Here is a 57671-nt window from a genome sequence, read left to right as displayed (position 1 = left end):
AGCTGATCTCATCTGCTACCCACCCGGCAGCTTTTACAGCTCCCTCATGGCGAACCTCTTACCGAAAGGCGTCGGGCGCACCATAGCGGAAAACGGCAACCCAAAGGTCTACATCCCAAGCCTTGGCACCGACCCGGAGTTAAATGGGATCTCCCCCAATGAAGCTCTCCTGCGCCTGATCGATCAGTTAAAACGTGATGCGGGCGCCGATACGCCGACGAAGCAACTTCTGAACTTCGTATTGGCAGACGAAAGCTATGCAGCAAATTTTGACTTGGACTTGATGGAGAAGCACGAACTGAAACTTATCAGCGCACCGTTGACCTCTCAGTCGAACGCAGCAAAGTACGATCCGCAAAAACTCGTAGATTTCCTTCTCTCTCTGACATAACGATACGGCAATCTACATATAATCTTTAGTTGCACAAAACTTGACCAACCAAAGGCGGAGCATAACAATCGGCGACTCAATTGACTGAATCGGAAAGCTTCAATTGCCAAACTGACCTATCCCTTTTCTCAAAATAACCTATCCCATTGCCATACTCATTTTCACTTAGGCGCTGACATTTGTGAAAAAAGCCCATAAAAATTATTAGCTTCCGCCCTCTCATCAATTCGACATTTCTTAAATGACTAATTTTTGGTCACTTCAGCGCCGAAATGCACTTTAGTTTCCAATCCCTTGAGATATCACAGAATCCGCTCGTAGCTACGCGCAACCGACGCAGCATTTTCATCCAATGTGAACGGATAGCATCGATTTCTCGCCCAACGGAACTTCCAAGAAAACAAACGCCTTGACGGTAATCTGAGGACTAAGCTTACGTATTCGTAAGCAAGTACTTGTCCACGGCAAGATGAATTGGAAGACCATGTCCAGGCTTAAATTTCCCACCGCATTCACGATTTTGTTCGGGCTAATCATTGCGGTCGCAGTCGCCACGTGGGTTGTTCCCGCGGGGCAGTATGACCGAGTGATGAACGACGCATTAGGAAAGGAAGTCCCGGTCCCCGGGACTTACCAAACAGTTGAGTCTAACCCGCAGGGTATTGTTGATGTATTCATGGCACCCATTGCAGGTTTGTATGACCCAGTTTCCTACAGCGCAAACGCAATTGACGTTGCGGTTTTCGTACTGGTTATTGGCGGCTTCCTTATGGTTGTCACCAGAACCGGAGCCATTGATGCAGGTATTGCTCGCGTGATGTCCGCCCTCAAGGGCCGCGAAAACTTGATGATACCAATTTTGATGGCATTCTTCGCTGCAGGTGGCACCATCTACGGAATGGCCGAGGAGAGCCTTGCTTTCTACGCCCTAATCATCCCTGTGATGATCCGGGCGGGCTATGACTCAGTGACAGGCGTTGCAGTAATCATGCTTGGTGCAGGCATCGGAACCTTAGGTTCTACTATCAATCCATTTGCAACGGTGATCGCTTCCAATGCGGCAGGTGTACCGTTTACAGATGGCATTGTACTGCGCTTCATCATCTTGGCTGCTGGCTGGGCAATGTGTGTAGCCTGGGTGATGCGCTACGCTGCCAAGGTGAAAGCAAACCCCGACGCATCCGTAGTAGCGGATTTGCGCGAAGAACATCGCCAGCACTTCCTGCAAAACTCCAACATTGACGAAATTCCGGAATTCACCCGCACCCACGCAATCATCATGACTGTGTTTGCGCTTGTTTTTGCTGCCCTGATTTACGGCGTGGCAGCGCTAGGCTGGTGGATGGGAGAGATGTCAGCTCTGTTTCTGGCAGCCTCCATTCTGGTGGGCATTATTGCTCGCATGGGAGAAGCGGAGTTCGTCGACAATTTCATTGATGGTGCCCGGGATCTCCTTGGCGTCGCATTGATTATCGGTGTGGCCCGCGGAATCGTGGTCATCATGGACGCAGGCTCCATCACAGACACGATCCTGTTCTGGTCTGAGCAAGCTGTGAGCGGCCTCAGCCAAATCGCCTTCATCAATGTAATGTTCTGGCTAGAGTTGGTGCTGTCTTTCTTCGTGCCCTCCTCTTCAGGTCTCGCTGTGTTGTCCATGCCCATCATGGCACCTTTGGCCAGCTTCTCAGATGTGTCTGCCTCCCTCGTGGTCACGGCGTTCCAGTCTGCGAGCGGCCTGCTCAACCTGATCAACCCTACCTTTGCAGTCGTGATGGGTGGTCTGGCCATTGGCCGTGTCCCCTACGACAAGTGGCTGCGGTTTGCCATCCCACTCGTCCTCTTGCTCTTCGTCATGATCAGCATTGCTCTAAGTGTAAGCGTGTAGGACGGTACCGCCCCAAGAAACCAAAAGCAACAAGGGTATGGCCTATGAAACTCTCCGGAATAAGAACCATTTTAGACCGAAGCATCAATGACTGGACCGTACCACACGAACAACTTCCTCTGACCCACTGTGCGGTCAGAGGAGCCCCCACCGGGCAGATGTGGCCTGAAACCTGGACGCAGATCTATGGCAGCTATCAACTGGCCAGTTCCCCAGTGCAATCCACGTCAACGCCAGCAACCCCTTCAAGCTATGGAGTGTAAATGATGTCCAAGTTCGGCGTACATTCAGAGGTCGGTAAGCTTCGAGAAGTATTGGTCTGTCGCCCGGGCCTTGCCCATATGCGCCTGACACCCGGAAACTGCCACGAGCTTCTGTTCGATGACGTTCTCTGGGTCAGAGAGGCCCAAAAGCACCACTACGATTTTCGCCTTCGCATGGAAGAGCGCGGCGTCAATGTCCTCGAAATGCATACATTGCTTGAGGAAACCCTCAATGACCACGATGCCCGCAGGTGGATACTGGACCGTAGGATCACGCCCACCCGCGTTGGAGCAGGCATGGCCGAAGACCTGCACAGCTGGTTGATGGAACAACCCTCCAAGTTTCTGGCGGAACACTTGATCGGCGGCATCACAAGGGGAGAGCTGGGCTTCGAACCAAAGGGCGTTTTTGGCCGCTCGCTGGAACCCCAGGACTTCGTTATTCCGCCATTACCAAACACCTTGTTTACCCGTGACACCTCCTGCTGGATTTACAACGGCGTCACAGTAAATCCCATGTACTGGCCCGCCCGGCGCAATGAAACCCTCCTCACAACGGCGATCTATCGCTTCCACCCTCATTTCAAGGGCAAGGTGAACATCTGGTGGGGCAATCCGGACCAAGATTTCCACGAGAGCACCGTGGAAGGCGGCGACGTGATGCCCATCGGCAATGGCGTGGTCCTGATCGGCATGGGAGAACGCACCACACCACAAGCGGTGGGCCAAGTCGCACGGTCTTTGTTCGACAACAAGGCAGCAGAGCGTGTGATCGCCTGTCAGATGCCGAAGAGCCGCGCGGCCATGCACCTCGACACGGTCTTCACTCTCATCGACCGGGATAAAGCCACCGCCTACCAGTCCGTCTGTGATGAAATCAAATGCTACTCAATCCGACCAGAAGGCAAGAATGGCTATGTCGATTATCGCCAAGAGAAGGGCCATCTGTTTGATGTTGTTGGAGATGCACTAGGAATTAAGAAACTAACTGTGGTCACGACAGGTGGTAACGCGTACGATCAAGAACGAGAACAATGGGATGACGGCAACAATGTTGTGTGTATCGAGCCGGGCGTTGTTGTTGGTTACCGACGCAACACCCACACAAATTCGAAGCTTCAGCGGGCCGGTGTCGAAGTTATCGGCATTGAAGGCTCTGAACTTGGCCGCGGCCGCGGCGGCGGGCACTGCATGACCTGCCCAATCATTCGCGACCCTATCAGCATGTAGTCATCAGAAAGATTAATCGAGTAATACGGAGAGCAAAAGCATGGCTTTCAACCTCAAAGGCCGGAGCTACCTTAAAATCAAGGACTTCACACAGCGCGAAATGCTATACCTCCTCGATCTGGCCCGAGACCTCAAGCGCGCCAAATACACGGGCAATGAAGTGCAGCGCATGAAGGGCAAGAATATCTGTCTCATCTTCGAAAAGACTTCCACCCGAACCCGCTGCGCGTTTGAAGTTGCCGCACACGATCAGGGGGCCAATGTTACCTATCTCGATCCATCAGGCTCACAGATCGGTCACAAGGAGTCCATGAAGGATACCGCCCGTGTTCTGGGGCGCATGTATGACGCCATTCAATTTCGCGGCAAGTCTCAAACCGCGGTTGAAGAGCTGGCAGAGTTTGCTGGTGTGCCGGTCTATAATGGTTTGACCGATGAGTGGCACCCAACCCAGATGTTGGCTGACTTCTTGACCATGATGGAGCACACCGAGAAGCCCAGGAGTGAAATCTCCTACGCCTATCTTGGCGACGCCCGCAACAACATGGGGCACTCCCTGCTTATGCTGGGTGCGTTGATGGGCTGCGATGTCCGGATCGTGGCTCCCAAAGAGCTGCAACCAGATCCATCCATCGTGGAGTTTGCTCGTCAGACCGCTGAAAAATACGGCTCCCGTGTGATGGTCACTGATGACGTAAAAACTGGCACGGAAGGCGTGGATTTCATCCACACTGACGTGTGGCTTTCCATGGGAGAGTCTGCCGAGATATGGGAAAGCCGCATCAGGCTGCTGAGAGACTACCAAGTCAACAAGGCAGTCATAGAAGGCACAGGCAATCCGTACACAAAGTTCATGCATTGCCTACCTGCGTTCCACAACCGCGAAACCAAGGTTGGTGAGGAGATTTTCCAGAAGTTCGGCCTTCCGGCAATGGAAGTCACCGAGGAAGTTTTCGAGTCTGATCGCAATATCGCTTTCGAACAAGCCGAAAACCGCATGCACACCATCAAGGCCGTTATGGTCGCCACGATTGGAAGCTAAAAATGCGTATTGTCATAGCGCTTGGCGGAAATGCATTGCTTCGCAGAGGCGAAGCAATGACCGCCGAAAACCAGAGAAAAAACGCGCGTATCGCAGCTGAGGCACTTGCTCCATTGAACAACGGCCATGAACTGGTCGTCACCCATGGCAACGGTCCTCAGGTAGGCCTCTTGGCCCTGCAAGGCGCTGCCTACAAGGATGTCGAGACTTACCCTCTCGACGTCTTGGGTGCCGAAACGGTGGGGATGATTGGCTACATGATCGAACAGGAGCTTGGCAACGTGCTTCCTTTCGAAAAGCCGTTTGCCACCATCCTGACTCAGGTTGAGGTTGATCCCAAAGATCCTGCCTTTCAGGACCCAACGAAGTACATTGGGCCGATCTATTCCAAAGAAGAAGCCGACAAACTGGCCGCTGAAAAAGGCTGGGCTCTTAAACAAGATGGTGATAGCTGGCGCCGTGTAGTCCCTTCTCCACTGCCAAAACGAATTTTCGAGCTGCGCCCGATCAAGTGGATGTTGGAACGGGGCGTGCTGGTGATTGCAGCGGGCGGCGGCGGCATTCCGACCATGTACGATGAAAACAACAAGCTCATTGGCGTGGAGTGCGTCATCGACAAGGATCGAGCTTCCGGTCTGCTTGCCAAGGAGATTGATGCCGATGCCTTTGTCATGGCGACAGATGCAGACGCTGTCTACCTTGATTGGGGAACGCCAGAACAGCGCGCCATAAAATCTGCAACTCCGGAAGAACTAGACAAGTATGGATTTGCTGCAGGGTCGATGGGACCCAAGGTAGAAGCCGCCCAGACTTTTGTTCGCCTCACTGGGAAAAAAGCAGTCATCTGTACGTTGGACCAAGTGGCTCAAGCTATTGCTGGAGAGGCAGGAACCACCGTGGCCAACGATGCTGGTCCCATGAAGTTCCACTGATAGATTTGAGGTCCCGACCTTTTCGCGAGGTTGGGGCCTTCCGAATCAAGTCTTTCCAAAACAGTTCGGACCTCCGATGAAGCTACTCCCGGCATCACCGGAACCTCTTCATCTTTGGCTCAAGCGTATCGAGGGCTATCGAGAATTTTGACACAAGCTATACTGGCAAATATGAAGCGCACCGTCAGAGACCTGAAGAATTGGTCTGCTTGTGTATGAACTACAACCTCACGTCTATCGCTTACCTCATGGAATGGTAGACAAAGCCGCGCGTCGGTATGGGAGATAAGAGATGGATGGTTTGCTCTGGATTCCGATGAGCGAGGGCGCAGTTGATAAGCTGGCACCCATCATGCAGCACGCCTACCCACACCTTCCGGATGAGACGGTCGCCTTTCATGAGAAACGGGCTCTATATCCCAACGGATGCTTCGTTCTCGTTAGCGAGCAAGAGCCAGACGTCGTTCTGGGATACGTGATTGCGCATCCATGGCGGCTCAATGACATTCCGCCGCTCAATGAAACTTTCGGCAAGCTGCCCGGCGGAAGTGATGTGCTGTATCTCCACGACGTTGCGCTGCTTGCGCAGGTGCAAGGCGTTGGAGCCGCGCACGCCATTCTTCACAAGCTCGACAGCCTCGCCGCAGAAGAAGGCTTCAAACAGATCGCCATTACAGCGATCCCCCAGGCGATCTCCTACTGGCAGAAGAAAGGCTTCGAAGAGGTACATGTCCCTCAGTTGGAAGAAAAGCTTCTGAAGTACGGCATGGGCTCCAAATACATGCTTCATACAGTAAATGGAGAGGCACCTGCGGAAGAAGCCGACTAGATAACCGTGGCACGCTCCTTCACGGGCTCCATACAAACGAAAGTCGACGTTTGCGCGACGTGTGGCATCGCGGAGATCTTCTCACCAAGCACTTGCCGATAGCTTGCGATATCCTTGGTGCGGACCTTGAGCAGATAGTCGAAGCTGCTGGCGATCATATGGCATTGTTCGATTTCCTTGATACCACGCGCCGCTCGATTAAATGCTTCAAGCGACTGCGAGCGCGTATCGCTTAGCTTGACCTGCACAAACGCGATGTGGCCCGCCGACACCTTGCTCGGATCAATCTCTGCACGATAGCCCAGAATATACCCCTTTTCTTCAAGTCGCTTCATCCGCAACTGGCAAGGGGTCTTGGACAACCCGACCCGCTTTGCCAGCTCCGTAACGGTGATACGCCCGTCATCTTGAAGCACCGTAAGGATTTTCCGATCAAAGCTATCCAATTCGCCCAAAACACTCTCCCAGACTCATCGAAAGACCTAGTGATAGCACGTAATCTGGTCTAATTTCTTCTAATCATACAAATTCGAGGAGATACGACCAAGAGCCTTTTGATAGTATGCAAGCAAATACAAAGTCGATCATGAATTGGAGAGTACGATGGTCGCAACAATGCAGAAGCAAAACATCCGCACCGCCATTCGAAACGCTTATCTGGCAGATGAAGAAACCTGCGTGAGGGCGCTCGCTGCCTCCATCAAGCTGGATGAGACAGAGCGTCAAGCCATATCGCTGGAAGCAACAAGGCTCGTGCGCGAATTGCGGAGTACCACCTCACCAACCATGATGGAGAGCTTCCTCGGTCAGTATGGCCTGTCCACACAGGAAGGTATCGCGCTCATGTGTCTTGCAGAAGCATTGTTGCGCGTGCCAGACACAGACACCATTGATGAGCTGATCGCAGATAAAATCACACCCAGCAAATGGGGTGAACATCTGGGGCGCTCGACCTCGTCTCTCGTAAACGCCTCAACATGGGCCTTGCTGCTTACAGGCAAGGTCCTGTCTTCAGATAATCAGGGCATAGCTGGCGCGCTCCATGGCATGGTAAAGCGGCTCGGCGAACCGGTTGTACGAAAAGCCGTTTCGCAGGCGATGAAAGAACTTGGTCGCCAATTTGTTCTTGGCCGTTCAATTGAAGAAGCCCGCAAAAACGCCCGAACCTATGAAGACAAGGGCTTCACTTATTCCTATGACATGCTAGGCGAAGCAGCTCTGACTGAAGAGGATGCAAAGCGCTATCACAAAGCTTACGCCGACGCCATTGGAGAGATCGCAAAGGCTTGCACCTCCTCAGAAATCCGCGAAAACCCCGGCATTTCCGTCAAGCTCTCAGCCCTTCATCCGCGATATGAGTTTGCCAAGAAAACGCGCGTTCTGCAGGAGCTAGTGCCCCGAACTTTGTCGCTTGCCAAACTCGCGCGCGATGCGGGTATGGGCTTTAACATCGATGCAGAAGAAGCAGATCGGTTGGACCTATCCCTTGATGTAATTGAGCAAGTGCTATCAGATCCAGCACTTGAAGGCTGGGATGGCTTCGGCGTCGTGGTGCAGGCCTTCGGACAACGCTGCGGTCTCGTGATCGATTGGCTCTACGAGCTCGCTACAAAACATGACCGTAAGATCATGGTGCGACTGGTGAAAGGAGCCTATTGGGATTCGGAGATCAAGCGCGCGCAAACGATGGGTCTTGAGGGCTTCCCGGTCTTCACTCGCAAGAACAACACCGACATATCCTACGCTGCTTGCGCACAAAAGCTGCTCGCAATGACGGATCGGATTTACCCGCAGTTTGCAACCCACAACGCCCATAGCGTGGCCACCATTTTGGAAATGGCAAAGGCCTTGCCAAAGTCGTCCTTCGAGTTTCAACGGCTTCATGGAATGGGCGAAGCACTGCACGATATTACCATGCAGGCGCACGACACCCGCTGCCGTATTTATGCGCCCGTCGGTGCGCACAAGGACCTGCTCGCATATCTGGTGCGCCGCCTCCTGGAGAACGGCGCAAATTCTTCCTTCGTCAATCAGATCCGCAATGAGGCCATCTCGCCAGAAACCATTGCAGAGGACCCGATTGAGCACTTCGAAACCACCAGTTTGCCTATATACAATGATCGCATCGCCACTGCTCCGCGCCTTTTTGGCCCGCACCGCAAGAACTCACGTGGTTGGGACCTCAGTGATCCTTTGGCAATGGATGAATACCTCACTGAACTTAATGGCTTCAAACACAAACGATGGACATGTGAGCCCCTTATCGCTGCGCCAGTAGAAGGGACCAGCCCCAAGGACATTCTGAACCCCGCCGACCTCACAGATGTGGTGGGCACCGTTCGCAACGCTTCAGCCAACGATATCTCCAAGGCTCTCACAGCCGCAGAAGCCGGAGCGCAAGAGTGGGCTGCCTTGCCCGTTGCCAAGCGTGCAGAATTGCTCAACAAAACCGCAGACCTCTATGAAGAACATGCCTATGAAATCTTTGCCGTTCTGACCCGTGAAGCAGGCAAGAGCTACATGGACGCAATCAACGAATTGCGAGAAGCAGTAGATTTTGCACGCTACTACGCCCAGGAAGCACTGCGCCTTGAGGAAGAGCGAGGCAAGATCGCGGCTCGTGGGATCATCTCCTGCATCTCTCCTTGGAACTTCCCGCTTGCAATTTTCTCAGGGCAAGTTTTCGCGGCTCTTGCCGCCGGTAATGCGGTCCTAGCAAAACCGGCAGCACCCACACCTCTGATTGCCGCAGTTGGTGTACGCCTCATGCATGAGGCAGGCATTCCGAAGGCCTCCGTGCAGTTGCTCCCGGGTGGTGGCTCCGATGTTGGAGCCGCACTCACAAAGGACCCACGCATCTCGGGTGTTTCCTTCACTGGCTCCACGGCAACGGCGCAAACCATCAACAAAGCCATGGCGCAAAACCTGTCTCCAGCCGCACCACTGATTGCTGAAACAGGCGGCCTTAATGCGATGATCGTCGATTCAACCGCACTTCCTGAACAAGCCATCCGAGACATCATCACCTCAAGCTTCCAGAGCGCTGGCCAACGTTGTTCCGCACTGCGCATGCTTTATGTTCAAGAGGATGTCGCAGACCGCTTCCTCACCATGCTGTTCGGTGCCATGGATGAACTGGAACTTGGAAACCCTTGGTCCTTGAGTGTCGATGTTGGGCCTGTCATCGACGTTCCGTCGCAGGACAAAATCGAAGCGCACTGCGCCAAGTGGGCCGAGAAAGGCCGCGTTCTGAAGACCCTGAAGAAACCTGAGGGCGGATACTTTGTCTCCCCAACGGTTATCAAGCTTACAGGCATTGAAGAGCTGGAAGAAGAAATCTTCGGCCCGGTTTTGCATGTGGCTACCTTCAAGGCCGATCAGGTCGATAAAGTCATTAACGACATCAACGGAAAGGGCTTCGGCCTCACCTTCGGCCTTCACACCAGAATTGATAGCCGCGTTCAGCACATTGTGGACCGGGTAAAAACAGGCAACATTTATGTGAACCGCAACCAGATTGGTGCCATTGTGGGCTCTCAGCCCTTCGGCGGCGAAGGCCTGTCGGGAACCGGTCCTAAAGCTGGCGGACCACACTATGTGGCACGCCTCGTTGAGCCAAAACTTGCAGCAATCCGGCTTAGAGAGGAGTTACCGATTGTTGGCAGCGCCTCTCTGCAACAAATGCTGAATGAGATTGGTCAAAGGACCTGGACCGATCCGGACCGCTTCAACAAACTAGCAGCTGCATTTCCTGTACATCGCGAGCTGATTGATGAAGCCGAAATGACCCAAGTCTTCATCATGCCGGGGCCAACGGGTGAAACCAACAAACTCTCCAGCGCGCCGCGTGGCACTATCCTGTGTCTGGGCCCTAATAGAGAAGCCTTGGAAGAACAGGCCATCTGCGCCCTCGCATCAGGCAATGCGGTCGTGTTGGTAGGTGAGTTAGCATCAGAGCTTTCAGCAGAGCTAACAAGACTTGGCGCGCCCTCGGCTGCACTCGATGGCCACCTCTCTGCGGCATCGCTTAGCAAAGTGGAGCACGTTCACGCTGTAGCCAGCTTCGCAGAGCTTGCTGAACTCAAGGAGATGCGCAATGCCCTTGCCGAGCGCGACGGTGCCCTGCTCCCGCTGATCTGTGAGCGCGGTCAACCCGAACGCTACGCCCTTGAGAGGCACTTGTGCGTTGATACCACAGCGGCAGGAGGCAATGCTTCACTACTTGCCGCGGCTGAAAGCTAATTCACGCCCCCGTTTTCTGGAAATGGCGCCTAACGAGGTGCCATTTCTTTCTGGCCACACTTTCACTTGAAGCTCCACCCTACCAAGTATGAGTGGTATCCCTTAGCTCTTCTGCTAGGCTGCGAAACCAACACAAGGTGCAATCCTGGGACACACTGCACCTCGACAGAAACCACCTCATCTTCTCTAGGGATAAGAAATGGCTGATTATTCAAGGTTCATGCGACAGGCCAACCTCATTGGCGGCGAATGGGTAAGTGCCGACGATGGCACTACAATCGCAGTAGAAAATCCAGCAACCGGCGAAGTGATTGGTCATATCCCAAAGTGTGGTGCCGCAGAGACGTATCGCGCCATTGCAGCTGCCCAGCGCGCGTTTGAGAGCTACCGCGAAACCACAGCCAATGAACGTTCAGTCATGCTGCGCCATCTGCATGATGCGCTGATGGATCATCAGCAATCCCTTGCAGAGCTATTGACGACAGAACAAGGCAAACCTCTCGCAGAAGCGAAGGGCGAGATCGCCATCGGCGCCGCCTATGTCCTTTGGTACGCAGAAGAGATCCGCCGAACCTATGGCGAGATTGTTCCCTCTCCTGTCAAAGATCGCCGTCTGCTGGTGACAAAGCACCCAACAGGTGTGGTGGGGGCCATCACACCCTGGAACTTCCCAAGCTCCATGCTCGCGCGCAAGCTTGGTCCAGCACTGGCCGCGGGCTGCACGGTGGTGGTCAAGCCGGCCACAGTAACCCCATACTCTGCGCTTGCATGGGGTGTTTTGGCGGAAGATGCTGGCTTCCCCGCTGGTGCAGTCAACATTCTTACTGGCTCGGCTCGCGAGATTGGTGGCGAGATCATGTCCAACCCACTGGTGAAAAAGGTCACCTTCACCGGCTCTACCGAGGTGGGAAAGACTCTTATTCGTCAGTCCGCTGACACGGTGAAGAAGATTTCCATGGAGCTGGGAGGCAACGCACCATTCATTGTCTTTGATGATGCGGATGTAGATCGGGCTGTTGAAGGGGCGATTGCGTCCAAGTTCCGCAATTCAGGCCAAACCTGCGTTTGCACCAACCGCTTCTATGTTCAAGAAGGCATTTATGACGCCTTCCTTGCCAAACTGAAGGTGGCAACGGAGGCATTAAAGGTTGGCAACGGGCTTGAAGACGGCACACAACAAGGCCCGCTCATAGACACAGCTTCCATTTCCAAGATGGAAGACCTGATGAAAGATGCCGAGGCAAAAGGTGGCAGAGTGGTAACGGGTGGCAAGCGCCATGCTCTTGGAGGCCAGTTCTTTGCGCCTACCATCATTGCGGAGGCGAACGACACCATGCACCTCACCAAGGAAGAAATCTTCGGCCCGATTGCACCGATTTTCAAATTCAACACGGAAGAACAGGCTATCGCTAAAGCTAATGACACAGAGTTCGGACTTGCAGCCTACGCCTATACTCAGGATCTTGGCCGCGCCTTCCGTCTTAATGAAAAGCTTGAGTACGGTCTGATCGGGATCAACGAGGGGATCATCACCACGGTTGAAGCGCCATTCGGCGGTCTGAAAGAAAGCGGCCTTGGCAAAGAGGGCGGACATCAGGGAATTGATGACTATCTGGACACCAAATATACCGCCATCGGTGGCTTGAACCTCTAACAGAAACAGGGGGCGCCCTCCCGACGCCCCCTGCCTCTCCTCCCCAATTGGGAGTTTTTCTAGACGATCACGTTGCTATCCGAGTTACCGTCGTCGACGGCCACAGTAACGCTACCCGGAGTGCCTCCGCCAAAGGCGTCAATGGTGACCACATTGATGAAGTTTGCTCCATTTGTGTTGCCATCAACATCGACGCTCAGCTGACCAGTTGAGCTGTCAAAGTTCACATAATCGCTGACACTGCCCGACACATCGAAGAGACCTGTCAGATCGACCACATCGCCTTCGCCTGAGTTATAGTCAGCGATAGTGTCCATGGCATCAACCGTCGAAATCACGAAGGTATCTGCGCCAGATCCACCTTCCAGCAAGTCGGAGCCTGCGCCGCCCTCCAGCCGGTCATTTCCAGCATCGCCACGCAGTACATCGGAGAAGTCCGAGCCGACAGCAAAGTCGTCTCCCGACCCTAGCTGGCCCTCAAACCCACGCGATGCCTGCGACAGGTCCAGCAGGTCCTGCCCACCTGAAAGCTCAAAGGCATCAATGCCTTGGTAGTCCCGCGTGCCATCTACAATCACAACATCGTTGTCATTAGTACCAGAGGCTACGTCGTAGACATTGGAAGTGCCATCCGCATCGTCAAGCAGATCTCCGGTCACACCCGTCGTCACCTCAGCATCCGCACCACTATCCGTCAGTTGGATTGTATTGAGGTTGCTTACATTGATGGAACCGGTTGCCGCAGTCATTGCAGGCACACCAGCGTCATCCGTCACGTCAAAGGTCAGTGGCAATGCACCGGTATAACCTTCGTTGACGGTAACTTCCCAAGTACCCGGCGTGGTGCCTGCCTTGATTGAACCATCCGAAGATGTCAGCTGCACGTTTGAGACCGACAAGTTGTTGCCATCCGGATCCGTGGCTGTCGAAAGCAGGTCCGCTTCCGTAATGATGAACATCTCTTGTCCGGGCTCGTCCAGCACCACAGACGGCACATCTGGCTGCGCATTCACGTTGAAGCCGAAGTTGAAGATAGACCCCTTCCCTTCGCTGCTGGTACCCTGCGCCTGCGCCGTGATGTCTCCGAAGAAGTCAGAGGGCAACGTCACCGCAAGGGCGGTAAGGGCCGCGATGAATGTCACCTCATTCGCGAAGCTGGACCGGGAGACCGTCAAGGTATCCCCGTTCAACGAGCCGGAGTTGAAGCTCGCCCCCGCTGGCAGACCGGAGAAGACAATCTCCACTTGGTCCAGCGTTTCCTGATCAGGACCGACAGCGTCGGTAATCCCGGCCATTACATCAATTGGGACGACGGTTGGAGAGCCGTCCTGCGCCGCATCCGAAACGGCCACGCTCAGGCTCACATCCGCAGAGGGCTCCACGCTGATGGTTGAGTTCGAACTCTCAGACCCCTCAGAGGTTGTCACAGTGGTTACCATCTGAATCGGCGAGTTCACACCTGGCGCAGTTCCCGTGGAATAGTCTTGCGGGAAGGTGAGCGAGAGGGCATTGGCCTCCGCAACCGAGCCGGTCCATTCAAGCCCCGCAACATCCAGCGCACCACCATTGGCCGTTGTGCCTGTGGGCAATCGATCGAACGTAATGGAGACTGTGTCTGGTGTGTTCGCATCGCCCTCCGAACCATCTGCATCCGTTATGGCTGCAGTAATGCCGAGCGCAATAGTCACACCAGCACCATCTGCGTCTTCGGTGCCGCTCACGTCTTGTGTCACAAGGTCAATGTCTTCCTCAGGGGTAATCGTCACCACAAGATCAGCCACCGCTGATTCCTCTGTGGCGTTCGCGGCAGTCTGGTCTGCAACCGTTGGCTCAGATGATACTGAGACAACTTTCAACGTCACCTGACCGGAGTTGTCCGGTCCGGGCAAGAACTCCACGTTGCCAATATCAGCGGCGGGGATCCTCGCCTCTGAAGGCCCGGTTGCCACAGCAACACCATTAACGAGGATCTGAGCGCCATTTGGAACGTCACGAATGACGTACTCGGCAATCACCTCATGAGGATCGGTGACAGCACCGGAGATGCTCAAAGCCACCGCCGTATCCTCGGTTGTTGAGGCATCAGAAACTTCCACTGTCGGCACGTCCGCATCTGGAACCACCTTGAACAGGAAGTCTGCTTCACCAGAGTTTGTATCACCGTTGCTCAGCTCCAGCGTATTCACATGCAAGGTCAAACGCACTTGATCCGGCAAACTTGGGTCGAGCGCATCTGGTGTCCGGGCATGCTGGTCGGCAAGTCCGATTTTCAATCCAGCAAATTCTGCAGGCGTCAACGTATAGCTGCGCAGCCCGTCAGGCCCCAGGCCATTGTCGATACCTGCAGATACAGTGAGATAATCGGGTACGCCTAACAGAGTAACGCTGTAGACCTCAGACCCATCCTGATCCGGCGTCATGGCAGTCACCACGGAAGACAACATGGAATCCATGTCTTCCAGCGTCTCCACCACTGGCAGCAGGTCGCCGTTGTCGGTGTCTGTCGGCAGGTTCGGATCAAAGTCAATCTGCCCTGCATCTGCAACCGCCTCAACGTGGATGGTTCCAGTGCGCGTGGTGGATGCGGTATCCCCGTTCGGCTCCACGGAAGTCGCCGTGATACTGATGGGGAAGTCGCCGTGCAGTTCAGCCGTGGGCTTGAAGAACAGCCCATTCAAATCCGCAAGCGGCACATCATAGGTCAGTACGCCACCGGCATTGCTGCTCGGCGTAAGTGGGTTGCCAGCACTATCTGCAATCACACCATCTGTAGTGTTGATCTGGATTTGCGCTGTGGTGCCCAGCGTTTCGCCCGGATCAACCAATGCGACAGTAGCGCTTATGGAGATCAAGGTGTCCTCATTGCCGCTAGTCCCGTGCACTGTCACTTTAGGTGCATCGGCAACTGGCTCAACATAGACGTCGGTCGTCTGTGCAACACTATTCGAGAAGCCGCATTTCACGTTGAGCGACAACGAGGTGTGAGAGATTTCATCAACCCCGTCAAACGGCGTATTTGCGCTGGAAACATGTTCCGGCAATTGCAGCGAGAACACGGTAGCATCAGTTACGGCGTCTGTATTGATCACGAACGTGCCGGTCACTGGATTATACACCACTGCCGCCGGATCACTGGCCGTCAGTGTCGCGCCATTCGGAATTCCATCCAGCGTGATGGAAGTCTCTCCAGGCAAGCTGCCCCAGTCTCCGCCATAATTATTCAGCTGCAGAGTAAAGGTAAGTGCTTGATCTTCCACACCAGAGAGCGGAGACATGCCATCCACAGCATCCACCAGTGTCACATCCGGCACCGGTGGCAAGTTGTTGATGTCACAGCCATCACCGCCACCTCCAGAGGTTACGTCTTCAACGTGGACGTAGAAGTCGGCCTCGGCCACGGCAACACCATGAAGCAGCGCCGCATCGCCAAGCGAGATGCCGCCCGGAATGCTCTCATCATTTTCAACGACGATTGCTGTAAGAGTGAACTTGTAGTCTGTGTCTGCATTAACGTTAGACGGCACGAACTCCAGGTTGCCGATGTCTGCAGCCGAAACAATCACTGCACCAGAGCCGGTATCAATGCCATTTTGGAATGTGACAGCCGGTGTGCCGGTGCTGATGCCACCGCCACTTGGTACATCCGCAAGAGCATCGCCAGTTATGACGAAGTAGAGATTCTCAGAGCCGTCATAGTTGATCCCGTCCGGCAGGATTTCGGTCATCATCCCGCCAAGGCGCGTTGCATTACCCGCTGCCCCGCCCTTTGCCGTATCAAGCAGGAAGGCACCACTATCATCGCCGACATAGGCTTCGGCCTCTCCGCCCGCTGGCACGGTAATCGTCGGCGTGTCTGCAACGCCCTTCACGTTGAAGGTAAGTGTTCCCGTTTCCGTCTTTGTTGGGCCAGTCGGATCAGTCGCCTCACGCACCTCATAGGAGATACCAAGAGTGAAGTCCTCGTTACTGTCCTTAGGCGGCACAACCACGAAGTTACCAATCTGATCTGACGGGATAATCAACTCGCCGTCGCCGTTCAGAAAGATCTCCGTTGACGCCCCACCAGATGGATCATCAAGGAAGAACCGCGCCTCCTCGCCTACCGAGTTGGGTATTCCGGTCCCAAGCGTGATGACAACGTCGCCAGTCAGTTCTTCTGGAGACTGGTCGCTCTTGTCAATCAAGTTGCCATCAAGGTTCGGGTTGAACCGTTGATCTTCCATGATGTTGAAGGTCTGATTTGGGTTACCACCATCAACAGACGGTGTCACTTCGATGATCAGAGGCGTGTCCGCATTCTGCCCAGCCTCGCCGTCATTAAACTCGCGGGTGGTCACACGCGCTTCAATGGTTGTGGACCCGTCCGCACTGCGAACTGGAAGACCTGTTGCAGGATCAGCGGTCAAAACTCCTGAAAAATGGGTGGGAACACCAGAAAGAACTGCCGTTTGCCACTGGCCACTCTCAAGTGTCCAAGAGGTTGTGCCGTTTGTATTATCAACGGATGTGAGCTTGGCCGGAACAAGGTTCCCGCCAGCGTCGGTGTAAAAGACCACCATTCCCTTTGGAATACCATTTATAACAACGGCTTCAATTGTTTCCGATCCATCCATATCTGGATTTGTTGGAGCGAGCGGTATCGGCATAAAGCCACCGGCAGCATCCACTGTGTTCTCCGCCACCGGTGGCGGATCCGGCAACACCGAAGGATCGTTCACTGCCTCCACATCAATATCGACAGTTACAGATACTTGCCGCACATCCTGCACGCTGCCGACAGTATTGCGGGAGTCAACGACAGTCATCTCAACGCCGATATCACCAAAGAACCCGCTGCTGTCCTGCCCAGGCAAAGCATCAGCTGCATCAGCGTCTCGATCATCGTGGGCGAGCGGTGTTAGCGTTAGGGTCCCGTTGAATGAGGTTACCCCATCGACAAATGTCAAAATGAGATTGCCCGTGGTTTCATCATAAAACGCCTGCTGGATCTTGGAGGCTTCAGGACCCAAAATGCTCGGATCAACAATGCCATTTGATTGATATGGAAACCAACCATTGGGAATGCAGACCACAGTGATGACGGAGATTTCTTCCGAACCATCCGTATCTGGCGTACTTGCAGCGATCTGCAGATCTACACTGGAGTCCTCGTTAATCTCCACTATTGGTGTCTTGTCTCCAGGTTGCACCACAACATTGGAATCCGGGTCATTTTCCGGAGTGGTCACAAACCCATCTGACGGCGGCACAAGTGTCACCGTCAATTCAGCTTCCGCTTTTGGCTGCACGGTGACTTGCGTACTGAACGGCTCCACCAAGGTGTTGTCCGATGTATCGTACTCGTTATCGCCGCTTTGAGTGACCGGGGTATTCGTCTCCTTGACCTCAACAGTACCTGAGATGTCAAAAACACCACTGAAATTCTGCGGATAGGAAATACGCAGGTTCTGCACGAACCCTTGGAACTGGGCGTCAGAAACCCCGTCAGGCTGCGTTATCTCATAGGTTGCCGAGGTCGCATTGCTGCTGATCAGGGCGATATCGCCTCGGTTTGATGAAGCGCTAGAGAACAGGGAAACGTCGTTGCCAAGATTGAAGCTATCGCTTGCGGTCTCAGCCAACGCAATAGTTACGGCTATGGTGCCATAGCTCTCAGAGCCATCTGTATCCCCAAGGCGCAAACGATTGAAGCGCAAGCGCGACTGACCGACCGAGTTGAGATCCTCATTGGTTCTTTGATCGCTCACGCGAATGTCGGGATCATCAATCACCGCATCGACGTCAACCTCCACCGTATCACTTGCTGTTTCAGTGTCGGAGGGAAGGCCACTTGCGGTATCGATCGACGTCACCGTCGCCGTCATATCACCGCCCATCAACGTGCTTACATCCAGATCCGTATCGCCAGAAGGCTTCATGGTCAGACTACCCGACCAAGTCTGAAGGCCCGGCTTCAAGGTGATGGTCAGATCTCCCGTTGCACTATTGTAAGCGGCGCTCTGAACATCGCTGCCACCAGAGGCAAAAGCGCCGGAAGCAACGGTATTGCCATTTGAAAGGGCGACCCATCCGTCCGGTACGTTCGAGATAACGATGGTACTGAGGCTTTCAGATCCATCTTGATCAGGCGTTTGCGCACTGATGCTCACGGTGAACGGCATATCTTCCTTTGCAATCACCACATCACCAGCGGTATCGACAGCTGTCACGCTCATGGTGATTGTTGGCTCGGCAATCGGCAACACATTCACCTTGAATGTAGCCGTATCACTGCCTTCATTCGAGTTGGCAGTCACCTCCCCGCCAATTACACCGGAAAAGTGCTCCGGCAGATCCGTGATGGTGAGTGCGGTATACTCCGCAAGCGTTCCTGTCCATACACCAGTGTTTCCATCGTAGCTGCCAGCATTAAAGCTTGCTGCATTGGGCAAACCAGTGAATGTGATAGAGACCGGTTCAGCCAACTGCTCAGAAAAGTCGCTATCAGTAATGGCAAGACCCAGTTTCAAGGCGATCGGTCCACTGTCCTCATCGACAGTCTTGTCCTGCGCAGTGAGGTCAATATCTTCCGTTGCTGCGATATCGATTGTGGAGTTGACAGTAACTTGACCTTCTGGTGTCTCCACGGTGGTGGAGACTGCGATGACCGTCTCTGCCGTTCCAACAGGAGAACTTTCGGTTGAGAAGTCTTCAGGGAAGGTGAGCGCCAGCTGGTTGGCTTCAGCCACACTGCCGGTCCAGCTCAGCCCTGCCACATCCAGCGTGCCCCCATTGGCCGTGGTGCCATCGGGCAGCCGGTCAAAGGTGATCGTGACCGTGTCGGGCGTATTGGCATCTCCTTCCGACAGGTCCGCATCGGTGATGGCAGAAGAAATGCCAAGATCGACCGTAACCCCTGCCCCATCACCATCTTCCGTGCCAGTTACATCTTGCGCGGACAACTCGATATCCGGCTCGAAGTTGACCAGAATGCCGAACGGCGCAGAAGCCGTCCCGCCTTCATCGGTGTTGGCAGTAAACGTGCCGCTGATTGAAGTCTGCGGGTTCTCGGTCGAGAAGTCCGCTGGCAGCGACAGCACCAGATTGGCAAGGCCGCTGGCAGGACCTGTATAGGTCAGCGTGCCGCCGGAGATGTTGGCGGTAGAGAATGTTGTGCCGCCATCGGTTGAGAACTGCGCCCCATTGGGCAGATCGGTGATCTCGAAGCTGACGGTGGTCAAGCTTTCAGAGCCATCCGCATCCGTTGCCTGAGCCGTAAAGTAATCCCCCAGCGAGACAAGCAGCGGGTCTGTGCCCGTGTCGGTCTCATTCAGAACAATGGTGGGCGCGCCGGAGGACTGATCGACCTGATCCGTATAGCCAACCGCAACATCACCTTCAAAGGCGAGCGACAAGGTGATGGGTTCGGTCGGGCCGGTCCCCTCATTGGAGGTGGCCGTTACCGTGCCCTGCAACACCGGGCCCGGGTTCTGGGTGGAAAAGTCCGTCGGCAAGGTGATCTCAAGCGCGGCAAACTCTGCGGGCGTGCCGGTGAAGGTGAAATTACCATTCCCATCAAGCGAGCCTGCGGACACACTTGTCCCCGGAGGCAGGTCTGAGAACGTGACGGTGATGCTCTCGATCACCTCCGAGCCATCGGCATCGCTCTGGGTGACGCTGATGTAATCAACCGGCTTGAACGGAACCGGGGCGTCGGTTTCTGAAAGCGCAATCGGCTGGGTGTCAATATCAATGTCAGAAGCTTCCTTGACAGTGATGGTAGAGGTCACTGTCTCCTTGCCTTCCGGCGTGGCGACCGTGGTGGTCACCATGATCGGATCCGTGCCCCCCGACCCGCTTTCGGTTGAGAAGTCTTCTGGGAAGGTGAGCGCCAGCTGGTTGGCCTCGGTCACACTGCCGGTCCAGCTCAGCCCTGCCACGTCCAGCGTGCCCACATTGGCTGTGGTGCCGTCGGGCAGCCGGTCAAAGGTGATCGTGACCGTGTCAGGCGTGTTGGCATCTCCTTCCGACAAGTCCGCATCGGTGATGGCGGAAGAAATGCCAAGATCGACGGTAACCCCTGCCCCATCACCATCTTCCGCGCCAGTTACATCTTGCGCGGACAACTCGATATCCGGCTCGAAGTTGACCAGAATGCCGAACGGCGCAGAAGCCGTCCCGCCCTCATCCGTGTTGGCAGTAAACGTGCCGCTGATCGAAGTCTGCGGGTTCTCGGTCGAGAAGTCCGCTGGCAGCGACAGCACCAGATTTGCAAGGCCGCTGGCTGGCCCAGTGTAGGTCAGCGTGCCGCCGGAGATGTTGGCGGTAGAGAATGTTGTGCCGCCATCGGTTGAGAACTGCGCCCCATCGGGCAGATCGGTGATCTCGAAGCTGACAGTGGTCAGGCTTTCAGAACCATCGGCATCCGTGGCTTGCGCTGTAAAGTAATCCCCCAGCGAGACAAGCAGCGGGTCTGTGCCCGTGTCGGTCTCACTCAGAACAATGGTGGGCGCACCTGAGGACTGATCAACCTGATCCGTATAGCCAACCGCAACATCACCTTCAAAATCAACGGCAAGCGTCACAGGTGTGACCGTGAAGCCTTCATTGCTCGTCGCGGTCAGACTACCCTTCAAGTCCGGACCTGGGTTTTGCGTTGAAAAGTCAGTCGGCAGCGTGACAACCAAGGCATTGAACTCAGCAAGTGTGCCAGTAAAGGTCAATGTACCAGCGCTATCAATCACGCCTGCGGAGGCCGTCGTGCCCGAGGGCAAATCATTCAGCACCAATGTCAGGCTCTGAACTTCCTCTGATCCATCCGCATCGCTGACGGTGATCTGAATGAAATCTGCAGGCTTGACCGCTAGTGGCGCGTCTGTTTCCGTAGCCCTGATTGTATTGGCCGTTACATCGATGTCCTGCGTTGGGGCAATGGTAATGGCGAAATCAGAACTCTCGCTACCCTCCGGTGTGGTTACAGTGCTGGTCACAGCAATGGGCGTTTCAGGTGTGCCATCCGGCGAACTCTCGGTCGAGAAATCCGGCGGGAATGTCAAACTTAACGCATTGGCTTCGTTTACCGATCCAGTCCAAGTCAGATTGCCAACATCAAGTGTACCGGCATTGGCAGTTGTTCCAGCAGGAAGTCGGTCAAAGGTCAAGACAACCGTATTTGGGGTATCATTGTCTCCTTCAGATCCATCCTGATCAGAAATGTCCGCGGTGATCGCCAGCGCAATCGTCACACCCACATCACCCGGTCCATCAGCATCCTCAACACCGCTCACGTCCTTGGTAGACAGATCAATGTCCTCGGACGCCTGAATCTTGATTGTCGAGTTTACTGTTTCTTGACCTTCGGGCGTCGTTACCGTTGTGGTTACCTTGATAGGCTCTCCCGGTGCAAAGTCCCCTTTGACCAGCTGAACATTATCAATAAAGCCACCATAAGTATCATTCTCGCTGGCAAGCTCCCTGAACTCAAGACGATCGAGACCAGCTTCACCTGTCACCTTGAAAGTATGCGTGACCCATTCCGGTCCCTGCGCTTCCAACGTCGCGATCTTCTGATTGTTCCAGTAGACCTCTATGGTTTCAGTTCCGCCACGACGCGCCGCAATATCGACGCTAAGCAGGTATGTCTCACCGGTTTCCGCAGACACATCCTGAAAGAGCGTGTCCACTGCGCGCTCAGCATCAAGCTCTGCATACTGCTCACCCTCTGAAGCCACGCGCCCCTGATAGCGATCCTGAATTTCGATACGTGTACCGCCCCAACCAGGTACGCTGTTTCCACTCGGATACGATCCCCAATCGCCCTGTGGCAGATCGGGGTCTTCAAAACTGCCATTGACGATTAGATTGCTACCAGTGGGCGTAAAGACTCCGCTCTCGGTTGAGAAATCTTCGGGGAAGTTGAGCGCCAGCTGATTGGCCTCGGCCACACTGCCGGTCCAGCTCAGCCCTGCCACATCCAGCGTGCCCACATTGGCTGTGGTGCCATCGGGCAGCCGGTCAAAGGTGATCGTGACCGTGTCAGGCGTATTGGCATCTCCTTCCGACAAGTCCGCATCGGTGATGGCGGCAGAAATGCCCAAATCTACGGTCACACCAACGCCGTCGCCATCTTCCGGCTCGCAAACGTCTGGTGCAGATAGGATGATATCTGGCTCGAAGTTGACCAGAATGCCGAACGGTGCAGAAGCCGTCCCGCCTTCATCCGTGTTGGCAGTAAACGTGCCGCTGATTGAGGTCTGCGGGTTCTCGGTCGAGAAGTCCGCTGGCAGCGACAGCACCAGATTGGCAAGGCCGCTGGCTGGCCCAGTGTAGGTCAGCGTACCGCCGGAGATGTTGGCGGTAGAGAATGTTGTGCCGCCATCGGTTGAAAACTGCGCCCCATTGGGCAGATCGGTGATCTCGAAGCTGACGGTGGTCAAGCTTTCAGAGCCATCCGCATCCGTTGCCTGAGCCGTAAAGTAATCCCCCAGCGAGACAAGCAGCGGGTCTGTGCCCGTGTCGGTCTCATTCAGAACAATGGTGGGCGCGCCGGAGGACTGATCGACCTGATCCGTATAGCCAACCGCAACATCACCTTCAAAGGCGAGCGACAAGGTGATGGGTTCGGTCGGGCCGGTCCCCTCATTGGAGGTGGCCGTTACCGTGCCCTGCAACACCGGGCCCGGGTTCTGGGTGGAAAAGTCCGTCGGCAAGGTGATCTCAAGCGCGGCAAACTCTGCGGGCGTGCCGGTGAAGGTGAAATTACCATTCCCATCAAGCGAGCCTGCGGACACACTTGTCCCCGGAGGCAGGTCTGAGAACGTGACGGTGATGCTCTCGATCACCTCCGAGCCATCGGCATCGCTCTGGGTGACGCTGATGTAATCAACCGGCTTGAACGGAACCGGGGCGTCGGTTTCTGAAAGCGCAATCGGCTGGGTGTCAATATCAATGTCAGAAGCTTCCTTGACAGTGATGGTAGAGGTCACTGTCTCCTTGCCTTCCGGCGTGGCGACCGTGGTGGTCACCATGATCGGATCCGTGCCCCCCGACCCGCTTTCGGTTGAGAAGTCTTCTGGGAAGGTGAGCGCCAGCTGGTTGGCCTCGGTCACACTGCCGGTCCAGCTCAGCCCTGCCACGTCCAGCGTGCCCACATTGGCTGTGGTGCCGTCGGGCAGCCGGTCAAAGGTGATCGTGACCGTGTCAGGCGTGTTGGCATCTCCTTCCGACAAGTCCGCATCGGTGATGGCGGAAGAAATGCCAAGATCGACGGTAACCCCTGCCCCATCACCATCTTCCGCGCCAGTTACATCTTGCGCGGACAACTCGATATCCGGCTCGAAGTTGACCAGAATGCCGAACGGCGCAGAAGCCGTCCCGCCCTCATCCGTGTTGGCAGTAAACGTGCCGCTGATCGAAGTCTGCGGGTTCTCGGTCGAGAAGTCCGCTGGCAGCGACAGCACCAGATTTGCAAGGCCGCTGGCTGGCCCAGTGTAGGTCAGCGTGCCGCCGGAGATGTTGGCGGTAGAGAATGTTGTGCCGCCATCGGTTGAGAACTGCGCCCCATCGGGCAGATCGGTGATCTCGAAGCTGACAGTGGTCAGGCTTTCAGAACCATCGGCATCCGTGGCTTGCGCTGTAAAGTAATCCCCCAGCGAGACAAGCAGCGGGTCTGTGCCCGTGTCGGTCTCACTCAGAACAATGGTGGGCGCGCCGGAGGACTGATCAACCTGATCCGTATAGCCAACCGCAACATCACCTTCAAAGGCGAGCGACAAGGTGATGGGTTCGGTTGGACCGGTCCCCTCATTGGAGGTAGCCGTTACCGTGCCTTGCAACACCAGGCCCGGGTTCTGGGTGGAAAAGTCAGTCGGCAAGGTGATCTCAAGCGCGGCAAACTCTGCGGGCGTGCCGGTGAAGGTGAAATTACCATTCCCATCAAGTGAACCTGCGGACACACTTGTCCCCTGAGGCAGGTCTGAGAACGTGACGGTGATGCTTTCGATCACCTCAGAGCCATCGGCATCGCTCTGGGTGACGCTGATGTAGTCCGCCGGTTTGAACGGAACCGGGGCGTCGGTCTCGGAAAGCGCAATTGGCTGGGTGTCGATTTCGATATCAGGGGTTGGGTCAATGACAATATCGAAATTGCCACTTTCACTTGCCCCGTCACCTGTGACTGTAATTTCGGCCTCGATTGTACCGGAGTAGTCCGGCGGGAAATAAACCTCAAGTTCGTTTGCCTCTGTAAGCGACCCAGTCCACACCCCACCCGGTGCGAGCGTTCCGCCGTTCACAGTGGCACCAGCCGGCATGTCCGCAAACACGATTGTGACAGATGCACCGCCACGGCTCACCGATAGATTAAGCCCGAGATTGACGGTGGCGCCGCTATCCCCTGGCCCATCCTGATCCTCGAAGGCCCCCACCACAGACGGGAACCCAGAGCCGTCGTCAAATCCGAGAAAAATGTCTGGCGGATCCAAGTCGTCTCCGTCCGCCAGCTCCCGGTCTTCTATTTCAGGAAAGGCCAACTCGGTTGGCGGCAGGAGCGGGGAAATGGGAAAGCCCGGACTAATCTCTGGAATTACAAGGCTGAAATTACCACCGGACGATGCTTCCGTGGCCTGCTCCTCTACAGCAATAGCGCCAGTTTCCACGTTTCCATCGGCATCTTCGGTGGGAGGCAACAGCACCACGTTGATGGGCGTCTCACCAACAAAAAACTGTGGCTGCCCCAAGGCGCCGTCTTTCAAAATAAGCACAGTCCCGTCCGGTTGACGGAATAAGAGATCGTCACCAAGCCGAATGCCGTCAGCAATCGAAGCTGTTAGGGGCACACGAAAAACACCGTTCTCCGGCAGGACCCAATCTCTAGGGCTCTGATCATCTCCCTGAAGCTGCACAGTCTGGCCGCTCGGAAACTGTATAATCTGAAGACGAGCAGCAGCATCTAGACCACCACCTAAAGTAGATCCTGAAAGCTGGGATGTTTGCGAGGTCTCTTGGCCTGCTTGGGCTGAATTTCGTTCCACCATATTCTTCTTCTTTTTGTGAAATCACTATTCATTTTTCTATATGATAGAAACATAAACCAAAAACGAACAACAGACACAATAGTATAAACTTTCATGGTTAACATATTTTAATTATTAACTATAGGTAATTTGAAATTGAAGCCCATTTCAATACTCTTAAGACGAAGCGCCTTCCTCTTAGTAACAAGCGCGCTCAGACATCCAAAATCACTCATGCCGAGGCTTCCCCTCCCCCTGCACACTCTAAAAAATGAGAATAGTTGTTAAAATGTTTCCACAAAGGCTAAAGTATATATGGCATTACCTGAGGTAACTTATCGTATTGTAAAGTCACACAGATGTTTGCACTGTGTTTGGTACCTTTACGACTTGCCCGCCTTCTCATGATGGCGGGCTTTTTTTCTTATATGCGGCATATGCATTTTAGGTAATTACATGGAATGGCGCTCAGGCAGTCCGCCCGTCGTCATACTGACACATTTGAAGCAAACTGCCCTGAGCAACTATCATTACCCTCCAAAGGTCTGAGTTGGCAGTATGTAAGTTCCCCGCCAAACTTGAGCCAACTTGGTTCTGGGAGGAACGCACCATGGCACTCATTACACCGCTCTCCGCATGGCGTGAGGAGGAGCATGCGCTGTTTGCAGACAGCGTCGGCAAGTTCTTTGATAGCGAATTAGTTCCAAATATTGAGAAATGGAACGCAGAAGGCATCGTAGAGCGCAGCTTCTGGAACAAGGCTGGGGAAGCAGGCATAATGGGTGGCGCCATTCCTGAAGCCTATGGAGGCTTTGGCGGCGGCATCGCCTTCGACGCCATCACCGTCTATGAGCAGGCAGCGCGCAGTGATTTTGGCTGGGGTTTCGGCATTCAATCCATCGTCATGCACTATGTTGTCGCCTATGGAACCGAAGAGCAGAAGAAACGCTGGCTGCCGAAATTGGTCAGCGGCGAGATGGTGGGCGCCATTGCCATGACCGAACCCGGGGCCGGGTCAGACTTACAAGCTGTCCGCACTACAGCTGAAAAAGACGGCAACGGTTATCTGATCAATGGCTCCAAGATCTTCATAACCAATGGCCAGTCTGCAGACCTGATTATCATCGTCGCAAAGACAGACAAGTCTCAAGGGGCGCGTGGTGTCTCATTGATCTGCCTGGAAACGGAGGGGGCCGAAGGGTTTCGTAAAGGGCGCAATCTCAAGAAGCTGGGCATGAAAAGCAACGATACAGCCGAACTGTTTTTTGAAGATGTGAAAGTCCCTGCCGATCACCTGTTGGGCCCAGAAGAAGGCCAAGGCTTCTATCAGCTCATGAAGCAACTTCCATGGGAGCGCCTCATGATCGGCATTACGGCCCTTGGCGCCATTGACTTCGCTTTGGCGGAGACTATCCGCTATGTGCAAGACCGCAAGGTGTTCGGCAAACGTGTCATGGATATGCAAAACACCCGCTTCAAGCTTGCTGAAATGAAAACAAAGGCAGAGATGCTTCGCGCTTTCATAAACAACGGGCTTACCCTTCTAGAGCAAGGCAAGCTGGATGCGGCCAGCGCGTCCATGGCCAAATATTGGGGCTCAGAAATTCAAAATGAAATCATCAGCGAATGCCTTCAGCTGCATGGTGGCTATGGATACATGATGGAGTACCCGATCGCGCGAATGTATGCCGATGCCCGTGTCCAAATGATCTATGGCGGCTCCAACGAAATCATGAAGGAGCTTATCGCGAGGTCCATGGATGAGTAATCTTGCGGCACAAGGCGCTGGCACACTGGCCGGAGTTCGTGTCGTGGAGATCGCGGGACTGGGACCAACGCCCTATGCTGCCATGATACTTGCGGATATGGGGGCAGAAGTCATTCGAGTTGAAAGGCCTGGGGCAACACACCTTGTCCCACAATCACCCGACTTCTTGAACCGATCTCGTCACTTCGTGGAACTGGACTTGAAGGAACCCGAAGCACTGCACCTTGCAAAGGAACTGATCGCAAAAGCCGATGTGCTCATTGAGGGCTTAAGGCCGGGTGTGATGGAGAAAAATGGCCTCGGCCCAGAAGTTGTCCTCGCGCTGAACCCGAGGATTATCTATGGCCGCATGACAGGTTGGGGCCAGAGCGGCCCACTTGCCAAAACTGCGGGTCACGATATCAATTACATTGCGCTGACCGGCGCATTGCATGCCATTGGCTCTGAAGATGCCCCCACTGTTCCGCTCAACCTCCTCGGAGACTTTGGCGGCGGGAGCCTATTTCTGGTCACAGGCATTCTGGCCGCCCTATTCCACGCGGCCAGAACTGGCGAAGGCCAGGTGGTTGACGCCGCGATTACAGACGGCACCCTACATATGCTCACCCTTCAGCATTCGCTCATGCATTCTGGGCTTTGGCGAGATAGGCGAGCTACAAACATTCTGGATGGAACCGCCCCGTTTTACACCACCTATGAATGCGCAGATGGCGAGTACATTGCCGTAGGCTGTCTGGAGCCTCACTTTTACGCCCTGTTCATTGAAGGGCTTGGCCTCGACATCAATGAACTCCCCCCTCAGATGAATTCCAAAGAATGGCCAAAGCTGCGCCAACACTTCGCCCAGCGCATCAAGGCGCACAGCAGGGACCACTGGGAGCGGGTTTTTGCAGGAACGGATGCATGCGTCACACCTGTCCTGTCATTAACCGAAGCCAAGGCCCATCCTCACAATCAAGAGAGGCGTGCCTTCGCAGAGATAGATGGTATCGAGCAACCAGCCCCTGCTCCGCGCCTTTCAAAGACGCAAAGCTCAATAAGGGGCAATGCACCGGAGCAACCTGTATCGGCGGAGAAGGTCCTTGCACGCTGGAGCCAACCGCCAGCGGCAAGCACTATGTCAGCCAGAACAATGAGTGCTGACTGACGCCTGTGATGCTACATTTCATCGAAATCGATCAGAACGTCCTTGGTTAAGGGACGCGCTTGGCAGGTCAAAACAAAGCCCGCCTCCACTTCCCAGGGCTCAAGCGAGTAATTGTTTGCCATCTCCACTTCACCTTTCACCACCTTGGCACGACAGGTGCAGCACATTCCGCCTTTACAGGAGAACGGCAACTCCAGACCTTGCCGGTGAGCGGCGTCAATCACACTCAGGTCAGTTTCGTTCATTGCGAAAGAACGCTGCGCGCCATCCAGGATGACCGCAATTTCAACGCCACCTTCGGCGACGCTTTGAGCCTTGGCGGAACGCGGCTTGCCAGTGGTGCTGCCATCAGCGGGGGTAAAAAGCTCGAAACGTATCTTGTCTGGGGAGACGCCATGCCCCTCTAGCAGCTTTCGTCCGGTTTCGATCATGTCTCCTGGACCGCAAAGATAAAAGGCATCCGTATTTTCAAGATCCACCAGATTTCGCTCGATGAACTGCCGAATGCGTTCCCCATCCAAGCGGCCATGGAGCAAGTCAATGTCCTGCCCTTCTCGGCTCAAAACATGGGTAAGGGTGAAGCGCCCCAGATAACGGTCCTTCAGATCTTCCAGTTCTTCGCGGAACAGAACACTTGCACTTTCTTTGTTACCATAAAACAACGTGAAGCTGCTTTCAGGCTCGCGCTGCAAACTAGTCTTGATAATGGATAAAATCGGCGTAATGCCTGAACCAGCAGCAAAAGCCACATAGTTCCGGCCCTCTGCGCCATCCACTTCGGCAGTAAACCGCCCCTCAGGTGCCATCACCTCAAGGCTCATGCCCGCCTTCAACTGGTCATTGGCGAAGGTTGAGAACGTACCGCCTTCCACTTTCTTCACCGCAACGCGGATCTCATCGTCGTCAAGGCCAGAACAAATGGAATAGCTGCGCCGCGTGTCTTCCCCATCAACGACCGTGCGCAAGGTCAGGTATTGACCGGGCTTGAAGGTGTATTCGTCCTTCAGCGCCTCCGGAATATCGAAAAGGATGGAAACGGCCTCTGGGGTCTCTCTTCGCACATCCTTAACATTAAGCGTATGAAACCGGGACATGGTCCCTCCTCCCTCACAAACACTTGAAATAGTCAAAGGGTTCCAGGCACTTGGTGCAGCGATAAAGCGCCTTGCACGGTGTGGACCCAAACTCGCTCACCCGCTCCGTTTCGTTGGCACCGCAATGCGGGCATTGAACCGCCGTCTCACCGAACAACGCTCTCTTGGAGTTGGAGCGCTTTTCTGGAGGGGCAATCCCATAGGCCCTCAGCTTGTCGCGCCCTTCTTCGGTGAGCCAATCAGTCGTCCACGGTGGACTAAGCACGGTCTCCACCCGCGCTGCTGCAAACCCTGCTTCCTGAAGAGCCTTGAGAACTTCATGTTCGATCATGCGCGTTGCAGGGCAACCGGAGTAAGTTGGCGTAACAAGAGCGACCGGCGCTCCATCCGCTTCAACACGAACCTCCCGCAAGATGCCCAGATCGGCAACAGTGACAACAGGAACTTCTGGATCCGGAACTCGCGCCGCAGCCTCCCAGGCTTTGCGACGAATAGCCTCCCGGTCCATTGCTACAACGCGTCCCATGGCACTCACCAAGTCATACCAGGATAGGTACGCTGCATGTATTGCAGCTCGGCCAAGATATGGCCCAGATGTTCGGTGTGTTCGCCGGAACGCCCACCTGTCTGCATCCAATTGACCTTTGGCATTTCAAGACCAGCGTCCGTCAGGATGTTGTTCACTTCGGCTTCCCACTGCGGACGCAAGGCTGCGAGATCAACACCAACACCCGCCTCCGCCATTTCCGTGGCAAGGGCGTCCATCTCAAATAACTCGCCTGTATAAATGGCGAACTCATCCAGCGCATCCACCATTCGTTCCCGGCTTTCGGCCGTACCTTGCCCAAGACGGATCACCCATTCGGCCGAGTGGCGAACGTGATAATCAACTTCCTTGACCGCTTTGGCTGCGATGGCTCGAATAGTTTCATCGCTGGACTTGAGAAGGCCGTTCCAAAGCAGATCCATGAACACGGAATAAAAGAATTGGCGCGTGATAGTGTGCGCGAAGTCACCATTGGGACGCTCGACGATCAACGCATTCACGTAGTCGTTCTCATAACGCAAGAATGCTAGCTGATCTTCATCGCGTCCCAGCCCTTCGACCTCACCGGCGTAGGTGTAGAGTGAACGCGCCTGGCCCAATAGGTCTAGCGCAATGTTTGCCAGCGCCAGATCCTCTTCCAGCGTAGGCGCATGACCGCACCATTCGCCAAGACGCTGCGACAAGATTTGCTGGTCATCTCCCAGACGCAGCAGGTAATTGAACAAGGACTTTTTATCTACCATGCTGCACCTCACATATTCCCGACTTCCTCGGGGATCTCGTAGAAGGTTGGGTGTCGATAGATCTTCGATGCCGTTGGCTCGAACATCATGTCCTTGTCTACCGGATCAGATGCGACGATCTGGTCTGAGCGAACCACCCAAAGGCTTTGCCCTTCTCCCCTACGCGTATAGACATCGCGGGCCGCCTGCAGAGCCATTTCCGCATCTGCTGCATGAATTGACCCTGCATGTTTATGGCTGAGGCCATTCCGTGCACGGATGAAAACCTCCCAAAGTGGCGTTGGCTTTTCTGACATGAAATCATCTCCCAGTTATTATTCAGCTGCGGTCTTGGCAGCCTCAGCTGCAGCAGCCCGTTTCTCGGCAAAAGCGAGAGCTGCCTCGCGCACCCAAGCGCCCTCCCGGTGCGCTTTGCGGCGGGCCTTCATTCGGTCCCGGTTACAAATCCCATCGCCTTTCACGACACGCCAGAACTCATCCCAATCGATATCGCTGTAGTCGTAGCCTTGCTTTTCCTCATTCCACTTGAGGTTAGGATCTGGCACCTTCAGCCCAAGATAGTCGGCCTGCGGCACCGTCGCGTTCACGAACTTGTCGCGCAAACTGTCGTTGGAGAACCGCTTGATCTTCCAGTGCATGGACTGATCTGAATGGGTGGATTCACTATCATGCGGCCCGAACATCATAAGGGCCGGCCACCAAATTCGATTGATCGCCTCTTGCGCCAGCTGCTTTTGCTCATCTGTGCCACGGCACAGCGTAAGCAGGATCTCGTAGCCCTGCCGCTGATGAAAGCTCTCTTCTTTACAAATCCGGATCATGGCGCGCGAATATGGCCCATAGGAGCACCGACACAACGCGATCTGGTTCATGATTGCCGCACCATCGACAAGCCAGCCGATTGCACCGATATCCGCCCACGTTAGGGCTGGATAGTTGAAAATCGACGAGTATTTGGCAGCTCCTGTGAGCAGCTGATCAGTCAGCTCTTCACGGCTTACACCCAGAGTTTCGGCTGCCGAGTAAAGGTAAAGGCCGTGCCCACCCTCATCCTGCACTTTCGCCAACAACGCGGCTTTCCGCCGCAAAGTTGGGGCTCGCGTAATCCAGTTCCCCTCAGGCAACATGCCGACGATCTCGGAATGAGCGTGCTGAGAAATCTGACGGATCAGTGTTCGTCGATAACCCTCTGGCATCGGATCATTAGGTTCGATCTTCTGCTCGGCATCTATGCGTTTCTGAAAAGCTTCCAGAAACGCTTCGTCCTCAACAGTCGAGCCATCGGCTCCAATCAGACCTTGCGAATACATGGCGTCCCTCCCGCTTGTACCAAGCTCATAGGGATAATCATGTATTACAAAAACCAGACGGTCAATTAATTTTTCGCAACATATTAACTTTCAAGGACGCGAAACCGATTGCCTGTGCGGTCACTCGCATTTGCCAAAGTGCCGTCTGGGCCTTCGGCAACAGTAGAGAGCCACTCATCACTTGAAAAAGCGAGCGCCGAATAGCAATTGGCAACCAGACGACGCGCCTCGTCGCCTATCCACTTGTCTCCGATAACATCTGCCGGGAGCATAGGATCTCGCAGCACCAAACGCCTGAAGTCATGGATCAGCAAGGTTCGTGCTGCCATGGCGGAAAGTGGTGTGAGCTGTTCACCGGCTTTCAGAGTTTCATGGAGCGGACCATACACATCCATAAAGCGGCTGTAGTCCTCCTCCAGCTCATCAAGACTCCAGGCAACAACACCCAAAGCTTCTGCGTTGGAGGGCGCTTCAAGGCGGCTTGTGAAGATGAAATCCCCCTGTTCCAGAGTGGGAACTGGCAAGCCCTCAGACACTTCCGGGCGGATGAACACTGTTGGTGCCACAGCTCCGAAGCCACAAGCTTTCAGCTGGCTCCGCCTTGCATCCCGCCCCTCACCGGCCGCCTCCGAAACAATCAGGATCGTCCACGAACCTTCCCACTTCCGGTCAAGCGGCGCGTAGATGCGTTTGCTGGCCCGTTCGAACTCAGCACGCCCCGCCTCAGCCAATCGATAAAAGCTTTTGCGCCCGGAGCGCTCTCGGGACACCCAACCATCCTGCGCAAGGCGCGACATGGCAGCACGTACAGAACCCGCTTCGATTTGAAGCCTCTCGCAGATCTCAAGCAGCGAACCCAGCCAAACCTCGCCGCCACGCGGCAGCACAGCATCACCAAAAATGGTGATGATAATAGACCAAACCCGAAGGCGTTCGCGGCGATGTAGATGGGAAATCAGGTCCTCAAGGACAGGCTCAACGGGCAGCTCAGGCATACTCAGAGGCATCTCCGACCGGGCAGACAATGGACGGCCACGGCTCAAATCATGGATTCGTTTGGAGCAGCCTAGAGGGAACGTGCACCTGCAACAATAATCTGCGTAACAATTACCGCGTAGTCTTCACGACTTACAGGGCCATTCGGCCGGAACCACATGTAGTGCCAGTTCAACATTCCAAACAAGGACATGGTCACAGGCTTCAACAGCACGTCATCTGCATCGGCAAACCGCGGATTAATGCCGCGAATGGCATCGGCAAACACCACTACAAGACGTCGCTCAAGCGCCTTGATACTCTCCTGTTCCTCCGGACCAAGAAACTTCAGTGCATTGAGCTGCACCTTGTGCTCGTTGTCGGCATCCTGATAGCCGAGCAGCAAAGCAATGCAGAGTCCCATGAGGCGCTCCTCTGCGCCAGCCGTCGGCGCATCTGCCGCTTCAACGCGCTCGCACAAGTCCTCAAGGTGCCCTCTGATCACATCGTAAAGGAGGGCATCCTTGTTCTTGTAGTAGTGGTAAAGCAAGGCCTTGGACATCCCGCAAGCCGCAGCGAGTGAAGACATTGATGATCGGTCATAACCTTCTGCAGCAAACATGCTCGCAGCGGTAGTCAGGATCAATTCACGCTTCTGGTCGTAGTCAACCGCTTTGGTACGGGCCACTGGCTTCCATCCTTTTTCTGGAGATTGGCGACTTGCTAGCCGGTCAGGCGTTTATCGTCAACACGTTTGGCCTTTCCTACCGACCGTTCCATTGCACCTGGATCAAGCACCCTCACCTTCACGGAGATGCCGATCACGCTCTTCACATGGTGCCCAAGCTCCCGCGCGCTTTGTTCGCGCGCCTCAGCTCCCGCAGAGTCAGGCAGCGCTTCGCAGAAGACGATCATCGTGTCCATTCGCCCATCACGTACCAGTTCAATGCGGTAGTGCGGAGAAAGCCCGGAGCACTTTAGAACCTGCTCTTCAATCTGCGTTGGGAACACGTTCACCCCCCGCACAATCATCATGTCGTCAGAACGCCCGGTCACTTTCTCCATACGGCGCATGGAGCGAGCTGTACCAGGCAGCAAGCGCGTCAGGTCACGCGTACGATAGCGAATGATCGGAAATGCTTCTTTGGTGAGGGAAGTAAACACAAGCTCACCTTTTTCTCCGTCTGGCAGCACTTGACCCGTCTCAGGGTCAATCACCTCGGGATAGAAATGGTCCTCCCAAATATGAAGACCGTCTTTGGTCTCGACACATTCGTTCGCGACCCCCGGCCCCATAACTTCAGAGAGACCGTAGATGTCGACAGCGTGCATGTCGAAAGCATCCTCTATCTCCTTCCGCATGGCATTTGTCCATGGCTCGGCCCCAAAGATGCCCACCTTCATAGAGCTTTCACGGGGGTCTATACCGGCATGCCGAAATTCATCCAGAATGGAAAGCATGTAGGACGGTGTTACCATGATGATATCAGGACGGAAGTCCTGCATCAGGGTTACCTGACGCTCTGTCATCCCCCCGGAAACCGGTACAACGGTGCAGCCCAGCGCCTCAGCTCCATAGTGGGCTCCAAGCCCGCCCGTGAACAGTCCATACCCGTAGGCCACATGCACCATGTCCCCAGCACGCCCACCGGAAGCGCGAATTGAACGCGCCACAACGGATGCCCAGGTATCAATGTCCTTTCGAGTATATCCGACCACGGTCGGCCTGCCCGTCGTGCCAGAAGAGGCGTGCACGCGCGCCAATTTTTCTTTTGGCACGGAGAACATCCCGAATGGGTAGTTCTCACGAAGGTCCGACTTCACCGTGAACGGGAACTTTGCAAGATCAGAGAGCTGCCGCAAATCCTCCGGATGCACACCCGCATCGTCAAAAGACTTTCGATAAAATGGCGAGTTGTTATAGGCATGCGCCAGAGACCATTTCAGACGCTCCAGTTGAACGGACGCAATTTCATCACGGGATGCGGTTTCTATCGGCTCCAGATCACCTGGCCTTGGGGACAGGTCTAACATCGTGTTTCCTCCTCATGACGGCCCGGCGGCATCCTTGCCCTCCCATGCCAGGCACTGTTTTCTTTGTTCTTGAAACCGTTCAGACGCGCTCAAGCATCAAGGCAATGCCCTGCCCTACGCCAATGCACATGGTGCACAGCGCTCGGCGCGCACCGCGCAGCTGCATCTCTGTAGCTGCAGTCAGAGCCAGACGCGCACCGGACATGCCAAGCGGATGGCCCAACGCAATGGCACCACCATGTGGGTTCACGTGTTCCGCATCGTCTGGCAAGCCAAGGCGCCTCAGCGTCGCCAAAGCCTGAGCGGCAAAAGCTTCATTCAACTCAATCAGGTCTACATCTGAAATGGAAAGCCCGAGGCGCGTGAGCAGCTTTTCAGTAGCCGGGGCTGGGCCTATACCCATGATACGAGGTTCAACACCGGCAGTTGCCAACCCGGAAATCCGCGCCAAGGGCTTCAAGCCATAACGCTCCACCGCCGCCTCAGATGCCACGATCACCGCCGCCGCGCCATCGTTTACCCCAGAAGCATTGCCCGCTGTAACCGAGCCACCCGCACGAAACGGCGTTGGTAGCGAAGCAAGTTTCTCAATCGTCGTTTCTCTTGGGTGCTCATCCCTATCAACAACGATGGGCGCTCCTTTGCGTTGAGGAATTTCGATCGCTGTGATTTCCTGCCTCAAGCGTCCGGACGCCTGAGCTGCCGAAGCGCGCTGCTGGCTTCTATAAGCGAACGCGTCCTGATCTGCACGGCTGATGTTAAAATCCTTGGCGACGTTCTCAGCAGTCTCCGGCATGGAGTCGATGCCATATTGGCTCTTCATGAGCTTGTTCACGAACCGCCACCCAATGGTGGTGTCATAGACTTCGTTTGCGCGAGAATAGGCGGTTTCGGCTTTCGGCATAACAAAGGGCGCGCGAGACATGCTCTCCACCCCACCGGCCAGCATGACGTCAGCTTCACCCGCTTTGATGGAGCGCGCTGCCAGCCCAATTGCGTCCATACCAGATCCGCAAAGGCGATTAATCGTTGTACCTGGAACAGAGATCGGCAGCCCGGCAAGCAATGCCCCCATGCGGGCGACATTTCTGTTGTCCTCGCCCGCCTGATTGGCACACCCCATAATGACGTCTTCGACGGCTTCACCCGGGAGGCCGGAAGCCTTCTCCATCACAGCGCGTATCACATGGGCCAGCATGTCATCAGGGCGAACAGGCGCCAATGCGCCGCCATACCTGCCAATCGCGGAGCGAGTGCCTTCGCATATGTATGCGTGAATGGTCATTCCTCTGGTCCCTCTGGTAAATGTGTGCCGCGCACTTGCCTCGAATGACCGCGAAACTCCGCAATCAAACTGCCGTCCTCTTTGGTAACCCGGATGTCGTAGATGCCATTGCGGCCAAAACGGGTCACTTCTTCGGCCGTGGCGACCAGCATGTCGCCTTCAAATGCAGGGGCGACAAAAGTAATCGAGCAATGTTGCGCAACAACGCGGGGGTTGTAGCTGTTGCAGGCGAAGGCGAAGGCACTGTCCGCAAGCGCGAAAATGAAACCACCATGGGCAGTAGCATGCCCATTGCACATCGCGTTGGTCACTTGCATGGAGATCCGCGCATGCCCGGCGGCCACATGCTCCAGTGACATACCCAACTGCTGCGACGCTTCATCATCCGCCCACATGGACTGGGCACAAGCGCCAGCCAGTTCGTCAGGCGTCATGTCGCTCGGCCGTTTACCTAGCTCAGCGGACATGTCATTCCCTCCCGGAAAAGTTCGGGGCGCGCTTTTGCAAGAAAGCGCTCACACCTTCAGCGTAATCCGCGGATCGCCCCAGTCGGCGCTGGTAGTCGCGCTCCAGATCAAGCTGTTCATCCAGCGAGTTGGTCGCCGCCGCCTGCACCGCCATTTTGGTCATGGCCAGTCCAAGCGTTGGCCCAACCGCAAAACTTTCCACCATGGCGAGGGCCTCATCCATCAGGTTCTCATCCTCAACAGCACGCCAGATGAGCCCCCACTGCTCTGCGGTCTCCGCCATCAACGGCGCTCCGGTCAGCATCAGTGCCTTTGACCGAGCCTCTCCAATGAGCTGTGTCATTGTCCAGGTCCCGCCGGAATCAGGCACAAGACCGATTTTTGAGAACGCTTGGATAAAGCGGGCGGATTTCGCTGCCAGAACCACATCGCACGCAAGAGCAATGTTAGCGCCGGCACCGGCTGCTACGCCATTTACGGCGCACACGACAGGTTTTTGAAGCGAACGGATCAGCCGAATGAGAGGATTGTAGAAGGTCTCCAGCGTCGCTCCCAAATCAACGCCATCCTCCATCTTTGCCGGGTCTCGATCGCCGAGGTCTTGTCCTGCACAGAAACCGCGACCAGCGCCTGTCAACAAAACCGCTCTGACGGCACCGTCCTCTCCCGCCTCTTTCATGGCGGCGAAAAGTGCCCGATGCTGTTCATCGTTAAAGGCGTTCAACTTGTCTGGCCGGTTCAGGGTTATCACCGTGAAACACTGCTTCTTTTCGACCAGTACCGGTTGCTCTGCCATTGCCTGTCCCTCCCGAGTCTCAATCGCAACACCGCGGAAACACTTAGCTTTCGCTATTCAAATCGTTCGTTTTCTGCAATCAATATAAAATTATCTTGCATAATCCGTCCGGTCGGTCAATCATAACCGAAGAACGTGAGACAAATAATTTTGATCCATCGCTGCTACTCATTGCAATTTAAACGAGTGCTTGGATCGTTTGGGAGAGATAGATGAGTGAGTATTTCAAGACCCATCAGGAAACCCTGACCGCCGCCTGTGACGCGCTGCGCAAACGTGACTTCTGGTCGGCCTATCCGGAATCACCGAGCCCTCGCGTTTATGGGGAAACCGCAAAGGACGACGGAGAAGCTGCCTTCAAGGACCTCTTGGGAAAAACCTTTTCAATTGAGGGACATCCGGGCACAGGCACAGTCGGCAAAGAGGTGTCCCCCTATGGTCTGGCGTTAGATATCAAGTACCCGTCGGCCACCGTTGACGAGTTGATCCTAGCCTCGAAGGCCGCAGGAAAAGCTTGGGGTAAAGCCACAATCGAAGCGCGAGTTGGTGTCTGCCTTGAAATCCTGCACCGCATCAATCGTCACTCTTTCGAGATGGCCAATGCAGTGATGCATACAACCGGCCAAGCTTTCATGATGGCGTTTCAAGCGGGAGGCCCGCACGCGCAGGACCGTGGTCTGGAAGCGGTTGCCTACGCCTTCGATGAAATGACGAAGACACCGGGCTCGGCAACTTGGACCAAACCGCAGGGCAAACACGACCCGATTGTCATGGAAAAATCCTTCCGGGTAATACCAAGAGGCATTGCGCTCACCATTGGCTGTGCGACTTTCCCGACCTGGAATGGCTACCCAGGCATCTTTGGCAGCCTTGCAACTGGCAACACGGTCATTGTCAAGCCACATCCGATGGCAATCCTGCCGCTAGCGCTTACAATCAAGATTGGCCGCGAGGTTTTGGCAGAGGCAGGCTTCGACCCGAACGTGCTGCTGCTGGCTGCAGATGAGCCCGGCGCAGAAAAAACCAAGGACTTGGTTACCAACGCGGACATCAACATCATCGACTTCACAGGCTCCAACGCGTTTGGCAAGTGGGTTCGCGACAACGCCCCGGAAAACACGCAGGTCTACACCGAGGAAGCCGGCGTCAACTCCATCGTTGTGTCCTCGACAGATAACTTCAAGGGTATGTGCTCCAACATCGGCTTCTCCCTCTCTCTGTACAGTGGTCAGATGTGCACAGCGCCGCAGGCGATTTGGGTGCCACGAGAGGGAATTGAAACGGATCAGGGACACAAGTCCTTTGAGCAGGTAGCTGAAGGCATCAAGATCTCCGTCGACAAGCTGCTGGGCGATCCAGCCCGTGCTGCCGGAATTTGCGGTGCTATTGTTAATCCCGCAACGCTGGAGCGCGTCAAGCAAAGCGAAGGTTTGGGTGAGGTGGTACGTCCATCCACCGGCATAGAGGGTCTTGAAGAGGCGCGCACAGCAACGCCGATGATCCTCAAGGTCGATGCAGCTCACTCTGAGGCTCATCTGGAAGAACGGTTTGGCCCGATCAGCTTCGTTGTTGCGGTCGACGACACCCAAGATGGAATTGAGCGTGCAGCCAATGCCGCAAAGACAAAAGGCGCCATCACCGCGGGTATCTACGCAACAGACGAGAGCGTTCTTGATCGGGCCGCAGATGCATTTGCAGATGCGGGCGTCGGCTTGTCCTGCAACCTGACTGGTAGCGTTTTCGTCAACCAGAATGCGGCTTTCAGCGACTATCACGTGAGCGGGGCCAATCCTGCGGGGAATGCCTGTCTCACAGATTCCGCATTCGTGGCCAATCGCTTCCGCATCACTGCGGTACGCCGCCACAAGGCTGCTTAACGCAGCAGGAACGACATCACCCCTCGCCGTCCAGGCGAGGGTCCATTGGAATTCATGTTAGTTTTGGGAGGAATGACATGAAACTGAAAGAGGTCTTCAAGACGACCACGCTGGCCGCAGCAACCGCTGCCATGACCACACTCGCAACCCCAGCCTTCGCCGAGATCCTGATCGGCTCAACCCTTGCCATCACCGGACGCGCTTCGTTCTTGGGCGATCCGGAGGCCAAGACACTTGCCATGCTGGTGGACGAGGTAAACGCAGCAGGCGGTGTCAACGGCGAACCAATCAAGCTGATCCAGTATGATGATGGCGGTGACCCCAACAAGGCCCGGACCTTCGCAACTCGGTTGGTAGAAGATGACGAAGTTGTCGCCGTCATTGGCGGCACCACCTCTGGCGCCACCATGGCCATGATCCCGATTTTCGAGGAAAACGAGATCCCATTTATTTCTCTTGCAGGTGCTGTAGCAATTATTGACCCTGTAAAGAAATGGGTTTTCAAGACCCCGCACACAGATCGCATGGCCTGCGAAAAAATCTTTACCGACATGCAGGCCAACGGCATCAGTAAGATTGGCATGATTTCCGGCACCGGCGGCTTTGGCAAGTCCATGCGCGGCCAATGCCTTGATGTTGCAGGTAATTACCAAATCGAAGTGGTAGCCGATGAAACCTATGGCCCGTCAGATTCCGACATGACACCGCAGCTGACGAACATCAAGAACGCAGAAGGCATTCAGGCCGTGGTCAATCCCGGATTTGGTCAAGGCCCTGCCATTGTAACGCGCAACTATCGCCAGCTCGGCATTGACCTGCCGCTCTACCAGTCACACGGTGTCGCCTCCAAGAGCTTCATTGAACTGGCAGGAGACGCTGCAGAGGGCGTTCGTCTGCCAGCGGCCGCTCTGCTCGTCGCATCGGATCTCGCAGATGATGATCCACAAAAGCCGGTCGTCACCGGATACATCAAAGCTTATGAAGCCGCGACCGGTGAACCGGTATCCACCTTCGGCGGGCATGCATACGACGCCTTCAAAATGCTTGTTGCCGCAATGGAGACTGCAGGCTCTTCTGATCCTGAAGCGGTCCGGGACGCCTTGGAGAACACCCGTGGCTTCGTCGGCACTGGCGGCGTGGTCAACATGTCTGCAGAAGACCACCTTGGCCTTGATCTTTCCGCATTCAAGATGCTGGAGATCCGCGATGGCAACTGGACCATCGTTGAATAAATGCTAAAGCAGCGGAGGGTTTCGGCCTTCCGCCGCTCGCTGTGACGCATGAATGCTTCGGTAAATTCAAAACTTTGAAAAGGCTTGGGCGACATGTCCGAATTGCTGCAGTTCGTGTTCTCAGGGCTGACGGTCGGCGCAGTGTATGCGCTCGTCGCTCTCGGCTTCACGATCATCTACAACGCCTCTGAGGTTGTGAACTTCTCACAAGGGGAGTTCGTGATGCTTGGTGGAATGTTGACCGTCTTCATTTTTGAGGCAGGCCTGCCCCTGTGGGGCGCTGCCTTTCTTGCCATCTTCATCACCGCACTCGTTGGTGTTCTCTTGAACAAGCTGGCCATCGAGCCAGCTCGCGGTGCATCCGTCGTTAACTTGATTATCATCACAATCGGCGCATCCATCTTCCTGCGCGGCCTCGCTCAGATCATTTTCGACAAGCAGCTGCACCGCTATCCATCCTTCTCGGGCGATGACCCGCTCCACATTGCGGGCGCAACGCTGCTTCCCCAGAGCATCTGGGTCATGTTTGGTGCCGCCTTTGTTTTTGCGGGCCTCTATGCCTTCTTCACAAGAACCCTCACCGGCAAAGCCATCCTTGCAACGGCCAACAACCGCCTCGCCGCGCGTCTGGTGGGCATCAATACCAACTTCATCATGGCATTAAGCTTCGGCCTGTCCGCTGCAGTTGGGGCTACCGCGGGAGTTCTAGTCACCCCGATTACGCTCACCAGCTACGACATCGGCGTTATGCTGGCGTTGAAAGGTTTCGCGGCTGCCATGCTCGGCGGCATGGGCAATCCCTTCGGAGCGCTGGTCGGAGGCTTGTTCATTGGCCTCATAGAGGCAACGACGGCCGGGTACCTGACCTCCGAGTACAAGGACGCAGCTGCCTTTATTGTAATCCTGCTAACCTTATTCGTCATGCCGCAAGGCCTGTTCGGTGCAAAATCCATGGAGCGGGTGTAAACATGACAGCCTATCTGCCACCGCGGGTGCGTGCACTCATCATTCTGACGATCCTGATCGCACTGGCACCCATGTTGTTCCCCTCATCGTTCTACTATCGGGTGGGCACACTCATCTTCATCAACTCCATCGCTGTCATAGGCCTCGTCATCCTCATTGGCTATGCGGGCCAGATCAGCTTGGGTCACGCCGGGTTTTCAGGAATAGGGGCTTATGCCTGCGCCTTGGGGCCAGTCCATTTAGGCCTCCACCCCTTCGCAAGCCTTATTCTGGGTGCTGTTGTTTCAGCATTGCTTGCGTGGTTTGTCGGCCGCCCCATCTTGCGCCTCAAAGGGCATTATCTGGCAGTCGCGACACTCGGGCTTGGAATGCTCATATCCATGGTCCTGACCAACGAAACTCAACTCACCGGCGGACCTGATGGCATGGCCGTTGAAGGCCTCGGTCTTGCCAAGGCTGTCAGAGAAACGCTCGGTTTCAAGGTAAAGACCTCAGTTGTATGGTACTGGTTCGGAGGGGGGATGCTGCTCATTGGAGCATGGCTGGCCTTGAACCTTTACAACAGCCCTACCGGCCGCGTGCTACGTTCTCTGCACGACTCTGAGATTGCCGCCAAGACCGTCGGCGCGGATGTGGCCAGATACAAACTTGTCGCTTTCGTGATCTCGGCAGCATACGCCTCTGTAGCAGGGTCCCTTTTAGCGCTGTTCAATCGGTTCATCACCCCTGATATTGCAAGCTTCCTGCATTCCGTAGAGCTGGTCACCATGACGGTCTTAGGCGGCGCAGGTTCGGTGCTGGGTGGCATCGCCGGGGCAACCTTGCTCACCGCCCTGCCGCAAGTACTCACCATGTTTCACGAGTACGAACATGTCATGCTTGGGTTGATCATGATGCTGGTCATGATCTTCATGCGCGACGGCCTGTTGCCTACCCTACGCAAACTCATGCTCCGGAGGGCAATTCCATGACCCTTTTGAGCGTAATAGGCCTTGGCATCGATTTTGGCGGCATAACTGCTGTAAACGCGCTCGACTTCGACGTGCAGCCCGGCGAAATCGTCTCCATCATCGGTCCAAATGGCGCAGGCAAGACCACCCTGTTCAACATGATCTCCGGCATCTACCAGCCCAGCCGAGGGCACGTCGTGCTGGAAGGTCGGGACGTTACGGACATGGAGCCGCACAAGCTGGCCGAACGAGGGATGTCACGCACCTTCCAGAACCTCCAGAGCTTTGATCAGATGACCGCCCTGGAGAACGTTATGGTCGGATGTCACATGTCGGAGCGCAGCCCCATCTGGGCGGATCTTCTGCGCCTCCCCTCCAGCAGTCGGCGCAACCGGCAAACACAAGAAAAAGCCATGGCGCTGCTGGAACGCGTTCACTTGGTAAAGGCAGCACACATGGAAGCATCTTCCTTGTCATACGGTGCCCTCAAGCGCATCGACATTGCACGTGCGTTGGCTTGCGACCCGAAAATCTTGTTGCTGGACGAGCCCGCAGCCGGATGTAACGCCGTGGAAACGGAAGAGATCGACGAGCTGATCGCTGAGATAGCAAAGGAAGGTGTCGCGATTTTACTGGTTGAGCACGACATGAAACTGGTGATGAAAATCTCCGACCACGTCATCGCGCTCAACTACGGAGAAAAACTCGCAGAAGGTAAGCCTTCGGAAATCAGCCGTGACCCAAAGGTGGTGGAGGCTTATCTTGGTAGCCACGGAGGAAAGGAGGCCGCTCATGCTCTCGGTTGAAGGCCTTCGTTCCAAGTATGGCCGCATCGAGGTGTTGCACGGCATCACACTCGAGGTTCACTCTGGCGAGATCGTTACCCTTGTCGGAGCCAACGGCGCAGGCAAGACCACGTTGCTCCGGTGTTTGTCCGGCGTGCAACCCGTTTCCCAAGGAACAATTCATTTTCGGGGAGAGAACCTGACGGGCACAGCGCCTCATACCCGCGTTTGTCAGGGCCTGCTGCAATCGCCTGAGGGACGTCAGATATTCACCAATCTGTCGGTTGAAGAAAACCTGCGCCTCGGGGCCTATCGCTACCGCGATGAGCGGGTTGAGAAAGACATGCAGGAAGCCTACGCGTTGTTTCCGATCCTGAGGGAAAAACGCAACTTGCCTGCAGGTGGCCTTTCCGGTGGGCAACAGCAGATGCTTGCCATTGCGCGCGCTTTGATGGGCCGCCCCATTTGTCTGCTTCTGGATGAGCCAAGCCTCGGCCTCGCGCCCATCCTCGTCGATCAGATCCTCGATACTGTAAAAAGCCTCAAGGAAATGGGTGTCACCGTCTTCGTGGTGGAGCAAAACGCCTTTGCCGCCTTGTCCATCGCGGACCGGGGCTACGTGATGGAAACCGGCCAGATCATCATGGCGGCTCCAGCACAGGACCTCCTTGCAGATGACCGTGTTCGCGAGGCGTATCTGGGTGTCTAATTCAATGAAGGAAGCAATGCCTGTAACCGTTGAGATCAAAGACGCAATCGCTGTGGTGCGCGTCAACAACCCACCTGTCAACGCCCTGTCCCATGCTGTCAGACAGGGCCTTCTCGCCGCGGTGCAAAAGGTTGAGACAGCAGAAAACGTTAAGGCGGCCCTGCTCATCTGCGAAGGCCGAACGTTCATTGCTGGCGCAGATGTGCGCGAATTCAACAAGCCTGCCCAAGAGCCAAGTTTGCCACAGGTGATTGATGCCATTGAAGCCTGCCCCAAACCCTGGGTCGCTGCCATTCACGGCAGCGCTCTGGGAGGTGGATTTGAAGTGGCTCTTGGCTGCCATTACCGCATCGCGGACCGCAGCGCCAAAGTTGGCCTTCCAGAAGTTACTCTTGGCCTCATTCCAGGCGCTGGAGGCACTGTCCGCCTTCCACGCCTCACCCCCATCTCTACCGCCTTGGAAATGATTACCACTGGAAAACCTGTTGCAGCCGAACAGGCAAAGGCCTTGGGCATTCTAGACGCCCTCATCACGGGCGATCTTCTTGAAACGGCACAGGCTTTCACCCGCGGGATTATCGAACACCCTCGCCCTCTGGCCACCCGAGACCGCGCACTGCCGCAGGCTGCTCCGCTTCCACAGTTCTGGGAAAGCGCATCGGCGGTGCTGACGAAGAAGGCCAAAGGACAAAAGTCACCTCTGGTTGCCTTGGAAGCGGTGAAAAGCGCTGTGGAGCTAACCTTTGAAGAGAGCTACGCCAGAGAACGGGAAATGTTTCTGCAACTGCGCACCTCAGATCAGGCCAAAGCCCTGCGTCACGTCTTTTTTGCAGAACGCGCCTCTTCCAAGCTTGAGGGGCTCGCCGACATCCGCCCCCGCCCGGTTGAACAGGTTGCTATCATTGGCGGCGGCACCATGGGAGCAGGCATTGCCCTTTGCTTCATAAACGCAGGTTTCGAAGTCACGTTGGTAGAAAGAGACCAGCCCAGCCTCGAAGCAGGGACTGACCGCATAAAAGGCCTCTTGCAGGCAAGTGCAAAACGCGGCCTCATTACTGAAAAAGCTGCCGAAGAAAAATTCAACAGTCTGCACCAAACCACCGACTACAACGATCTGGCAGAGATAGACCTCGCAATCGAGGCTGTCTTTGAAAACATGGCCATCAAGAAACAGGTGTTCCAGGCACTGGGCCAAGCATTGAAGCCCAAGGCCATTTTGGCGACCAACACCTCCTATCTGGATGTCAACGAAATCGCCCGTACCACCGATCGCCCAAGCGATGTAGTCGGCCTGCACTTTTTTAGCCCCGCGCATATCATGAAGCTGCTGGAAATCGTCGAGGCTGCGCCAACCGCCCCAGATGTGCTCGCCACAGGTTTTGCGCTGGCCAAACGTCTGGGCAAAATTGGCATTCGCTCGGGTGTGTGCGACGGGTTTATTGGCAACCGCATTCTGAAGGTCTACCGCAAACATTCCGAACGCCTGCTTTTGGAGGGCGCTACACCCCACCAAGTTGACAGCGCCATGCGCGCCTTTGGCCTCGCAATGGGTCCATTCGAAATGCAAGATCTTGCAGGCCTCGATATTGCTGCCGCACAGCGCACCGCTGCCCGGGAGCAGGGACAGGATGTGTTCGCCCCTATCTCAGACCGGCTGTGTGCCCTTGAGCGCTTCGGCCAGAAGCGCAGCAAGGGCTGGTATGTCTATCAAGAGGGGGCACGCGCGCCCATTGAAGATGAGGAGGTCAACGCCCTTATCCGAGAGATCGCAAACGAGTTGGGCACCCCGCAGCAAAGCCGCTCAGAACAGCAAATTCAGCAAGCAATCCTGCTGCCCATGATCAATGAGGCTTGCTTTATTCTCGAAGAAGGCATTGCCGCCCGTCCGCTTGACATCGACTTGGTGGAGATCCACGGCTACGGCTTCCCCCGCTGGCGCGGCGGCTTGATGCATTATGCGGATACCATCGGCACCAAAACCATCCTAAAGGCGCTTCAGACCATGGACGGCGTTGAACCAAGCCCTCTGCTTGAACGTCTGGCAACCACCAGCAGGTCCTTCGCCGATCTCGACTAGCACGCCTTACGCCGAACGCCTGACCCATACCGCCTGTGCGGTGTGGGGTAGCCACGACAAAACGCAGCACTATGCGCCATTGCTAAGGCTTTAAAATTCTTCAGTTTTTTAGGAGGAAAAAGCTGGCTGGGGTGGTAGGATTCGAACCTACGATACACGGTACCAAAAACCGTTGCCTTACCACTTGGCTACACCCCATCGCTGTGTGGCGCTTTGTATAGCCATCTCGTTTTGATTAGGCAAGCTCTGCCATTTCATTCTTTGTGAGAAACTCGCAATTGGTCCACAGCAGAAATACGCATGGCCCATACCTCCTCTCGCCTGCCTCCACCATCAGAATCTACCGAGCTGCCGCAATCGGTCAGCGGTCTTAGGCAGCTTATCTGTCACTTTCGCGTTCTTGACGCAAAAAAGCGTTTTCATACAATGTAGATAGAAATCGAAAGAAAGATGTCGGAGTGTGGCGCAGTCTGGTAGCGCACCTCGTTCGGGACGAGGGGGTCGGAGGTTCGAATCCTCTCACTCCGACCACTTATGCCAACAAAAGGCAACCGGCACCGGATAATTGCATGACTTAACCGCCTGAACCGCCCCGCGTCACTTGCTTGAGCAGTCCCTCGTAAGCATCAAACACCCGCTCTGCCGAAAACGCCCGAGCTCTGTCCGTCAGGTCTTCGGCAGGCTTGCGGTACTTGCTGAGGTCAACAATTGCCTTTGAAAGCGCGGAAGCATCCCCTTCAGGAAACAAGCGGGCAGCATCCGCGTCCCTGAGCAACTCCTCGTGAACGGGATGGTTTTCCGGTGCCACAACTGGCGTACCCAGCGCCATGGCCCAGGCCAGATTTCGGTCAAACCCATCCCCCGCTCTGGGCAAGACGAACACATTGGCCGCTCTCAGAAACCGCTCTTTATCTGACACTTCGTCATGTACGGCCACAATGTCTTCCAGTGCCAGATTTGAGGCTGCCTGTTTCAAGGCCTCCAACTCGCCGCCATCGCCCAAAAGATAGCCACGCACTTCCACCGCATAGCGTGCCACCGCCAGTGCTTGCAGGAAGATGTCATAGCCTTGCTTGTGGTGCAGTGGCCCCGTGGCCAAAACCACGGCACTATGTCCGGGCTGGAACCATGGTTCGTCTATGGGGTGCTCTGACCTCTCAAAAATATCAAATGGCACCATTGGATTATGGATAACTCGCACTGCGCCTTCAGTCAGCCAATCGCAAAGCGCCATCAACTCGCTGATCGAGTTGAACACGCACACAATGCAGTCCGCATCCTTGTAGCTGTAGGGCACAGCCAGAAGTGCTGTTTCCCGTCGCTCATCCTCGGAAAGGGTCGCATCCATGGAAAAGCCACGGTGTTCCACCGCAACCACAGGCACAGCAGGGCTACTGCGCAACTTGCCAGCAGCTATCGCTGTCGTATTGGCTCTTGCGCCATGGGAGACCACCACATCTGGCCGATCTTGCTCAAACAACCGCACCAAATCGCCCACCGCTACCGAGGCCTTGCCTCTGGAGAAGGCGGTGACATTCACCCGTGCATCCAACGTGGCAGAAGGGTGCAGTGCACCAGTAAGGCTTACCAGCGTCACCTCATGGCCCCGGTCCACCAGAGCAGAACTCAAATCAGCTGCTGTTGCTTCAATCTCGTCCCCTTCGAACGCTTCCACTACCATGCAAATCTTCATGAAGGGGCTCCACTTACCTAAAGTTGCGACCGTGGGAGCATAGGAATCCCTTTAAAACCCAGCAATTCCCGGTCTATAGCGGATAAGATCTAACCATTGTAAAGTTACCAATGGTCAGCCCGGTTCAGGGTCAGCGCAAACAAGCTCTGCCGAAAGAAAACAGCGCACTTTTCCTAACTTAACCCAAGATTTCATCTTTCTTTCGCGCAACACAATGCCTATGCTCCCGCCAAAATTTCGAGAAACATCAAGGACCACGTGCTGATCATGAACAGCCAAGCCAACTTTGTGTTGACCCTATCCTGCGGAGATAGGAAGGGGATCGTTGCTGCCGTTGCCAATTGCATCGCCTCTCAAGGCTGCAACATCTGCGAAAGCGCCCAATATGGCGATCCGGAAACATTGCGCTTCTTCATGCGCGTTTCCTTTGCCGCACCAGAGGGCATGACCCGCGAACAGTTTGTCGAAGGGTTCCGCCCGGTCGCAACCGCCTATGATTTCGACTGGGAAGTCCATGATCTTTCTCGCAAGCCGCGCGTTCTCATCATGGTTTCCAAGATGGGTCACTGCCTGAACGATCTGCTCTATCGCAACGGCACCGGCCAGCTGCGGATGGATCTGGTGGGTGTTGCCTCCAACCACGAAACATGGCGTTCCCGCGTAGAGCATGAAAAACTGCCGTTCCACTATTTGCCTGTCACCAAAGACACCAAAAAGGAACAGGAAGCGCAGATCCTCGAGTTGGTGGAGCGCGAGAAAATCGATCTGGTGATCCTTGCACGCTACATGCAGATCTTGTCTGATGATCTGTCGCAGGCACTTGCAGGCAAGGTGATCAACATTCACCACTCCTTCCTGCCAAGCTTCATTGGGGCCCGCCCGTACCACCGTGCTCATGCGCGCGGTGTAAAGATGGTCGGCGCAACCGCTCACTACGTTACAGCAGATCTGGACGAAGGCCCGATCATCGAGCAGGACGTGTCCCGCGTTGAGCACGCGCACACCGTGGAAGAACTCATCGCGCAAGGCCGCGACACCGAAAGTCAGGTTCTTGCCCGCGCAGTTAAATACCATCTGGATCACCGCATCCTTCTGAACGGTGACCGCACAGTGATCTTTAAATAGGAGGCTCCATGAGCGACGCGACAATCATCGACGGCAAAGCCACAGCCGCCTCCGTAACCGACGAAATCAGCGCCCGTGCAGCCCGTCTTGTTGAGGCGACCGGCGTCAAGCCAGGCCTAGCGGTCGTGCTGGTCGGCGAAGACCCTGCCAGTCAGGTCTATGTAAAAAGCAAAGGCAAGATGGCGCAAAAGTGCGGCTTCCATTCCGTACAGCACACCCTGCCAGCCGACGCGTCTGAGATCGACATTCTGTCTCTGGTTACCGAGCTTAACAACGACCCGGAAATCCATGGCATTCTGGTACAGTTGCCACTGCCAAAACACGTGGATGAAGGCAAGGTCTTGCAGCTCATCAAACCTGAAAAGGATGTCGACGGCTTCCACCCAGTAAACGTCGGCCTTCTGGGCGCAGGCCAGACTGAAAAAGCGCTTGTACCATGCACTCCGGCAGGTTCCGTACTGCTGGCCAAGCGCGCAGCGGGTGGTAATCTCTCCGGCATGAACGCAGTTGTGGTGGGTCGCTCGAACATCGTCGGCAAGCCGGTGGCACAGCTGCTGCTTCAAGAAAACTGCACTGTAACCATCGCCCATTCCCGAACCAAGGATCTGGAGGGCGTTATTGGTGGTGCAGATCTATTGGTCGCAGCCGTTGGCCGCCCAGAAATGATCAAGAGTGACTGGATCAAGAAAGGCGCCATTGTCATCGACGTCGGCATCAACCGCATCCCTGCCCCTGAGAAGGGAGAGGGCAAAACACGCCTCGTTGGAGATGTGGACTTTGCAAGCGCCAGCAAGGTTGCGGGCAGCATCACGCCGGTACCGGGTGGCGTAGGCCCAATGACCATCGCCATGCTCATGGCCAACACGCTCACAGCAGCGCGCCGCCAGCAAAATCTCCCGGACGAAGCCCCACTGTTCTAATAGGGGAAGCCATGAACGACATAAGCCCGGATGCAAAATCCGGGCTTTTTAATGATCAGTTGGAAGGTGCGGTGAGCTTTTCGGCCATCACCTGAATGGTTTTCACATAGACCCCGGCCTTATTCCAGGCGCGGATCACTTCGTGGTTCGGGGTTCCCGGCCCCCAAGGCTCTCCATAGCGCCAGCCATATGCCTGCAGGTAGTGGGCAGTGGAGCCCAAAGCATCAGGCACGCTGTACAGCAAGTCCCGCTTGCCATCGCCATCAAAGTCCAGCGCGAACTTGATATAGGAGCTGGCCAAGAACTGGGTTTGCCCCAATTCCCCTGCCCAAGCACCTTTCATGCGGATGGGATCCAGATCGCCCTTTTCAACGATAAGCAGAGCGCTGCGCAGTTCATTGCGAAAGAAGTCAGCGCGGCGGCAGTCATAGGCCAGCGTGGCCAGCGAGCGCATGGTAGACATGTTGCCGATGTTCCGGCCGTAACCTGTCTCAAGTCCCCAAATGGCCACAACAATTTCCCGCGGCACGCCAAAACGCTCCTCAATGCGATCAAACAAGGCCGCATTCTCACGCATCAACTTGCGCCCCTTGTTGATCAATGCGTTGTTGACCCGAAGCTTATAGAAGTCATCAAAGCTCATCTTGAAGGACTTCTGGTTCCGGTCGTAGCTGATCACCCGGCTGTGGTAGGTCACGCCGCCAAGCGCCATCTCAATGGTGCGCGGAGAAAATCCCTCCGCCCGGGCCTGCTTTTTGTAAGCCTCCAGCCATTGGTTAAACCCGGAAGAGTTGTTCCCGCAGGAGTTCACTGCCGCATGACTGGCACCAGTCATGAACAAAAGCGCCATCAGGCACAGTCCAACTATTTTTCTCACCTTGCGCACTCCGTGGGTTATACGCTTCTTATGATTCCAGCTTAATTCATAGGCACAGAAGGTAATCAGAAGTTTAGCACTCTTCGAAATCCGCTTAAAAGGAAAGCAGTAAGTGAATTTTTTTTCATCTGCTGACAAATTATTTGCTTTTTAACTTGATTAGATATCAAGCCTGTGTCCAACTACGGCTTCTGGGGCAAGAAATTGCGCACAACCTGACGAAACACTGATTCTGGGAGGAATTCAGCACGCGTTAGGTCTGGACTTCCCTTAGGGGAGCTATGGCTTTTCAGCGGGTGTTGATCAGACGATTCTAGCTCAGGGCCGAAGGGCTCTCAAACAGGCTGTGTGTCGGGTCACCAGATGCTAAATGGACCAAGAAGTTTAATCTGGAGGAATTAGGGGATGACTTTCTTGAAAACTCTCGCAGCTGGCGCGCTGCTTGCAACGGCTCTCAGCACAGGAGCAGTTGCAGCAGACATCAAACCAGCCGTGATCTTTGACATGGGCGGCAAGTTCGATAAGTCCTTCAACGAAGCGGCTTACCGTGGCGCAGAAGCGTTCAAGGAAAAGACCGGCGTTGCCTACCGCGAGTTCGAAGTCACCAACCCTTCTCAGCGTGAGCAGGCAATGCGCAACTTTGCGCGCCGTGGCATGAGCCCAATCATCGGCATTGGTTTTGCTCAGGCGGCAGCAATGGAGAAGGTGGCTCAGGAATTCCCTGACACACAGTTCGCAATCGTAGACATGGTCGTGGATCAACCAAACGTCCGCTCCATCGTCTTCAAGGAGCACGAAGGTTCTTATCTCGTCGGCATGTTGGCTGCGATGGCATCCGAAACCGGCAAGATCGGCTTTGTGGGCGGCATGGACATTCCGCTGATCTCCAAGTTCTCTTGCGGCTACAAGCAGGGCGCTCACGCTGTTAACGGCGACATCACCGTCTACAGCAACATGACAGGCACCACACCAGCCGCTTGGAATGACCCTGTGAAGGGCGGCGAACTTGCTAAGTCTCAGTTTGCCCGCGGCGCAGACATCGTGTTCCACGCAGCTGGTTCCACCGGTCTTGGCGTGCTTCAGGCGGCGGCTGACGAAGGCAAGTACGCAATCGGCGTTGACTCCAACCAGAACCACCTGCACCCAGGCTCCATCCTCACCTCCATGGTGAAGCGTGTGGATGTTGCTGTTGAGCAGGCACTCATTGACGCCAGCGAAGGTAACTTCGACACCGGCATCCAGTCACTGGGTCTGGCTGAAGACGGCGTTGGCTACTCCATGGACGAGTTTAACGCGGAACTCGTAAGCGCTGAAATGGCTGAGGCTGTTGAAGCTGCGAGAGCTGACATCATCTCTGGTGAGATCGTGGTTCACGACTACATGGCAGACAACGCTTGCCCAATGTAAGGGTGTGTCTTTAGAGATTTGAGAAACGCCGGGGTTCTGCCCCGGCGTTTTTTGTGGGGCATCACCCCATCAATTCGCGCCCTCTGGAACCGGAGCCAAATGTTTCCAGCGCTTCGCCAAGGATCATGAGCGCCCGCTCGAAGTCCTCATCACGCGCAATGTTACCAAGTGACAGGCGCAGCCCCTCATGGCGGTGGCGCTCTGGAAGCTGGAAGTAATGGGATGCGAGAATATCAACGCCCCTGCCCCTTAGATGTTCCTGCACCATCACGGAGCTTACGCCCTCCGGCATGCTCACCCAAGCGAACGGCTTTTCCGCTCCGCCCTTGACCGAGAAGCCCGCAAGCACACGCTGCAGCATGCTATACCGCTGTGCCAGCGCCGTCCTCTTCGCACTCAAGGTGTCAGCAATCGCGCCTGATCTGGCCCAATAACATGCGATCTCCGCTGCGACTGGCGATGCCATCCAAACACTCTCACCGATGAAGTTCCGAATGCCTGCTGTCCGCATCATCGGCAAATGCACAAACCCGACGCGCAGACCGGGGGCCATCACCTTGGACATGGAGCTTATCGACGCTGTAAGTTCCGGAAGAAGCTGGGAAAACGGCGCTGCTTTCTCGCTCAGGAATGGAGTATAGGGATCATCCTCAATGATCTTCACTCCATGGGCACCGCATGCCTCGGCGATCGCCACCCTTTCCGCCAATGTCATCGTATGCGTGGTGGGGTTCTGAACACTCGGCATTATAAAAAGCCCGCGAAGACCATAGCGCTTTGCTGCATCCCCAATCGCCTCTGGATCCATAGCGCCCAGTGAGCCATCCGACTTACGCAGGTTGGAGATTGGCATCAGCCGATATCCATCATGAACGGCGCTATCCAGCAAAGACGGATAGCACAGCTCATCAACGCCAATCACATCACCGCGCTCAAACAATCCGTTGATCAGCACCTTGATGCCGTGCTGTGCACCGCAGGTCACCAACGTCTGCTGTGCAGTCACGTCTCCGCCGTAATGCGCGTTGAAAAACTCGGCACCTGCACGCCGATGGTGCTCCAACCCCTCTGACGGGACATAGGCATTCAAACTGGCCAGGTCCGGCAGACGTGCAACTGCCATCATGGCTGCCCCCAGATCCGGGTTTAGCGCAGCGAATGCAAAGTTCCGCGCCAGATCCAGGTTGCTGCTGCCATCTACCGGAGGTGTCAGGGGCGATGGGGGCGCATCTTCATTAGCACACACAAACGTTCCACGTCCTGTTTCGCCTTTCACCAGCTTGCGCCGCTCCGCTTCCGCATAAGCGCGGCTGATGGTGCCAAGCGTCACCCCGAGTTGGTACGCCAGCTCTCGCTGCGGTGGCAATTTCTCTCCCGGCTGCAAGCGCCCATCGGCGACATCCCGTGCCAACATCTCTGCAATGGCAAGGTATTTAGGCCCTTCAGCCCCCTCTATGTCTGGCACCCACATTGTCATGGTAACAATAATTCCATTGACCAATACAATTACTCAGCTACCTCTATCACACGCATGTAGTCGCTTCAATTGTATGGATACAATCATCATGGATATAGCAACAATCGGCGCATTTGCCGTCTTCGTCGCGATCATGACGGGCACGCCTGGGCCGGGCAATCTGACGTTCATGGCGATTGGCACGAGTGCGGGCTACAAGACCGCGATCCCGGTCATATTGGCCTCGCAGATCGGCAGCATCTTCTTGAATCTATGCGTAGCTTTTGGCCTTGGTCACGTCATGGCGCAGGGTGGTCCCATCGTGACCGTGTTCAAGATCGTTAGTATGGGTTACATGACCTATTTGGCGTGGCGCATTGTCAACCTGAGCATCCAGCCCAAAGGCGCAGTATCTCTGCCCAGCTTTTGGGAGGGCCTGCTCATCCATCCGCTCAGCCCCAAAACATGGGCCATGAGCCTTGTTGCCTTCACAACGTTCTTTGCTGCCAACAATCTGGGGCAGCTTGAGAGCGCCCTTATTCTCACCCTGGGCTTTTTGGCGGGCGGTCTCATCTCCCACTCCTTGTGGGCTTTAGCCGGTCAGTCCATTCTGAGCGTCATTGGAGAGGGCAAGGTCCTGCGCGTCACGACCATCGCCATGGCTATGCTCATGCTGGCGGTGACAGCATGGTCCTTGCTGCTATGAAAGCAAAAAGCCAGCGGGTTGCTCGCTGGCTTTTGATCTTGTTAGCCTTTCGCCAACTTCTGAAGTGACATTTCGAAGAGCTTCTCCAGCTTCGTCCGATCTGCCTTTTCGACAATCCCGACCGGAGGTTGCGTGCTCTTGTTTTCATGGTCCACAAAAGTTGCCCCACGGCTGTGCGCACCGCCTGTCTCCACCACGAGACCGCATACCATTGTACGTGTTGAGACCTCCTCATCCAGTACACAGGCCGCAGCGAGCGTGTCAGGCATGATCAGGTTATCCTCGTCATACCAGTTCAGGCTGCGCTGACGGCCGTAGTCACAGATGCCTCGAGAAAAGTCCCAAAGCGGCCCTTTCGGCAACCGCGCCAACATGCCCTCAATGGCCGCGCCCGGAATGGCCGTCTGCAAGCAGGGCTCCCATGGGATCACCAGCGTGTTGCATGGAATTCCAAAAACCACTTCCGCCGCTTCCGGGTCGCAGTAAATGTTGAACTCTGCTGAGATCGTCACATTCCCCCGACCGCGGCAGGTCGCGCCCATGATCCATAGTCGCTTGATCCCCTTGGCGAGTTCAGGGGTTTCACCCAGCACCCGCGCAAGATTGGTCAGCGGTCCCAGGGTCAAGATCTCTACCGGCACCCCGCCCTTGCATGCATCTTGCAACTTTGAGCGGATCAAACCGACTGCGTCACGGGAAGTGATCTCACCACGATGTTCTGGGCGCGCTACACCGCCAAGGCCATCGCCCCCATGCACATCAGTTGCATCAATCAAAGGCCCCACCATGGGCCTGTCCGCACCCATGTGCACCGGAATGCTGTCTCCGGCAATCGCTACAGTATCAAGGATATTTATTGTGGCTTGCTCCAAGCCCACATTGCCAAAACAGGTAGTGATCGCATCCGGGCGCTTTCCCATCCCAATGAGCATGAGCAGCGCCAATGCGTCGTCTGTGCCGCCGTCTGTGTCGACGATGAAGTAAGAAGTCACGGAAGCCCCTATCCGCGTTGTTTGCCGAAGGTATTGAGCATGAGGTCAACAAACGCCCTGGCGTCTGCATCAAATGCCACATCCACGAGCCGCGTATCCGTGCCCCGACGCCGAACATCAATCACGGTGCGGCCCACAGTCAACGCACCTTGTGTCTCAATTGCAACCGGATGAGCTTGTGTGGTGATCACATTCGGCTCCACCAGATAGGCAACACATAGCGCGTCATGCACTGGCGCGCTATGGGCGATTTCCATGCGCTGGATCTTGTCATGAACACCAATGCGGTGCTCAACTACTGTGGCAGTTGCATCCCCGGCAGGTGTACCAAGCGCTCTGAGCGCTGCGCAGTCATCACGGGTTACCAAAGCCTTGTGGGTCGCATCCAGCGGCACCAACGTGATTTTCTCAAAGCCCGCTTTGAACACCACATCGGCCGCTTCAGGGTCTGCCCAGATGTTGAACTCAGCAGATGGCGTCACATTGCCATGCAGGTGCCCTCCACCCATGATCACAAGCTCCGGAACAAGGTCAACCAGCTTGGGGTAGAGCGTCAGTGCGGCCGCAATGTTGGTCAGCGGTGCAACTGGAACAAGCGTGATCGGATCAGTTGTGGCCCGATAGGTTTCGATGAGATATTCAACTGCACCGGTCTCCTGCTTGCGCGAGGTCGCCGGAGGCAGGTCAAGATATTTTCCGTGTATCTTATCGGTTAGATCATCCTTGCGGCGGGGCGTGGGGAAATCCGGGCGCGCAAACGGCTTGGCCAAACCTTCAAACACCGGAATGTCAGAGCGCCCAATTACATCCAAAACACGCAGCGTGTTTTCCGTACAATAGTGAACCTCAGCGTTCCCGTTCACGGTTGTCACCCCCACCAACTCCAAATCGTCATGGAGGGCGGCAAGCATTACAGCGACGGCATCATCTGTCCCGGTATCAACATCAAGAATGAGTTTTTTCATTTGGCCCCAATTTCTCCCTCGGGCGTAAAACACGTGATGTATTTACCCCTTAGGATTGTGTATCACCTTGCTTATGGTTGTCCAAGTCGGTTCACCATATAGCTTCAACAGTTTCAGGCCCTTATCATGCTTTATTCCTCGTGGTTTTCTAAAGATTTTTTCGAGGCACAGAGTCGCTTTGACGCAGCTTGCTCTGCAAAGGGGTTACCCTTGGAAAACCTGGCGTATCGTGGTTTCAAGAGCCTCAGCGGCCCGGTACGGACGCTGGTTGCAAGGCTGGGGCCGGACAACGCACGCAAGCGTCTCTTCATCATGTCCGGGGTACACGGAACAGAGCTGACCGCCGGCTCAGGCCTCCAGCTCTTCCTTCTGCACAAGTACGCTGATGAAAGGCCGCGCGACATCCAGCTCATCTTCATTCACGCCATCAATCCTGCTGGCGCGGTTCTCATGACACGAACAGACGAAACCAATGTTGACCCCAACCGCAATTACCGCGACTTTACTGCGCCTCTGCCTTCCAATGAAGACTACGCTGAGCTGCACAGAGCCATTTGCACGGACGCCATTGAAGGCCCGGAACGGGCAGTTCAAGAAGCGCCGCTCCTTCAATACATTGAGGAGAATGGCATCAGCGCCCTCACCCAGAGGGTTCTGAAAGGGCAGCACACGCACCCGATGGGCCTGTTCTATGGCGGCACTCACCAGACCGCTCCGGCACGAACTCTGGAGGAGATCCTGCAAGGATATGCCGCCTCCACCGATCATGCCACCATGATAGATCTACATACTGGCCTCGGCGCTCAGGGTGATCTTGAACTCATAGCGCTTCACAACACCCGCGATCCAGAAGGCACCACCTCGCTCATCGAAGGCCTCATGGCCAATGCCATGGATCAACTGCCTCTCAAGACAAAGCCGCGCAAGTACATCTATGAATTCGGCACAAAGCCTTTCTGGGATGTATTGGAGGCACATAGGCAGGACAACTGGTTAAAACGAAATCCCTATGTCGCCGACGACAAAGCACAGGCAATCAAAAACCAGCTCAAGAGGGCACTATTCATCGATAAAGAAGACTGGTGCCATAGCATCATCAAGCACACAGAAAATACAACCGACAAGATCCTCGCCGACTTGAAAGCGCTTTGATGCGGGAAAGGCGGAAGGCGCAGTCGCCGCCATACCGTGTGGGCCCCGCCACTTGGTTCTGAGTGCAACCGGGCCCACTAGACTACGCCCAACATTTGCCGCGCCACGGCGTGTTTTTGCCTTTGTGCGTTTGTTCTGCGCGGCATGCATGGTTGG

General features: G+C 55.3%; 40 protein-coding genes and 2 tRNA genes (1 of these 42 running past the window's edge). 23 read left to right on the top strand and 19 right to left on the bottom strand.

The window, feature by feature from the left end; translation table 11 throughout:
• The 6 genes from PUV47_RS12645 to PUV47_RS12620 all read left to right on the top strand — a co-directional run.
• Positions 1-391, top strand: partial view of a GAK system CofD-like protein gene (locus tag PUV47_RS12645; protein ID WP_274218932.1) — the end only. Its footprint begins 785 nt before the window's first position; the window shows 391 of its 1176 coding nt (coding positions 786-1176); its start codon lies off the left edge, out of view; it ends in the stop codon at positions 389-391.
• Positions 392-875: 484 nt separating this feature from the next.
• Entirely contained in the window at positions 876-2276 is a 1401-nt protein-coding gene (locus PUV47_RS12640; protein ID WP_274218931.1) for a YfcC family protein, read from the top strand.
• Between the two features lie 266 nt (positions 2277-2542).
• Complete coding sequence (arcA, locus tag PUV47_RS12635) at positions 2543-3769, top strand: arginine deiminase (protein ID WP_274219229.1); 1227 nt, start codon at positions 2543-2545, stop codon at positions 3767-3769.
• A 40-nt stretch (positions 3770-3809) separates the two neighbouring features.
• Positions 3810-4811 carry an ornithine carbamoyltransferase gene (gene argF, locus PUV47_RS12630; RefSeq protein WP_274218930.1) on the top strand — a complete coding sequence of 334 codons (1002 nt, stop codon included), beginning with the start codon at positions 3810-3812 and terminating at the stop codon, positions 4809-4811.
• 2 nt (positions 4812-4813) lie between these two features.
• Positions 4814-5743: a carbamate kinase gene (gene arcC / locus PUV47_RS12625; RefSeq protein WP_274218929.1), complete on the top strand. Its 930-nt coding sequence runs from the start codon at positions 4814-4816 to the stop codon at positions 5741-5743.
• Between the two features lie 292 nt (positions 5744-6035).
• Positions 6036-6572, top strand: coding sequence for a GNAT family N-acetyltransferase (locus PUV47_RS12620; protein ID WP_274218928.1), 537 nt, complete (start codon positions 6036-6038; stop codon positions 6570-6572).
• Here the strand turns inward: PUV47_RS12620 and PUV47_RS12615 are convergent.
• The gene (locus PUV47_RS12615; RefSeq protein ID WP_274218927.1) at positions 6569-7027 is read right to left on the bottom strand and encodes an Lrp/AsnC family transcriptional regulator; all 459 of its coding nucleotides are present in this window, start codon (positions 7025-7027) and stop codon (positions 6569-6571) included. The two genes, PUV47_RS12620 and PUV47_RS12615, sit on opposite strands and share 4 nt — an antisense overlap.
• Before the next feature lie 148 nt (positions 7028-7175).
• Here PUV47_RS12615 and putA point away from each other — a divergent pair, with 148 nt between their 5' ends.
• The gene (gene putA / locus PUV47_RS12610) at positions 7176-10814 is read left to right on the top strand and encodes a bifunctional proline dehydrogenase/L-glutamate gamma-semialdehyde dehydrogenase PutA (protein WP_274218926.1); all 3639 of its coding nucleotides are present in this window, start codon (positions 7176-7178) and stop codon (positions 10812-10814) included.
• Between the two features lie 199 nt (positions 10815-11013).
• Positions 11014-12468 carry an NAD-dependent succinate-semialdehyde dehydrogenase gene (locus tag PUV47_RS12605; RefSeq protein ID WP_274218925.1) on the top strand — a complete coding sequence of 485 codons (1455 nt, stop codon included), beginning with the start codon at positions 11014-11016 and terminating at the stop codon, positions 12466-12468.
• Positions 12469-12527: 59 nt separating this feature from the next.
• Here PUV47_RS12605 and PUV47_RS12600 read toward each other — a convergent pair whose 3' ends face one another.
• On the bottom strand, positions 12528-25481 hold the full coding sequence (locus tag PUV47_RS12600; RefSeq protein ID WP_274218924.1) for a cadherin-like domain-containing protein: 12954 nt from the start codon (positions 25479-25481) through the stop codon (positions 12528-12530).
• A gap of 589 nt (positions 25482-26070) precedes the next feature.
• Here PUV47_RS12600 and PUV47_RS12595 point away from each other — a divergent pair.
• A complete protein-coding gene (locus PUV47_RS12595) occupies positions 26071-27228 on the top strand; it encodes an acyl-CoA dehydrogenase family protein (RefSeq protein ID WP_274218923.1) in 1158 nt (385 codons plus the stop codon).
• Positions 27221-28375, top strand: a complete 1155-nt coding sequence (locus PUV47_RS12590; RefSeq protein ID WP_274218922.1) for a CaiB/BaiF CoA transferase family protein — start codon at positions 27221-27223, stop codon at positions 28373-28375. The genes PUV47_RS12595 and PUV47_RS12590 overlap by 8 nt, the downstream gene beginning before the upstream one ends.
• An 11-nt stretch (positions 28376-28386) precedes the next feature.
• Here the strand turns inward: PUV47_RS12590 and paaE are convergent, their stop codons facing one another.
• The 11 genes from paaE to paaG form a co-directional block, all read right to left on the bottom strand.
• Positions 28387-29469 (bottom strand): 1,2-phenylacetyl-CoA epoxidase subunit PaaE, encoded by a 1083-nt coding sequence (paaE, locus tag PUV47_RS12585; RefSeq protein ID WP_274218921.1) that lies wholly within the window; start codon positions 29467-29469, stop codon positions 28387-28389.
• A 13-nt stretch (positions 29470-29482) separates the two neighbouring features.
• Positions 29483-29995 carry a 1,2-phenylacetyl-CoA epoxidase subunit PaaD gene (gene paaD / locus PUV47_RS12580; protein WP_274218920.1) on the bottom strand — a complete coding sequence of 171 codons (513 nt, stop codon included), beginning with the start codon at positions 29993-29995 and terminating at the stop codon, positions 29483-29485.
• A gap of 5 nt (positions 29996-30000) precedes the next feature.
• Positions 30001-30759 (bottom strand): 1,2-phenylacetyl-CoA epoxidase subunit PaaC, encoded by a 759-nt coding sequence (gene paaC / locus PUV47_RS12575; protein ID WP_274218919.1) that lies wholly within the window; start codon positions 30757-30759, stop codon positions 30001-30003.
• Positions 30760-30767: 8 nt separating this feature from the next.
• Positions 30768-31055, bottom strand: a complete 288-nt coding sequence (gene paaB, locus PUV47_RS12570; RefSeq protein ID WP_274218918.1) for a 1,2-phenylacetyl-CoA epoxidase subunit PaaB — start codon at positions 31053-31055, stop codon at positions 30768-30770.
• Between the two features lie 18 nt (positions 31056-31073).
• Positions 31074-32069: a 1,2-phenylacetyl-CoA epoxidase subunit PaaA gene (gene paaA, locus PUV47_RS12565; RefSeq protein ID WP_274218917.1), complete on the bottom strand. Its 996-nt coding sequence runs from the start codon at positions 32067-32069 to the stop codon at positions 31074-31076.
• A gap of 83 nt (positions 32070-32152) precedes the next feature.
• Positions 32153-33064 carry a phenylacetic acid degradation operon negative regulatory protein PaaX gene (gene paaX / locus PUV47_RS12560; protein WP_274218916.1) on the bottom strand — a complete coding sequence of 304 codons (912 nt, stop codon included), beginning with the start codon at positions 33062-33064 and terminating at the stop codon, positions 32153-32155.
• A gap of 71 nt (positions 33065-33135) precedes the next feature.
• Positions 33136-33732, bottom strand: a complete 597-nt coding sequence (locus PUV47_RS12555; RefSeq protein ID WP_274218915.1) for a TetR/AcrR family transcriptional regulator — start codon at positions 33730-33732, stop codon at positions 33136-33138.
• A gap of 35 nt (positions 33733-33767) precedes the next feature.
• Complete coding sequence (gene paaK, locus PUV47_RS12550) at positions 33768-35078, bottom strand: phenylacetate--CoA ligase PaaK (RefSeq protein WP_274218914.1); 1311 nt, start codon at positions 35076-35078, stop codon at positions 33768-33770.
• 79 nt (positions 35079-35157) lie between these two features.
• Complete coding sequence (gene pcaF, locus PUV47_RS12545; protein WP_274218913.1) at positions 35158-36363, bottom strand: 3-oxoadipyl-CoA thiolase; 1206 nt, start codon at positions 36361-36363, stop codon at positions 35158-35160.
• Positions 36360-36830, bottom strand: a complete 471-nt coding sequence (gene paaI / locus PUV47_RS12540) for a hydroxyphenylacetyl-CoA thioesterase PaaI (RefSeq protein WP_274218912.1) — start codon at positions 36828-36830, stop codon at positions 36360-36362. The genes pcaF and paaI overlap by 4 nt, the downstream gene beginning before the upstream one ends.
• A 1-nt stretch (position 36831) precedes the next feature.
• Positions 36832-37626 (bottom strand): 2-(1,2-epoxy-1,2-dihydrophenyl)acetyl-CoA isomerase PaaG, encoded by a 795-nt coding sequence (paaG, locus tag PUV47_RS12535; protein WP_274218911.1) that lies wholly within the window; start codon positions 37624-37626, stop codon positions 36832-36834.
• 212 nt (positions 37627-37838) lie between these two features.
• Between paaG and paaN the strand changes: the two genes are divergently transcribed.
• From paaN to PUV47_RS12500, 7 genes are all read left to right on the top strand, one after another.
• Positions 37839-39503: a phenylacetic acid degradation protein PaaN gene (gene paaN / locus PUV47_RS12530; protein ID WP_274218910.1), complete on the top strand. Its 1665-nt coding sequence runs from the start codon at positions 37839-37841 to the stop codon at positions 39501-39503.
• A gap of 77 nt (positions 39504-39580) precedes the next feature.
• Positions 39581-40735 carry an ABC transporter substrate-binding protein gene (locus PUV47_RS12525; protein ID WP_425313764.1) on the top strand — a complete coding sequence of 385 codons (1155 nt, stop codon included), beginning with the start codon at positions 39581-39583 and terminating at the stop codon, positions 40733-40735.
• Between the two features lie 93 nt (positions 40736-40828).
• Positions 40829-41701, top strand: coding sequence for a branched-chain amino acid ABC transporter permease (locus tag PUV47_RS12520; RefSeq protein WP_274218909.1), 873 nt, complete (start codon positions 40829-40831; stop codon positions 41699-41701).
• A 2-nt stretch (positions 41702-41703) separates the two neighbouring features.
• On the top strand, positions 41704-42672 hold the full coding sequence (locus tag PUV47_RS12515) for a branched-chain amino acid ABC transporter permease (protein ID WP_274218908.1): 969 nt from the start codon (positions 41704-41706) through the stop codon (positions 42670-42672).
• Positions 42669-43457, top strand: coding sequence for an ABC transporter ATP-binding protein (locus PUV47_RS12510; RefSeq protein WP_274218907.1), 789 nt, complete (start codon positions 42669-42671; stop codon positions 43455-43457). The genes PUV47_RS12515 and PUV47_RS12510 overlap by 4 nt, the downstream gene beginning before the upstream one ends.
• The gene (locus PUV47_RS12505) at positions 43444-44145 is read left to right on the top strand and encodes an ABC transporter ATP-binding protein (protein ID WP_274218906.1); all 702 of its coding nucleotides are present in this window, start codon (positions 43444-43446) and stop codon (positions 44143-44145) included. The genes PUV47_RS12510 and PUV47_RS12505 overlap by 14 nt, the downstream gene beginning before the upstream one ends.
• A gap of 16 nt (positions 44146-44161) precedes the next feature.
• Positions 44162-46222 carry an FAD-dependent oxidoreductase gene (locus tag PUV47_RS12500; protein WP_274218905.1) on the top strand — a complete coding sequence of 687 codons (2061 nt, stop codon included), beginning with the start codon at positions 44162-44164 and terminating at the stop codon, positions 46220-46222.
• A gap of 123 nt (positions 46223-46345) precedes the next feature.
• Here PUV47_RS12500 and PUV47_RS12495 read toward each other — a convergent pair.
• A tRNA-Gln gene (locus tag PUV47_RS12495) sits at positions 46346-46420 on the bottom strand.
• 256 nt (positions 46421-46676) lie between these two features.
• On the opposite strand from PUV47_RS12495, the gene PUV47_RS12490 reads away from it, so the two are divergent.
• A tRNA-Pro gene (locus PUV47_RS12490) sits at positions 46677-46753 on the top strand.
• Between the two features lie 43 nt (positions 46754-46796).
• Here PUV47_RS12490 and PUV47_RS12485 read toward each other — a convergent pair.
• Positions 46797-47915: a glycosyltransferase gene (locus PUV47_RS12485; RefSeq protein WP_274218904.1), complete on the bottom strand. Its 1119-nt coding sequence runs from the start codon at positions 47913-47915 to the stop codon at positions 46797-46799.
• A gap of 267 nt (positions 47916-48182) precedes the next feature.
• Here PUV47_RS12485 and purU point away from each other — a divergent pair, with 267 nt between their 5' ends.
• Together purU and folD are read left to right on the top strand one after the other, a co-directional pair.
• The gene (gene purU, locus PUV47_RS12480) at positions 48183-49040 is read left to right on the top strand and encodes a formyltetrahydrofolate deformylase (protein ID WP_274218903.1); all 858 of its coding nucleotides are present in this window, start codon (positions 48183-48185) and stop codon (positions 49038-49040) included.
• An 8-nt stretch (positions 49041-49048) separates the two neighbouring features.
• Entirely contained in the window at positions 49049-49960 is a 912-nt protein-coding gene (gene folD / locus PUV47_RS12475) for a bifunctional methylenetetrahydrofolate dehydrogenase/methenyltetrahydrofolate cyclohydrolase FolD (protein ID WP_274218902.1), read from the top strand.
• A gap of 55 nt (positions 49961-50015) precedes the next feature.
• Here the strand turns inward: folD and PUV47_RS12470 are convergent, their stop codons facing one another.
• A complete protein-coding gene (locus tag PUV47_RS12470) occupies positions 50016-50837 on the bottom strand; it encodes a lytic murein transglycosylase (protein WP_274218901.1) in 822 nt (273 codons plus the stop codon).
• Between the two features lie 405 nt (positions 50838-51242).
• Between PUV47_RS12470 and PUV47_RS12465 the strand changes: the two genes are divergently transcribed.
• Positions 51243-52244, top strand: a complete 1002-nt coding sequence (locus PUV47_RS12465; protein ID WP_274218900.1) for a BMP family lipoprotein — start codon at positions 51243-51245, stop codon at positions 52242-52244.
• Positions 52245-52305: 61 nt separating this feature from the next.
• Here the strand turns inward: PUV47_RS12465 and PUV47_RS12460 are convergent, their stop codons facing one another.
• On the bottom strand, positions 52306-53721 hold the full coding sequence (locus PUV47_RS12460; protein ID WP_274218899.1) for a PLP-dependent aminotransferase family protein: 1416 nt from the start codon (positions 53719-53721) through the stop codon (positions 52306-52308).
• An 88-nt stretch (positions 53722-53809) separates the two neighbouring features.
• Here PUV47_RS12460 and PUV47_RS12455 point away from each other — a divergent pair, with 88 nt between their 5' ends.
• Complete coding sequence (locus PUV47_RS12455) at positions 53810-54406, top strand: LysE family translocator (protein ID WP_274218898.1); 597 nt, start codon at positions 53810-53812, stop codon at positions 54404-54406.
• 41 nt (positions 54407-54447) lie between these two features.
• Here the strand turns inward: PUV47_RS12455 and PUV47_RS12450 are convergent, their stop codons facing one another.
• Together PUV47_RS12450 and PUV47_RS12445 are read right to left on the bottom strand one after the other, a co-directional pair.
• Complete coding sequence (locus PUV47_RS12450) at positions 54448-55398, bottom strand: nucleoside hydrolase (protein WP_274218897.1); 951 nt, start codon at positions 55396-55398, stop codon at positions 54448-54450.
• Positions 55399-55406: 8 nt separating this feature from the next.
• Complete coding sequence (locus PUV47_RS12445; RefSeq protein WP_274218896.1) at positions 55407-56363, bottom strand: nucleoside hydrolase; 957 nt, start codon at positions 56361-56363, stop codon at positions 55407-55409.
• 126 nt (positions 56364-56489) lie between these two features.
• On the opposite strand from PUV47_RS12445, the gene PUV47_RS12440 reads away from it, so the two are divergent.
• Positions 56490-57515, top strand: a complete 1026-nt coding sequence (locus tag PUV47_RS12440) for a DUF2817 domain-containing protein (RefSeq protein ID WP_274218895.1) — start codon at positions 56490-56492, stop codon at positions 57513-57515.
• The last annotated feature ends 156 nt before the right edge of the window (positions 57516-57671 follow it).

Source organism: Pseudovibrio exalbescens, from assembly GCF_028737195.1.
Taxonomy (GTDB): Bacteria; Pseudomonadota; Alphaproteobacteria; order Rhizobiales; family Stappiaceae; genus Pseudovibrio; species Pseudovibrio zosterae.
This window is presented reverse-complemented; position numbering and strand designations above follow the sequence as displayed.

Excerpts from the sequence above, each read along its gene's own strand:
- PUV47_RS12640 (WP_274218931.1), top strand. The coding sequence starts at position 876 with ATGTCCAGGCTTAAATTTCCCACCGCATTCACGATTTTGTTCGGGCTA.
- arcA (WP_274219229.1), top strand. The coding sequence starts at position 2,543 with ATGTCCAAGTTCGGCGTACATTCAGAGGTCGGTAAGCTTCGAGAAGTA.
- argF (WP_274218930.1), top strand. The coding sequence starts at position 3,810 with ATGGCTTTCAACCTCAAAGGCCGGAGCTACCTTAAAATCAAGGACTTC.
- arcC (WP_274218929.1), top strand. The coding sequence starts at position 4,814 with ATGCGTATTGTCATAGCGCTTGGCGGAAATGCATTGCTTCGCAGAGGC.
- PUV47_RS12620 (WP_274218928.1), top strand. The coding sequence starts at position 6,036 with ATGGATGGTTTGCTCTGGATTCCGATGAGCGAGGGCGCAGTTGATAAG.
- putA (WP_274218926.1), top strand. The coding sequence starts at position 7,176 with ATGGTCGCAACAATGCAGAAGCAAAACATCCGCACCGCCATTCGAAAC.
- PUV47_RS12605 (WP_274218925.1), top strand. The coding sequence starts at position 11,014 with ATGGCTGATTATTCAAGGTTCATGCGACAGGCCAACCTCATTGGCGGC.
- PUV47_RS12600 (WP_274218924.1), bottom strand. The coding sequence starts at position 25,481 with ATGGTGGAACGAAATTCAGCCCAAGCAGGCCAAGAGACCTCGCAAACA.
- PUV47_RS12595 (WP_274218923.1), top strand. The coding sequence starts at position 26,071 with ATGGCACTCATTACACCGCTCTCCGCATGGCGTGAGGAGGAGCATGCG.
- PUV47_RS12590 (WP_274218922.1), top strand. The coding sequence starts at position 27,221 with ATGAGTAATCTTGCGGCACAAGGCGCTGGCACACTGGCCGGAGTTCGT.
- paaE (WP_274218921.1), bottom strand. The coding sequence starts at position 29,469 with ATGTCCCGGTTTCATACGCTTAATGTTAAGGATGTGCGAAGAGAGACC.
- paaD (WP_274218920.1), bottom strand. The coding sequence starts at position 29,995 with ATGGGACGCGTTGTAGCAATGGACCGGGAGGCTATTCGTCGCAAAGCC.
- paaC (WP_274218919.1), bottom strand. The coding sequence starts at position 30,759 with ATGGTAGATAAAAAGTCCTTGTTCAATTACCTGCTGCGTCTGGGAGAT.
- paaB (WP_274218918.1), bottom strand. The coding sequence starts at position 31,055 with ATGTCAGAAAAGCCAACGCCACTTTGGGAGGTTTTCATCCGTGCACGG.
- paaA (WP_274218917.1), bottom strand. The coding sequence starts at position 32,069 with ATGTATTCGCAAGGTCTGATTGGAGCCGATGGCTCGACTGTTGAGGAC.
- paaX (WP_274218916.1), bottom strand. The coding sequence starts at position 33,064 with ATGCCTGAGCTGCCCGTTGAGCCTGTCCTTGAGGACCTGATTTCCCAT.
- paaK (WP_274218914.1), bottom strand. The coding sequence starts at position 35,078 with ATGTTAGACCTGTCCCCAAGGCCAGGTGATCTGGAGCCGATAGAAACC.
- pcaF (WP_274218913.1), bottom strand. The coding sequence starts at position 36,363 with ATGACCATTCACGCATACATATGCGAAGGCACTCGCTCCGCGATTGGC.
- paaI (WP_274218912.1), bottom strand. The coding sequence starts at position 36,830 with ATGTCCGCTGAGCTAGGTAAACGGCCGAGCGACATGACGCCTGACGAA.
- paaG (WP_274218911.1), bottom strand. The coding sequence starts at position 37,626 with ATGGCAGAGCAACCGGTACTGGTCGAAAAGAAGCAGTGTTTCACGGTG.
- paaN (WP_274218910.1), top strand. The coding sequence starts at position 37,839 with ATGAGTGAGTATTTCAAGACCCATCAGGAAACCCTGACCGCCGCCTGT.
- PUV47_RS12525 (WP_425313764.1), top strand. The coding sequence starts at position 39,581 with ATGAAACTGAAAGAGGTCTTCAAGACGACCACGCTGGCCGCAGCAACC.
- PUV47_RS12520 (WP_274218909.1), top strand. The coding sequence starts at position 40,829 with ATGTCCGAATTGCTGCAGTTCGTGTTCTCAGGGCTGACGGTCGGCGCA.
- PUV47_RS12515 (WP_274218908.1), top strand. The coding sequence starts at position 41,704 with ATGACAGCCTATCTGCCACCGCGGGTGCGTGCACTCATCATTCTGACG.
- PUV47_RS12510 (WP_274218907.1), top strand. The coding sequence starts at position 42,669 with ATGACCCTTTTGAGCGTAATAGGCCTTGGCATCGATTTTGGCGGCATA.
- PUV47_RS12505 (WP_274218906.1), top strand. The coding sequence starts at position 43,444 with ATGCTCTCGGTTGAAGGCCTTCGTTCCAAGTATGGCCGCATCGAGGTG.
- PUV47_RS12500 (WP_274218905.1), top strand. The coding sequence starts at position 44,162 with ATGCCTGTAACCGTTGAGATCAAAGACGCAATCGCTGTGGTGCGCGTC.
- PUV47_RS12485 (WP_274218904.1), bottom strand. The coding sequence starts at position 47,915 with ATGAAGATTTGCATGGTAGTGGAAGCGTTCGAAGGGGACGAGATTGAA.
- purU (WP_274218903.1), top strand. The coding sequence starts at position 48,183 with ATGAACAGCCAAGCCAACTTTGTGTTGACCCTATCCTGCGGAGATAGG.
- folD (WP_274218902.1), top strand. The coding sequence starts at position 49,049 with ATGAGCGACGCGACAATCATCGACGGCAAAGCCACAGCCGCCTCCGTA.
- PUV47_RS12465 (WP_274218900.1), top strand. The coding sequence starts at position 51,243 with ATGACTTTCTTGAAAACTCTCGCAGCTGGCGCGCTGCTTGCAACGGCT.
- PUV47_RS12460 (WP_274218899.1), bottom strand. The coding sequence starts at position 53,721 with ATGACAATGTGGGTGCCAGACATAGAGGGGGCTGAAGGGCCTAAATAC.
- PUV47_RS12455 (WP_274218898.1), top strand. The coding sequence starts at position 53,810 with ATGGATATAGCAACAATCGGCGCATTTGCCGTCTTCGTCGCGATCATG.
- PUV47_RS12445 (WP_274218896.1), bottom strand. The coding sequence starts at position 56,363 with ATGAAAAAACTCATTCTTGATGTTGATACCGGGACAGATGATGCCGTC.
- PUV47_RS12440 (WP_274218895.1), top strand. The coding sequence starts at position 56,490 with ATGCTTTATTCCTCGTGGTTTTCTAAAGATTTTTTCGAGGCACAGAGT.